General features: G+C 70.5%; 39 protein-coding genes and 1 pseudogene. 27 read left to right on the top strand and 13 right to left on the bottom strand.

The window, feature by feature from the left end; genetic code table 11:
* Positions 1 to 911: pseudogene (locus EKO23_RS19700) on the top strand (hypothetical protein); the annotation flags it as partial.
* Between the two features lie 2 nt (positions 912 to 913).
* Here EKO23_RS19700 and EKO23_RS25440 read toward each other — a convergent pair.
* Positions 914 to 2350: an Ig-like domain-containing protein gene (locus EKO23_RS25440; protein ID WP_167880565.1), complete on the bottom strand. Its 1437-nt coding sequence runs from the start codon at positions 2348 to 2350 to the stop codon at positions 914 to 916.
* 253 nt (positions 2351 to 2603) lie between these two features.
* Positions 2604 to 3515, bottom strand: a complete 912-nt coding sequence (locus EKO23_RS19685) for a hypothetical protein (RefSeq protein ID WP_134719876.1) — start codon at positions 3513 to 3515, stop codon at positions 2604 to 2606.
* Positions 3516 to 3699: 184 nt separating this feature from the next.
* Between EKO23_RS19685 and EKO23_RS19680 the strand changes: the two genes are divergently transcribed.
* Complete coding sequence (locus EKO23_RS19680) at positions 3700 to 4500, top strand: eCIS core domain-containing protein (protein WP_134719874.1); 801 nt, start codon at positions 3700 to 3702, stop codon at positions 4498 to 4500.
* A 498-nt stretch (positions 4501 to 4998) separates the two neighbouring features.
* On the opposite strand, the gene EKO23_RS19675 is transcribed toward EKO23_RS19680, so the two are convergent.
* Positions 4999 to 8967 carry a phage tail protein gene (locus EKO23_RS19675; RefSeq protein WP_175582723.1) on the bottom strand — a complete coding sequence of 1323 codons (3969 nt, stop codon included), beginning with the start codon at positions 8965 to 8967 and terminating at the stop codon, positions 4999 to 5001.
* A 127-nt stretch (positions 8968 to 9094) separates the two neighbouring features.
* Here EKO23_RS19675 and EKO23_RS19670 point away from each other — a divergent pair, with 127 nt between their 5' ends.
* From EKO23_RS19670 to EKO23_RS19615, 13 genes are all read left to right on the top strand, one after another.
* Positions 9095 to 9760, top strand: a complete 666-nt coding sequence (locus EKO23_RS19670) for a hypothetical protein (protein ID WP_134719872.1) — start codon at positions 9095 to 9097, stop codon at positions 9758 to 9760.
* Between the two features lie 141 nt (positions 9761 to 9901).
* Positions 9902 to 11443: a phage tail sheath family protein gene (locus tag EKO23_RS19665; protein ID WP_134719870.1), complete on the top strand. Its 1542-nt coding sequence runs from the start codon at positions 9902 to 9904 to the stop codon at positions 11441 to 11443.
* A 50-nt stretch (positions 11444 to 11493) separates the two neighbouring features.
* A complete protein-coding gene (locus EKO23_RS19660; RefSeq protein WP_134719868.1) occupies positions 11494 to 11937 on the top strand; it encodes a phage tail protein in 444 nt (147 codons plus the stop codon).
* Positions 11937 to 12401, top strand: coding sequence for a hypothetical protein (locus tag EKO23_RS19655; protein ID WP_134719866.1), 465 nt, complete (start codon positions 11937 to 11939; stop codon positions 12399 to 12401). Before EKO23_RS19660 ends, EKO23_RS19655 begins: the two co-directional genes overlap by 1 nt.
* Positions 12398 to 12553 carry a DUF6760 family protein gene (locus tag EKO23_RS25435; protein ID WP_167880564.1) on the top strand — a complete coding sequence of 52 codons (156 nt, stop codon included), beginning with the start codon at positions 12398 to 12400 and terminating at the stop codon, positions 12551 to 12553. Before EKO23_RS19655 ends, EKO23_RS25435 begins: the two co-directional genes overlap by 4 nt.
* 1413 nt (positions 12554 to 13966) lie before the next feature.
* Positions 13967 to 14845: a hypothetical protein gene (locus EKO23_RS19650; protein ID WP_134719865.1), complete on the top strand. Its 879-nt coding sequence runs from the start codon at positions 13967 to 13969 to the stop codon at positions 14843 to 14845.
* Positions 14845 to 15291: a phage tail protein gene (locus EKO23_RS19645; protein WP_134719863.1), complete on the top strand. Its 447-nt coding sequence runs from the start codon at positions 14845 to 14847 to the stop codon at positions 15289 to 15291. The genes EKO23_RS19650 and EKO23_RS19645 overlap by 1 nt, the downstream gene beginning before the upstream one ends.
* A gap of 7 nt (positions 15292 to 15298) precedes the next feature.
* On the top strand, positions 15299 to 16048 hold the full coding sequence (locus EKO23_RS19640) for a CIS tube protein (protein ID WP_134719861.1): 750 nt from the start codon (positions 15299 to 15301) through the stop codon (positions 16046 to 16048).
* 3 nt (positions 16049 to 16051) lie between these two features.
* Complete coding sequence (locus EKO23_RS19635; RefSeq protein WP_134719859.1) at positions 16052 to 17821, top strand: VgrG-related protein; 1770 nt, start codon at positions 16052 to 16054, stop codon at positions 17819 to 17821.
* A 26-nt stretch (positions 17822 to 17847) separates the two neighbouring features.
* Entirely contained in the window at positions 17848 to 18129 is a 282-nt protein-coding gene (locus tag EKO23_RS19630; RefSeq protein WP_134719857.1) for a PAAR domain-containing protein, read from the top strand.
* A 1-nt stretch (position 18130) separates the two neighbouring features.
* Complete coding sequence (locus EKO23_RS19625; RefSeq protein ID WP_134719854.1) at positions 18131 to 18568, top strand: GPW/gp25 family protein; 438 nt, start codon at positions 18131 to 18133, stop codon at positions 18566 to 18568.
* A gap of 1 nt (position 18569) precedes the next feature.
* On the top strand, positions 18570 to 20516 hold the full coding sequence (locus EKO23_RS19620) for a putative baseplate assembly protein (protein WP_134719852.1): 1947 nt from the start codon (positions 18570 to 18572) through the stop codon (positions 20514 to 20516).
* A gap of 59 nt (positions 20517 to 20575) precedes the next feature.
* Positions 20576 to 21055: a phage tail protein gene (locus EKO23_RS19615; protein ID WP_167880563.1), complete on the top strand. Its 480-nt coding sequence runs from the start codon at positions 20576 to 20578 to the stop codon at positions 21053 to 21055.
* Positions 21056 to 21066: 11 nt separating this feature from the next.
* On the opposite strand, the gene EKO23_RS19610 is transcribed toward EKO23_RS19615, so the two are convergent.
* The 4 genes from EKO23_RS19610 to EKO23_RS19595 all read right to left on the bottom strand — a co-directional run bounded on the left by EKO23_RS19610 (position 21067) and on the right by EKO23_RS19595 (position 32640).
* Complete coding sequence (locus EKO23_RS19610; protein ID WP_134719849.1) at positions 21067 to 23826, bottom strand: AfsR/SARP family transcriptional regulator; 2760 nt, start codon at positions 23824 to 23826, stop codon at positions 21067 to 21069.
* A gap of 14 nt (positions 23827 to 23840) precedes the next feature.
* Positions 23841 to 25739: a transglycosylase SLT domain-containing protein gene (locus EKO23_RS19605; protein ID WP_134719847.1), complete on the bottom strand. Its 1899-nt coding sequence runs from the start codon at positions 25737 to 25739 to the stop codon at positions 23841 to 23843.
* Between the two features lie 158 nt (positions 25740 to 25897).
* Positions 25898 to 28345: an Hsp70 family protein gene (locus EKO23_RS19600; protein ID WP_134719845.1), complete on the bottom strand. Its 2448-nt coding sequence runs from the start codon at positions 28343 to 28345 to the stop codon at positions 25898 to 25900.
* Positions 28346 to 28440: 95 nt separating this feature from the next.
* A complete protein-coding gene (locus EKO23_RS19595; protein WP_134719843.1) occupies positions 28441 to 32640 on the bottom strand; it encodes an nSTAND1 domain-containing NTPase in 4200 nt (1399 codons plus the stop codon).
* Positions 32641 to 32795: 155 nt separating this feature from the next.
* On the opposite strand from EKO23_RS19595, the gene EKO23_RS19590 reads away from it, so the two are divergent.
* Positions 32796 to 33047 carry a hypothetical protein gene (locus EKO23_RS19590; RefSeq protein WP_134719841.1) on the top strand — a complete coding sequence of 84 codons (252 nt, stop codon included), beginning with the start codon at positions 32796 to 32798 and terminating at the stop codon, positions 33045 to 33047.
* Positions 33048 to 33126: 79 nt separating this feature from the next.
* Here EKO23_RS19590 and EKO23_RS19585 read toward each other — a convergent pair whose 3' ends face one another.
* Positions 33127 to 33765, bottom strand: coding sequence for a DUF4203 domain-containing protein (locus EKO23_RS19585; RefSeq protein ID WP_134719839.1), 639 nt, complete (start codon positions 33763 to 33765; stop codon positions 33127 to 33129).
* Positions 33766 to 33822: 57 nt separating this feature from the next.
* Positions 33823 to 34767: a phosphotransferase enzyme family protein gene (locus EKO23_RS19580; RefSeq protein WP_167880562.1), complete on the bottom strand. Its 945-nt coding sequence runs from the start codon at positions 34765 to 34767 to the stop codon at positions 33823 to 33825.
* 156 nt (positions 34768 to 34923) lie between these two features.
* Between EKO23_RS19580 and EKO23_RS19575 the strand changes: the two genes are divergently transcribed.
* From EKO23_RS19575 to EKO23_RS19565, 3 genes are read left to right on the top strand one after another with little or no spacing between them, the layout of a single operon-like run.
* Positions 34924 to 35973 carry a thiamine pyrophosphate-dependent dehydrogenase E1 component subunit alpha gene (locus EKO23_RS19575; RefSeq protein WP_217702713.1) on the top strand — a complete coding sequence of 350 codons (1050 nt, stop codon included), beginning with the start codon at positions 34924 to 34926 and terminating at the stop codon, positions 35971 to 35973.
* Positions 35974 to 35983: 10 nt separating this feature from the next.
* Complete coding sequence (locus tag EKO23_RS19570) at positions 35984 to 37012, top strand: alpha-ketoacid dehydrogenase subunit beta (protein ID WP_134719835.1); 1029 nt, start codon at positions 35984 to 35986, stop codon at positions 37010 to 37012.
* Positions 37009 to 37248, top strand: a complete 240-nt coding sequence (locus EKO23_RS19565; protein WP_134719833.1) for a lipoyl domain-containing protein — start codon at positions 37009 to 37011, stop codon at positions 37246 to 37248. Before EKO23_RS19570 ends, EKO23_RS19565 begins: the two co-directional genes overlap by 4 nt.
* 14 nt (positions 37249 to 37262) lie before the next feature.
* Here EKO23_RS19565 and EKO23_RS25430 read toward each other — a convergent pair whose 3' ends face one another.
* Complete coding sequence (locus EKO23_RS25430) at positions 37263 to 37403, bottom strand: hypothetical protein (protein ID WP_167880561.1); 141 nt, start codon at positions 37401 to 37403, stop codon at positions 37263 to 37265.
* A gap of 40 nt (positions 37404 to 37443) precedes the next feature.
* Between EKO23_RS25430 and EKO23_RS19560 the strand changes: the two genes are divergently transcribed.
* Positions 37444 to 38916, top strand: a complete 1473-nt coding sequence (locus EKO23_RS19560) for an aminopeptidase P family protein (protein ID WP_246051199.1) — start codon at positions 37444 to 37446, stop codon at positions 38914 to 38916.
* A 357-nt stretch (positions 38917 to 39273) separates the two neighbouring features.
* On the top strand, positions 39274 to 39885 hold the full coding sequence (locus EKO23_RS19555) for a dihydrofolate reductase family protein (protein WP_134719831.1): 612 nt from the start codon (positions 39274 to 39276) through the stop codon (positions 39883 to 39885).
* 114 nt (positions 39886 to 39999) lie between these two features.
* Here the strand turns inward: EKO23_RS19555 and EKO23_RS19550 are convergent, their stop codons facing one another.
* Positions 40000 to 41178, bottom strand: a complete 1179-nt coding sequence (locus EKO23_RS19550; RefSeq protein ID WP_134719830.1) for a TolB family protein — start codon at positions 41176 to 41178, stop codon at positions 40000 to 40002.
* Positions 41175 to 41687: a SigE family RNA polymerase sigma factor gene (locus EKO23_RS19545; RefSeq protein WP_134719828.1), complete on the bottom strand. Its 513-nt coding sequence runs from the start codon at positions 41685 to 41687 to the stop codon at positions 41175 to 41177. The genes EKO23_RS19550 and EKO23_RS19545 overlap by 4 nt, the downstream gene beginning before the upstream one ends.
* Before the next feature lie 116 nt (positions 41688 to 41803).
* Between EKO23_RS19545 and EKO23_RS19540 the strand changes: the two genes are divergently transcribed.
* From EKO23_RS19540 to EKO23_RS19525, 4 genes are all read left to right on the top strand, one after another.
* Positions 41804 to 43123, top strand: coding sequence for a hypothetical protein (locus EKO23_RS19540; protein ID WP_134719826.1), 1320 nt, complete (start codon positions 41804 to 41806; stop codon positions 43121 to 43123).
* A gap of 313 nt (positions 43124 to 43436) precedes the next feature.
* Positions 43437 to 44861 carry a phospholipase D-like domain-containing protein gene (locus tag EKO23_RS19535; protein WP_167880560.1) on the top strand — a complete coding sequence of 475 codons (1425 nt, stop codon included), beginning with the start codon at positions 43437 to 43439 and terminating at the stop codon, positions 44859 to 44861.
* Between the two features lie 54 nt (positions 44862 to 44915).
* On the top strand, positions 44916 to 45860 hold the full coding sequence (locus tag EKO23_RS19530; protein WP_134719822.1) for a hypothetical protein: 945 nt from the start codon (positions 44916 to 44918) through the stop codon (positions 45858 to 45860).
* 121 nt (positions 45861 to 45981) lie between these two features.
* Positions 45982 to 47580 (top strand): SGNH/GDSL hydrolase family protein, encoded by a 1599-nt coding sequence (locus tag EKO23_RS19525; protein ID WP_134719820.1) that lies wholly within the window; start codon positions 45982 to 45984, stop codon positions 47578 to 47580.
* A gap of 142 nt (positions 47581 to 47722) precedes the next feature.
* On the opposite strand, the gene EKO23_RS19520 is transcribed toward EKO23_RS19525, so the two are convergent.
* Positions 47723 to 48760: an oxidoreductase gene (locus EKO23_RS19520; RefSeq protein ID WP_246051198.1), complete on the bottom strand. Its 1038-nt coding sequence runs from the start codon at positions 48758 to 48760 to the stop codon at positions 47723 to 47725.
* Between the two features lie 57 nt (positions 48761 to 48817).
* On the opposite strand from EKO23_RS19520, the gene EKO23_RS19515 reads away from it, so the two are divergent.
* On the top strand, positions 48818 to 49813 hold the full coding sequence (locus tag EKO23_RS19515) for an AraC family transcriptional regulator (protein WP_134719818.1): 996 nt from the start codon (positions 48818 to 48820) through the stop codon (positions 49811 to 49813).
* 140 nt (positions 49814 to 49953) lie between these two features.
* Positions 49954 to 50562: a class I SAM-dependent methyltransferase gene (locus EKO23_RS19510; RefSeq protein ID WP_217702711.1), complete on the top strand. Its 609-nt coding sequence runs from the start codon at positions 49954 to 49956 to the stop codon at positions 50560 to 50562.
* The last annotated feature ends 278 nt before the right edge of the window (positions 50563 to 50840 follow it).

The raw sequence follows: 50840 nt of genomic DNA, 5'->3' as shown, positions 1-50840 counted from the left end.
TGGTCAGCCACCTGCTGCACAGCGAGCTCGGCATCAAGACCGCCATGGACACCCACCCCAAGCACGACATCGCACTCGGTGCGGCCTGCGCCCCGAGCATCTCTGCCCCGTCGAGCCCGGCACCTCACCCCAGGGTCACCGACTGGCCCACTCGCGGCCGACCGACCACCCCGCCCCCTGCTCAACAGGAACCAGTGGGTGCAACGACTCCCGAGCCGGATGTCGAGCCCGTCCCCCGTGCGCCGGTCACGCCTCGGCGCGTGATGCGGAGAAGCTCGAGCAGCCCCGCCACCAAGTACTTCGTGACGGCGGCGGCCCTTGCGGTTCTCGGTCTCGTCATCACCTTCGTGTTCGCCGAGCGCCCCTCGCAGCCCGAGCTCACCTGGAGCTCCGACGGCAATGCGGGCAGCACATCGACTGTCTCCCGAGGCACGACGGTCAAGACAAACGTCCTGGGGATTCCCTTGCCCGGGGAGCTGGACGTGGGTCGCGGAGGCCGGTTCACGGTGCCGCAGAACCTGGCGGTGTTCGCCGCCGGCCCGGTCGACGCGCTGGCCGGCCCGGACCAGGTCGGGACCCTCGCTCGCTCAGGCGACCCATGGTGGCGCCCCATCGCAACCGTGCCCGGGGCCTTCCTGGTGCTGGCCATGCTGTTCGCCTTCGCGTACGCCGAGTCCCAGATGCGATCACTTCGCCGCGGCAGCGGCGGCCTCCGGTTCGGTGAGCTCCTCGGCCTTACCGGGATCGGCGTCACCTTCGGACTGGCCCTGGGTCTGCTCGCCTGGGTCTCAGGACGCACGCTCGCATGGCCGCAACTGATCCCGACCATGATCTGCTTGGCCGCGGCCTTCGGCCTGCTGGCATTTGCTATCGCAGCTCGACGCGGTCCCGCGCCAGGACGAAAGACGTGATCTCACTGCTCGCCACGACGCGAGATCCACCCACGCGGCAGCAACAACCAGCCCACGAGCAGGAAGAAGAGCAGGACCGCACCAGCGGCGCCGGCCGCGCCCCCGGTGTTGGCAGAGCTCAACGTCGAGCTGACCACCCCGAACTCAACGGTGACGGACCGGTTCCCGCACTCCAGGCTCGCCTCGTGGGTTCCTGGGGGCAGCGTGGGGAGGCTGGCCTTCACACCGACCTCGTCGTCGGAGCTCGCGGCACTCACATCCGGGGCTTCGAGTGTCTTCCCGCCGACGTCGACCGACACACCAGTCGAGGGCGGGCAGCCCCCGCACAGGAAGGCGACGTCACCCAGGCTCGTGACGCTCACCGGCGTGGCTTGTCGACAGGTCAGCGGCCCCTCGTTCGGCGAGACCCATCGGTGATCGATGGCCACCTTGATCGTGGACCCGCCCTGGTCCACGGACGCCAGCACCCGGTCCGCGCCCGGCGTCTGTCGGGCATACGTGAGCTCAGCACGTCCCGCCTCATCGGTTGACACACTCTTCTCGATGTCCGGCGAGCCGCGCTGAACCGCGACGAAGGTCACGAGAACTCCGGCGACCGGGTCGCCCTGGTCATCCACCCATCTCGCGACGGCGGTGAAATCGCCGCCAATCGTCGTCGACGTGCCGTTCGGCGACAGGGCCAACCGACCCACCTCCGGTTCCTCCTCGGTGGGCGGCGTTTCGACGGGAGGGATGGGCGGGCACGTCGAGCCGGCCGACGGTACGCCTGAAGGCGTGGGAGAGAGCGTTGCCGAGGTTGTAGGACAGTCGGATGGCCGCGCCAACCACGTCCGCGTGATAGCCGGCGCGCTGGCCTGACGCTCCAAGTACGTCGCGGTCGCGGTGATCGACTCGGTCCCAGGACTCGAACCGGTGTACGTCCACTCGGCGTGGCCAGGCGCATCAAGAACGCTGAACTGATCGATCTCGCGACCATTCACAAGTCGCTTGAAGACCACGTCTGCGCCGTTCGCAGCAGCGCCGTCGTCGGTGACCTTGGCGGCAACCGTGAACGTCGTGCCGACGTACCCGCTGGTCTGGTCTGGCTTGAGAATCAGCCCGAGCCCCGTTCGCCACAGGTGCCGGGTGACGGCGCTGGACGTAACAGGGACAACTGACAAGGCAGCCACCCGATTCGGGATCGGTGGGTCGGGATCCGGGTCGGGATCCGGGTCAGGCTCCGGGTCAGGCTCCGGTTCTGGGTCGGGTTGCACCTCAGCGGCAGCGACCACCTCGATCCGGTCCAGCCCCTCATTCTTGCCGGTGTAGGTGAAGGCCGACTCGGCGTTGACACCCGACCGTTGGACCGGCGGCCTCATCGTCAAGGGATTGGCGCCGGTGACGCTGAACCTGATCGTTGGCTGTTCGATGATGGTGTTGGAGCAGCGAAGGTTGGCCACCACGCTCAGCTTTGTTCCCACCTCCGACGATGACCCACCCGGACTCTTGGTGAGTGTCAGCGCGCACGAGGGCGGCAGCGCTCCCGCTGGGGCAGCCTGGGCGCGCTCGACGGTGGAGCGTAGGTTGCCCACGAGGGCGGCGGGCATCACCAATGCACCGACAGCGAGCACAAGGCTGGCGACAAGCGAGATTCGTCGACGGCCCGTGACACCGCTCTTGCCTTCAGCGCATTGCCGGGACACGACAGGTCTCCTACCCGTCAGCCGTTGGGAGGCTCGCATTGGCCGTTGATGACTCATCCTCGCGGGGCCGATCGTCCTGAGCTGAGTGGGCGCCGCCGCCGGCGTCGACATGGCCGAGAGGCAGGAAGTAGCCGATGAGGAACGCCACGACCGCGCAGAGCGCAACGGTCGGCAGCCAGGCCGCGATGGACGGCACCATCAGACTCGTCGCGGAAAGAGTGAAGGTCAGAGTCAACCCGACGCCGAGTCCCGGGACCGCGAACTGCATGCCTCGGACCCACCGGTTCTCCGACAGTCCCACGCTTCCCGGCTTGCCCGTCCGCGCGAGAGCGAGGAGAAGGACGGCGATCAGCAGGGCGGTGCTGGCGGCCACGGCCATGCCGAACCAGCCGTAGGTGGACCACAGCGACCCGTGGACCTCGACGGGGAAGGCCTCGTAGACGAGCACGGCCCTCTCCTCGTCCAGCAGTTCCAGCCGCGCAGGAATGAGCCCGACGGCTTGATCGGTGACGTCATCCAGGTACAGTTCGACGGTTCGCTCGGCCGACTCCCCGGCGTCGAGCTCGAGACCCAGCCGGACCGTGTACGTGAAGAAGGCGAGGCCCAACACCCTCCCCTGCATGCGCATGGCGTTCACGACAACGGACTTGCTGCCTTCATTGCTCACATCGAGAACAACCGTGGTGGGCGATTCTCTCCCCAGGGAGATCGGCGATCCGCTGTCGACACGATCGACTTGCCGTCCGTCGATCGTCGCGCTCCAGACGAGGTCGTCGTCCTGTGCCGCACCTGCTCCAGCCCACGGCCAGAGGATCGCCATCACCATGGTCGCGAACGTGAGCGCAAGACTGCCCGCCGCTGACGTCACCGAGATCGTGGTGTCCGAGAGCAGTGACTGGTCGCAATGACGAACAGCCGCCATACAAACACGTTAGTGACGACCCCGAGGCGGCGCAGACAATTAGCACATTGCGGGCGGAACGGGACGTCGATACTGCCCTTTGGGGCACCGCCGGCTGCGCGATGACGAGGGCCTGCGTCCCTGCTGCTTGAGTCCGAGCGGCCGGATGCTGGTGCATGACCGTCTGAGACCGGAGGAGTCCGTCATGCGCGAGCACCAGTTCGACGCCGAGGAAGCCGCCCTTCGCCCCAAGGCAGGGCGGATCGAGGACCCGGTCGTCGACCACCAGGGTCGCGCCGCGGCCGCCGGGCGCTCCGACGTGCTCGGCGAGTCGGGGCTGGTCGGTCTCCAACGGGCCGCCGGCAACAGCGCGGTCAGCTCGATGGTCGAGGACGAGCCGTCGCCGGTGCACGACGTGATCAGCTCGGGTGGCCGGCCCCTGGAGCCCGACGTACGCACGGACATGGAGGGCCGGCTCGGCGCCGACTTCGGCGACGTCCGCGTCCACGACGACTCGGCCGCGCACCGCTCGGCCCAGTCGGTGAATGCCCACGCCTACACCGTCGGATCGAACATCGTCTTCCAGCGCGACAAGTACGACCCTGGGTCGGACAGCGGACGCACCATGCTCGCCCACGAGCTGACCCACGTCGTCCAGCAGCGCAGCGGCCCGGTCGAAGGGACGCCGACCGCCGGCGGCATCCGGGTCAGCGACCCCTCCGACCGCTTCGAGCGCGAGGCCGCCGCCAACGCCGACCGCGTGATGTCGGCCTCCGCCGCTGCCGAGCCCGCTCCTCCCGCCCCGGCCCCGGCGGCTTCCGTCCAGCGTGACGCCAGCGAGGAAGCGCCTCCCGTGCAGCGCCAGGAGGCCGAGGAGGAGAAGGAAGAAGAGACGGCCCAGGGCACATTCGTGCAGCGGGCCGGCGAGGAGGAGGAAGAGGAGACCGCTCAGGGCTCCTTCGTCCAGCGAGTGAAGGCCGAGGGCGAGGAGCAGGACGAGGAGTAGGCCGGGCTCTTTCGGATGACCAGCCCCGCGGCCAACCCCTCGACCCGGCCGGACTGCACTAGCTCCGACACTTGGGGCGGCATTGCCGGGACCGCCCACGTCAGCGACTCCGGAGCTGCGTCCATGGACTCGCTGGTCCCGGGCAGAGCGAGTGCCTTCACCTCAACCACCTATGCCGGTCATCCGACGGAAGCGGGTGCGCGGACGGTCTCGAAGTTCCTTGCGGTGCCTGACGGTCGACACGCGTCGGTGGAACCGCTGTCGCTTGGTTTCGCGCATCGGGGCCGGTCGCCGCGTACGGTCGGCTGACGTTCAGCAACGATGCCACACCCGTTCCACCCCTTCCAGAAGGCCGTCGGTCCGGTGTGCGTCAGCGTGAAGGCATCGGCCTGAGCGTCTCAGACCGACTGGTCCAGACTTTGGGGGGGTGGGCCTTTGACATCAGCCTCGTTCGTGTCCTCACGTGCTGGACGATCTCCCAGAACGCGCCAGCCAGGGCTACCCAAGCCTCTCGCCAAAGATTGAAATGATGTCCCTGACCTGAATCGCCGCGGCAGCGCGCACCGTTGCCGGGTCCGGCGTGGGCTGCGACTCGCCACGCCGCTGTCCGTTACGCCGGTGATCCTCGGCGATTGAGGCATTGAGGTCGACTACGCGTTCAGCCATGCGGTCCGCCAGCAGATGTCTCAGCACCTCGATCCTTTGTGCGGCGGTGAGTCCTTGCCACAGGCTCTCCCGCTCGCTCCGCTCCGGCACCGGCAGCTCTCTGTGACCCAACGCGATCCTGGACCTTCCGCCGAGGTTGGGAGCACCACGAGTCCGAACGGCCGTTGCCCAGGTAATTGCGTCGGAATCAGCAAGACCGTACTTCTGCCCCCCTGACTCGATGCCGTGAGTCTTTGCACTCGCGGCTCCCTTGTAGACAAGGATGGTGTGGAAGAGGTTGTCCTCGGGACCCGGGCGATCGATCCGGCGCGACTCGCCAACGGAGTTGAACAAGTCCGACACCAAAGACACGGGAATGACATGTTCGGACTCAAGCGCGACCCACGGTTGAGCGGGGTTCCGAGGGACGGCGCCACTGTTCTCGCTGTGAGGAGCGATCCGGCCTATGCCTGGCGCACCCCCGATAGGCACAGTTGTGACATCCGCACCGATTTGAGAGAGCAACTCCACGATCACAGGTACCAGCAGATCCAGCTGCTGACGGGCTGCGGCGTCCCTCCCGATCTTCTGTGAGGCGATCGCCTGCCGAGCTAACACGATCTGCTGGGCCACGTTTCTGAGCAGGGCGTCCGAGTCGAGTGGCGCTAGACCTGCTGCGCGGCGGCGGTCGTTGATCACTCGAATCTCGTGAAGGATCGCCTCAAGCACCGGTCGTGGAGTTGAAGCCATGACGATGGCGCCGGTCCGCGTGTCAACGCTCAACATGTGCCGGCGTTCCCCTGCGTTGAAGGGACGCTTGATGATGCCGAGCGCCTCCCCGATCGCTCGCGCCTTCCCCTTGACCCACTGCTTGCCGGCCGCGACCTTGCCCTTCACCCACGCCTTGCCGGCGGCGATCTTGCCCTTGACCTTCCCGGCGATGCCCGCGATGCCGCGGATGACAGGTCCGGCGAGCTTGAGGCCGGTCTTGATCACGAAGTCGAGGGCCTTGTTGACGGGCTTCTGGAGCTTCTGGACGATCTCGCGGATCTTCTGGCCGATGCCGCCGAGGCCGATCACGCTGGCGAGGAAGCCGATGATGATCGGGACCATCTGGGACAGGACGTCCTCGATCTTCGCGACGACGCCGCTGATGTTGCCGCGGACGATGTCCGAGACCGAGTCGAGGATCGTGTTGACGAACTTGGCGATCCGGCTGGCGTTGTTCACGAAGAACATCACGACGTCGTAGATCAGCTTGCAGGCCTTGATGAACGCGGCCGCCGGGTTGAGCAGGCTGATCAGCCAGGTGATGCCGGCGGTGATGATCTTGGTGAGGACGAAGTCCTTGACCTGGTCGAGGATCATCTCCTTGATGTCGCCGAGCTTCTCCAGCAACATCTCCCACAGCGCGCCGACGCCGCCGGCGGCCAGCTTCTGGAAGATGTCGACGCCTGTCTCCACCGCCGACATCGCCTTCTCGCCGATCTGCTTGACGATCCGGTCGCGGATGTTGCGCCAGGTCAGGCCGAACAGCGAGGCGAGCAGCTTGATGACGCCCTTGAGGTCGAACGTCTCGGGCAGCTCGACGCCACCCTCGGCGAGGGCGCCGAAAAGCCACGACAGAAGGCCCTTGCGGAGGTGCGCGAGGAAGTTCTCCTTGAACCGGTTGATTCCGCCCTTGATGCCGTCGATCAGGTTGCCCAGGAAGCGGATCGGGTGCGCAACGATCTGCCCGACCACGCCGGCCACCCGGGCCAGCACGTTCTTGAGCATCGCGACCAGCTCGCGGATGGTGTTGATGATCGCCTTGATCGCGCCGATGGCCTTGTCGATGAGGCCCCTGTTCTCGGCCTGCAGCTCCTCGATCCGCTCGTCGAGGCCCTTGCGCGCCGCGACGTACTTGGTGGCGAGCGTGTCGACCACCGACTCCTGCTTGGAGGTCACGTCGCTCTCGAGCTGCTCGAACCGGTCCCCGATCTCCTTCGACGCCTCGGACCCGATCTTCTTGAGGTTGTTCGGCAGGCTCTTCACGTACGTCGAGATCTCGGTCTTGCCGGCCGCGATCCGCCTCTTCGCCGCCATCAGGTCGCCGCCGACGATGTCGGCGACCCGGGCGATGGTGACGTCCATCTGCTTGAGGTAGAGCTCCCGGCCGGCCACGTAGAACTCGTTGACCTTGTCCGGCATCCCCCTGATCTTGTCCCGCAACCAGCGGAACTTGCCGGTCCAGCCGCCGTACCGGTCCTTCTTGTACGCCGACATCTTCGCCGAGACGTAGCTCTCGAAGGTCGCACGTGCCGACTTCTCGCCGTCCTCGAACTCCTTCTCGACCTTGGGGTCGATCCCGTCGAGGATCTTCCTCACGTCGGCTTCGGTCGCGTCGAAGATCGCCTGGATCCGCGCGGTGACCTCGGCCCGCTTCTGCTCGTCCCTGGACTTGGTCTTCCCCTTGTCGGCGATCACCTTGGCCAGCGCCGCGCCCTTGGCGCCCTGCATGCCGGCCACGCCTTCCTTGGTCTCGGCGTTGGCGTCGGCCTTGCCCTGCTCGATGACCTGCTGCTCCTGCTGGCGGTACTCGCCCGGCGCCTTGTCGGCGTGCTCGGCGGCCGCCTGCCTGTCCGCCAGACCCTGCTGGAACTGGGGCTCGTTCGACTGGGCCAGCTGCTCCTCGGTGACCTCGCCCTCGGCCATCTCCTGGTTGACCTCGTGCTTGCCGGCCTCGAGGTTGAGCTGCTCGGGCGGTGCGGGCTTCGGCACGGCGCCCGCGGCGGGGATCGGCACCGCCGAGCCGGGCGGTTCCGGTCCCATCGGCGTGACCGGCTTGGGCACCGCCTTCGACTGGTCCGGTGCAGCCTCGGTCGCGGCCTCGATGTCCTTGGCCTGGCCCTCCTTGCCCTGGGTGACCATGCCCTTGATCTCGCCCTTGACCTCGCCGGCCTTGCCGGACTCCTTGTAGCTGTCCGCCTCCTTGAGCGTCTTCGGCGACTTGGCCTCGATGGCGGCCTTGACCGCGGCGATGAACGCCTTCTTGTCGAACGTGCCGGCCTGCTGCGCGTCCATGTTGTCGGCCTTGGCCGCCTTGGCCTGGCCGCCGAGGTCGTCGCTCGGAGCGAGCGCGGCGTCCTGCGCCTCCTTCGCCTTCGAGGCGGCGGGCGGGTGCGCGCGCTTGGCCTTGCCGAACGCCGTGACGTTGCGGGTCACCTTCGTGAACGCCGGATCGCTCTCCGGCTTCACACCGGGCGGCTTCACCGGAGGCTGCAGCAACTGCTCGCCGGACAGGGTCGCGGGCTCCGCGACCGGCGCCTCCCCGCCGGAGATCTGCGGGGCGGGCGGAGCGGCGCCCGGACCGCCGCCGACCGGCTTCGCGGGCTTGGCCGCGGCCTTCCCGAGCGGGCTCTTCGCCGGCACCGGCTTCTTCGGGGGTACCGCCTTCTTGGGCGCGACCTGGCCGGGGCCGAAGCCGGTCGTCGTGACCGCCAGGGCCGAGGCCGGCGGGCGGACGCCCTCGAGGTCGACCGGGATGCCGAGGTTCTTGGCGGCCTTCAGCCCCTTCTCGAGCGTGTCGACGTTCGGCTCGTCCTTCCTGAGCTCACGCAGCCCGCCGTCGATGTCGGACCTCGCCTGGTCGCCGGGCCAGCGCAGCCGGGCGGCCATGAGCGCGTTGACCGCGGAGTTCCCGGCGGCCCGCTGCATCGCCATGAGCGCGCGCGGACCCACGGCGGGGCGGGCGTGGCCGCCGCCGACCTTGCGCCTGCCCTTCGCGAGGGCATCGCCGACCGCAGTGCGCGCGGCATCGGCCGTCTGGCGTGCGCCGGGCATGCGACGAGGATCGCCGACACCGGGACGGCGTACGCCCGGCGGTCAGGCACGACCCGGGGCACCGCCCCGTGCCCGAACGGGCAGCCGGACGGTTGCGCAGCGCGAGCGGAGCCGGTGGACTGGTGCTGTGCACGCGCTCCTGTCGAAGGGCCCCGCGAGGCGCAGCGCGGCCAGGGCCGCCGCGAGGCGCCAGCGAGCGCGCGGTGGCGCCGTCGTCGTGGGGGACGCCGGCGCCCGCGCCACGGAGGTGCTCGACCTGCAACGGCTGGCCGGCAACCGCGCCGTCACGCAGCTGGTGCGGACGTTCGACGGCAACGGCCACTCCGGGAGCATCACGCTGCACGGACAGGCCGAGCCGTTCTTCGACGGCGGCACCGCCAAGGTCCTGAACCCGGGCGTCGCGCGCAAGAAGGGCTGTGACTGCCCCCAGGACGAGCCCTGCATGACCGGGACCGGCACCCTCCGGGTGACCTACAAGGTCGAGGTGACGATCACGATGCCCGACGTGCCGGGCGGTCTCAGCGCCTGCCAGGAGCGCCGCGTCCGGGACTTCCTGCGCAACGTGCTCGGTCCGCACGAGCAGGAGCACGCACGTCGACTGCGCACCTACGACGGCACCACCTCCCGTCCGTTCTCCGTGACGGCGTGCGGACGTCCGGCCCTGGACGAGGCCGTGAACGCCAGGATCCACAAGATGCAGAACGACGAGCACGACCAACGCTCCGCCGACGCGGAGAAGAAGTCGGCAGCGATCGACCCGTTCGACCGTCCCGTCGACCTCAGCTGCACCTAGAGACGTGCCCTGGCTCGGCTCCGCGGGTCGATTACCCCAAGAGGCAGCCCACGCTGCCCGCGTCTCCGTCCGCTCGGCCGTTCATCGCGCCCGCGCGTGGGAGCAGGCTGGCCGCCTAGTCCCTGAGCGAGGAGGCCAGGCATGCCGACGTACCTGTCACCCGGTGTGTACGTGGAGGAGATCGAGTCGGGCGCCCGGCCGCTCGAGGGAGTGGGTACGGCGGTCGCCGCGTTCGTCGGCCTCGCCGAGGCCGGGCCGTTCAACGAACCGACGCTGGTGAGCAACTGGACGTCGTTCAGCGACCTGTTCGGGGGGTTCGTGCCCGGGTCCTACCTGGCCCGCTCCGTCTACGGCTACTTCATGAACGGCGGCGGCAACTGCTATGTCGTCCGGATCGGCCAGAACGGCTCCGAGCAGCAGGGCAAGTCCGCCAAGGAGCTGCCGGCCGGGCCGCACGCCCAGCTGGGGCGGCTCAAGTTCACCGCCATCGAGGCCGGTACGCCGGCCGGCGAGATCAGCGTCGAGATCGCCGACCCCGGCGGAGACGACGCCGCGGACGACATGTTCAAGGTCGTGGTGAAACGTGCCGGCCAGCCCGTCGAGGAGTTCGACCGGGTCACCCCGGGCCGCGGCAAGACCAACGTCGCCAACGTGATCAACGCGCAGTCGTCGGTCATCCGGGTCGAAGAGGTCAGCGGCGAGCCCGTGGCCAAGCCGCAGAGCGGCGAGCTCGCGCTCAGCGAGGCCACGATCACGGCGGTCGCGGCTCCCAGCGTCAGCTCCGACGACTACGTCGGCGACGTCGCCGACCGGACCGGGTTCGGCGGCCTCGAGACCGTCGACGAGATCACCATGCTCGCCGTACCGGACCTGATGAGTGCCTACCAGCTCGGCGCGCTCGACCTCGAGAGCGTCCAGGCCGTCCAGCTCGCCATGATCGCGCACTGCGAGCTGATGGGCGACCGGATGGCGATCCTCGACACGCCGCCCGGGCTGAACCCGCAGCAGGTCAAGGAGTGGCGGGTCGACAAGGCCGGCTACGACTCGGCGTTCGCCGTCCTGAACTACCCGTGGATCAAGACCGCGAACCCGGCGACCGGGGAGATCGGCTTCATGCCACCGAGCGGGCACATCGCCGGCATCTGGGGCCGCAACGACGACACCCGTGGCGTGCACAAGGCGCCCGCCAACGAGGTGATCCGCGGCGCCATCAGCCTCGAGGTGCAGGTGACCAAGAACGAGCACGACCTGCTGAACCCGGTCGGCATCAACGTGGTCCGCTCCTTCCCGGCCCGCGGCACGCGCCTGTGGGGCGCCCGCACGCTGTCGTCCGACCCGGCCTGGCGCTACCTCAACGTGCGCCGGCTCTTCAACTACCTCGAGGAGTCGATCCTGGTCGGCACCAACTGGGTGGTCTTCGAGCCGAACGACGAGGCCCTGTGGGCACGGGTACGCCGCACCATCTCGGCCTTCCTCGTCAACGAGTGGCGCAAGGGCGCGCTGTTCGGGAGCACCCCCGACGAGGCCTTCTACGTCAAGTGCGACGCAGAGACCAACCCCAGCGAGGGCATCGACGCCGGGCAGCTCGTCTGCGAGATCGGTGTCGCCCCCGTCAAGCCGGCCGAGTTCGTGATCTTCCGGCTGGCCCAGTTCTCCGGCGGCACGAGCCTGGTGAGCGAGTGACCGCGAGCTGACGACAACCCCCGGGACCCGGCGCACGAAAGGAGAGGCGCATGCCACTGCCGGAGATGGACTCAGGCGTAGGACACTCGTTCGGCCTGGAGTTCGACGGAGTGCAGATCAAGAGCATCACCGAGATCAGCGGGCTCAAGATGGAGCAGGACGTCATCGAGCTCAAGGAGAACGGTGCCGACGGCAAGTACGTCATCAAGAAGCTGCCCGGCCGCTGGAAGGCCCCCGAGGTCACGCTGACCCGCGGCCTGTCGGAGGACAACAGCTTCGACCAGTGGATCAAGGACTCGCAGTTCGGGAAGATGTCCGACGTCCGCAAGGGCGGCGCGATCATCGTCTACGACTACGAGGGCAAGCCGGTCAAGCGCTACAAGCTCACCAACGCCTGGCCGAAGAGCCTGGAGATCGGCGCGCTGAAGGCCGGCGACACCTCCGTGCTGACCGAGAAGCTCGTGGTCACCTGTGAGCGCCTCGAGGTGGAGTGATGCGCCGCTCGGCCCTCGCCGACGCCCTCGCCGAGGAGCAGGCAGCCGCGCCGCCGGCGGAGCGACGTACCGCCCCGGGAGCTGACGGGGAACGGCTCGTCAGCGAGTTCCCGTTCGTGCTGCCCCGCGGGTACGTCGACTCCGCGGGGGCGGTGCACCGCGACGGCGTCATGCGGCTGGCGACGGCACGTGACGAGCTGGTCCCGTTGCGGGACGACCGCGTGCGCGAGAACCCGGCGTACCTGACCGTGGTGCTGCTCGGGCGCGTGGTCACCCGGATCGGCACGGTGACCGACATCCATGCCGGGATCATGGAGAACCTCTTCGCGGCGGACCTGGCGTTCCTCCAGGACCTGTACCGCCGCATCAACCAGGAGGGGCACACCCGCGCCGGCGTCACCTGCCCCGACTGCCACCACACGTTCGCCGTCGACCTCGCTGGTGGGCGCCTGGGGGAATCGTGACGTACCCGGCCGAGTCGCTCTACGAGGAGGTCGCGTACGTCGCCTACCACTTCGGCTGGTCCCGCGACGAGATCCTGGACCTCGAGCACCCCGAGCGCCGGGAGTACGTCGCGCGGATCGCGCGCCTGACCACGCACGGCCGTCAGGGCTGACCCGGGATGCGCTGGCCGTGGAGCTCGCGACGAGCGGAGCCCGATTCCTCGAGGGCCACCGGGGACGGCACGGCGGCCCGGCCGCACGACGCGTGGCGATCCCTGCCCCCGCTGCAGCGGACGACGCACGACCACCTCTCGGCCTGCCACCTCGACACGTTCGGGTCGACGCTGAGCGCGCACCACGACCCGCGGTTCCTCGAGCCGCTCGGCCACGACGTCGAGCCCGAGGCGCCGTCGGGGACGGTGGCCGGTCTCGCCCGACCGGCCTCGACGTCGCTGACCGAGTTTCCGCTTCCCCAGGCGCCGGACCTGGACACCTTCGGCGCGCCGGCAGTCTCGTCACCGAGAACGTCACCGCCCCCCTCTCCGGCCCCGTCACCGGCCGCCGCTCCCCCGGTGCAGCGTGTCGTCCAGCGGTCGCCCGAGGTCCCGGTGCTCCCCACGGCGCCGGCCGGGCGGACCGCGCTGCCTCCCGCTCCCCCGACGCCGTCGGCCCACCCCGCCGCTCCGACAGCTACGGCCCCCGTCGCACCTCCTCCGGTCCAGCGCTCGGTCGACGAGGCGGCGACCCCGGAGGCACCGCCCACGCCCGCGGCGCAGGCAGGAGCCGCTCCGGGCCCGACGCCCGAGCCAGACGCCGCGCCCGAGCCGGACGTCGTGCCCACGCTCGGCATCGACGTGCCGGAACCCGACCCGACGCCGGGACAGCCCACCTCGGTGGCACCGATGCCACGTTCGCTCCAGCCCTCCCCCGCGCCGTCCCCCGCGCCGCCGACCACGGCCGCAGCGGGCCCGCCCGTGCAGCGCGCGACGGCGCCCGACCAGCCGGCAACGGCGCCGACCACGCGGACGCTGCCCGTCGTGGCGCGCACGATCACCGGCCCTCCGCCGGGTCGTTCGTCCGTGTCGTCCCTGCCCTCCCCGGTCCCGCGACCGGTACCCACGCTGCCGCCGCCGGCAGGGCCCGGACCGGAGGCCGGGTCGTTGCCCGGGTTGTTGCCCGGGTCGACGCCGACGTCCGTCCAGCGCACCCCCGGCGTGCCGGTGCCCGGGCTTCCCGTGCTGTCGCCGGAGGTGGAGCACGACCGCGGGGCCCTGGCCCCGGCACCGCGTGCCGCCGAGCCGGACACCGCCGAGCCGAGCGCCGAATCGAGTACCGCCGGGCCCGCCCCGGAACCGCCGACGGTCCAGCTCCTCGGCGAGCGCCCGATCGCGCTCGACATCCCCACACCCGCCGAACCGCCCGCCGCAGCCTCACCGGACGTCACCGGTGACCTGCCTGCCATGGTCGACCTGAGGGGCACGGCCGAGCCGCCGGCTCCCGGGTCGCCGGTCTCCGGGGGTCCGACGGCCAGCCCTGCGTCGCCGGTCCGCCCCCCGTCGCCCGGTCCCCCGGTCCAGCGGTCAGCGATGGCACCGGCAGCGGCCGGTGTCGGTCCGCCTCTCCCGCCCCCCACGCTGATGTGGCCGACCGCGACCTCGTCGACGACCGCCGGCCGGACTCCGGTACGCCGGGTTCCGACGCCGCCCCTCGAGGTGCAGACCGTCCGCGCCGCCACCGCAACGGCACCTCGCGACGCGACGGCCGAAGCCCCGGTCCCGCTGGTCGTCCCCGAGCGGGTGCCCGCCGCCGACGCGCCGGCGGCCCCGGAGCGCGCGGTGGCACCGGGGCCCGCGCCGTGGTCGCCCTCCGGCCCGTCGCCCACGGCCGCTGCGCCCCCGGTGCAGCGCAGCGCGGCACCGGCGTCCCGACCCGCGCTTTCCGTCGGCACGCCCAGAGCGAAGCCTGCGGGGGCGGTCCCGGCATTCCCCGACGTCGCGCCGACACCCGGGCACACCCCCGGTGCGCCGTCGTACGACGTCCCGAGCGGTGTGGTCCGGTCGTTGCCGCTGCAGCGGATCTTCCCGGACACCGGACCCGCCGACCGCCCGTCGACCACGTCCCCGGCCCGCCCGCGACCCACCGATGCCGGCGCGACCGCCGCCGACGGCGCGGTGACCACCCTGACCTGGGAGCCGCCGACGCGTCCGGTCACGACCGTCCTGCAACGCGCCGAGGACGGCACGGAAGCGGCGGCCACGGCCGACGAACCCGCCGCCGGGACCACCGGTCCGACGCCCTCGGCGACCGGGGTAGCCGCCGCCCTGGGGTCGACGTCGCCACCGGCGGGCAAGCAAGGCGGGCCGGACATCGACGAGCTGGCCCGGCGCCTCTACGGGCCGGTGACGGCGATGCTGCGGGCCGAGCTGTGGCTGGATCGTGAACGTTCCGGAAGGAGCCTCACCTGATGACGAGCCCCGCCTACCCCGAGCCGGCGGTCAGCGTCTGCTTCGCCGTCAAGATCGACGAGCTGCAGCTGGGTGCCTTCAACAGCTGCGAAGGCCTCGGCATCGAGGTGGTCCTGGAGCAGCGCGAGGAGGGAGGCAACAACGACTTCGTCTGGCAGCTGCCGACCCGTCTCAAGTTCTCCAACATCAAGCTGACCCGCCCGATCTGCGCCGACACCACCGAGGTCATGAAGTGGCTGGCGAGCATGGCGACCGGGGTCACGCCGAAGACCGCGAACATCTCCGCGATGACGGCGGAGGGCAAGGTCGTGGCGTCGTGGGGCCTGCTCGGCGTCATCCCGGTCAAGTGGTCCGGCCCCAGCCTGAACCTCGACTCGCCGAAGGTCGCGACCGAGACCCTCGAGCTGGCCCACCACGGGTTCACCGACGCGAAGCCACCGTCATGAGCCCGTCATGAGCAGCGTCGTGGCCCTGACCAGTGCCAGCGGCGGCGCCGTCGCCCCGCCGTCGCCGACCGGCGACACCGCGCGCTCGCAGATGCAGAAGGCGACCCTCAAGCTCTACGACGCCACCCCGTCGGGCCTCGGCGGCGAACGGGACACCATCACGTTCCAGTTCAACCCGAAGGAGGTCACGATCCAGAAGGCCGCCAAGTGGGAGCGGAAGACCGCCAAGGGTGCCAAGAAGGCCGGACCGCCTGAGTTCAGCGGTTCCGAGCCCTGCAAGCTCACGCTGGAGATGTTCTTCGACGCCAGCGGCAAGCAGGACGGCAGCGTCGTCCAGGCCGTCGAGCAGCTCTTCGGCTGCACCGTGCCGACCGAGGAGAGCGCCGGCCAGAAGAAGCCCAGCCCTCCGCTGGTCGTCCTCCAGTGGGGCTCGATCACCAGCTTCCCGGCGTTCGTCACCTCGGTCAGCGCCAAGTACACGCTGTTCACGGCCGACGGGCTCCCGATCCGCGCGCTCTGCAGCGTCTCCCTGGAGGAGATGCCTGCCGAGCCGGGGAAGCAGAACCCGACCTCCGGCAGCGACGCCGTACGTCGCGCGCACCTGATGGTCGAGGGCGACTCGCTCGCCTCGGTCGCGTACGCCGAGTTCGGCGACGCCACCGCCTGGCGATCCCTGGCCCGGTTCAACGAGATCGACGACCCGCTGCGGTGCCGTCCCGGGACCCGCCTCCTGCTGCCCACGCCCGAGGAGCTGTGAGCCGTGTCCTTCACCAACACCTTCCTGGTCGAGATCGACGGCACCGCGCTGCCCGCCGACATCGCCCCGCTGCTCACCGCGGCGTTCGTCGACGACAGCCAGCAGTACCCCGACCTCTTCGAGCTCCGCTTCCGCGACCCCTCGCACCTGGTCCTGACCAAGACCGGCGCCAAGGTCGGGTCGGCGGTGAAGATCTCGGTGTCGACGACGTCGAGCCAGGCACCGGTGCCCCTGATGACCGGTGAGGTGACGGCGCTGCAGTCCGAGTTCGACGCCGGTGGCACCTTCGTGGTGCTCCGTGGGTACGACGCGGCGCACCGCCTGTTCCGCGGCCGGCGTACCGAGGCGTACACGCAGATGACGGCCTCCGACATCGTCCTGAAGGTCGCCCGGCGCGCCGGCCTGCAGACCGGTGAGGTCACCAGCACCACCACGGTCTACGAGCACGTCTCCCAGGCCGGCACCAGCGACTGGGACCTCGTGCAGCGGCTTGCCGCCGACGTCGGCTTCGAGGTCACGGTCCGCGAGGGGAAGTTCGGCTTCGGCCCGCCCACCAAGGCGTCCGGCGCGCCGGCCGCGGGTGGACCCGAGAACCCGGACCCGCTCGTGCTCAGGCTCGGCGCCGACCTGCTGCGCTTCCGCGCCGTCGTCACGTCGGCCGAGCAGGTCAAAGAGGTCGAGGTCCGTGGCTGGGACACCGCCACCAAACAGGCCCTGACCGCCACCAAGCAGGCGACGACCACGTCCGTGGTGCTGCCCGACGTCGACCCGCCGAGGCTCGCGCGGACGTTCGGGGACGCCCGCTACGTGTCGAGCGACGTCCCGCACCGCACCCAGGCGGAGGTCGACGTCGCCGCGGAGTCGCTGGCCGAGGCGGTCTCCGGCGTCTTCGCGGAGTTCGAGGGCGTCGCCCGTGGCAACCCCGAGGTGCGGGCCGGGACCGCCGTCACCGTGGACGGCCTGGGATCCCCGTTCGACGGAAAGTACACGGTCACCACGTCGCGACACCGGCTCGACCCCAGCACCGGCTACACGACGGCGTTCTCGGTCACCGGGGTCCGTGACCGCACCATGCTCGGGCTGGCCAGCGGCGGAGGGCCGGCCACGACCGCCCCGTCCGGCGTGGTCGTCGCGGTGGTCGACGACGTCAACGACCCCGAGAAGACCGGCCGGGCCCGGCTGCGCTTCCCGTGGCTCGACGACAGCTACGTCAGCGGTTGGGCGCGGACCGTCCAGGCGGGAGCCGGGAAGGACCGCGGCGCGCTCGTCCTGCCCGAGGTCGGGGACGAGGTCCTCGTCGTCTTCGAGCAGGGAGACTTCCGGCGCCCCTACGTCCTCGGCGGCCTCTACAACGGGGTCGACCAGCCCAGCGCGAAGGGGATCCCCGCCGTCGACGGCGGCAAGGGCGTGGTCAACCGGCGCTCGTTCGTCTCCCGCAACGGGCACCGGATCGACTTCCTCGACGAGGACGGGAAGACCGAGGGCGTCACGGTCGAGGGCGGCGACGGCAAGGTCAGCCTCCGGCTCGACGCCAGCGGCACCAAGGTGACGCTGCACTCGGACGGCACCGTCCTGATCGAGGGCAAGCAAGGGGTCACGATCGACTCCGCGAGCGCCAAGCTCGAGCTCACGGGCGGCCAGATCTCCATCAAGGCCACGCAGGGGGTGACCGTCGACGGCGGCGGCGGGGCGGTCAAGGTGTCCGGCTCGACCCTGGACCTCAAGGGCCAGGCCACGGCGTCGCTGTCCGGCGCCATGGTCAGGATCAACTAGCAGGCAGGGCGAGGAAGGAGCGCGCGATGCCCGCAGCAGCCAGGGTCGGGGACCCGACCGGACACCCCGGCGTGATCGGCCCTCCCGGCGTACCGACCGTCCTGATCGCCGGCCAGCCCGCGGCCACCGTCGGCACGCCGCACATCTGCTCGTTCCCCGGCGTCGTCCCGCACCCGCCCAACGCGATCATCCCGCCGGGGTGCCCGACCGTGCTGATCGGCGGAATGCCCGCCGCCCGGATGGGCGACATGACCGCGTGCGGCGCTCCCATCGTGATGGGCACCCCGACCGTGCTGATCGGAGGATGAGGTGAACCCGGACTTCATCGGCGCCGGCTGGGCCTTCCCGCCCACGACCGACGCGACCGGCGGGGTCGCGCTCGTGACGCGCGAGCGCGAGGTCGAGCAGGCCATCCGGCTGATCCTCGGCACGGCCCGCGGCGAACGCCCGATGCGACCGGAGTTCGGATGTCGGATCCACGACCACGTCTTCGGCCCCGCCAACGGTGCCACCGCCGGCCAGATCGCCTACGACGTGCGGGAGGCGCTCGAGCGGTGGGAGCCCCGGATCGTGGTGCTCGAGGTGGGCGTCGGCTACGACCGGATCGAGGTGGGCCGGGTGTACGTCGACGTCTCCTACGTCATCGTCGGCAGCAACGACCCGCGCAACCTCGTCTTCCCGTTCTACGTGATCCCCGACCAGGAGCTGACCGGCCCGGTCAACGCCCCTTCCGAGCTGGAGGTCTGACATGCTGCCCGCCCCCAACCTCGACGACCGCACCTTCCAGGGCCTCGTGGACGAGGCCAAGCGGCTCGTGCAGACCCGGTGCCCGGAGTGGACCGACCACAACGTCTCCGACCCGGGGGTCACCCTGATCGAGGCGTTCGCGCAGATGGTCGACCAGCTGATCTACCGGCTCAACCGGGTGCCCGACCTCAACTACGTCAAGTTCCTCGAGATGATCGGTGTCGAGCTGCGGCCACCCGCGGCGGCCACCGGGCGGGTCACGCTCTGGCTCTCGGCTCCGCAGCCGCAGCGGGTGCTGGTGCGCAGCGAGACGCAGGTGGCCACGCCGCGCACCGACATCCACGACCCGATCGTGTTCTCCACGCTGCGCGACCTCGAGATCGTGCCCTGCTCCTTCAACCGGGCCGGCACCGCTCTCGTCGGCGCGGAGCCGGTGGACCTCACCGCAGCGCTGTCGGGAGAGCAGGGCTTCGCGGTGTTCTCGCCGAGCCCCACCCCGGGCGACGCCCTGCTGATCGGGCTCAGCAACGCCGTCCCGTCGTGCGCGGTCACCCTGCGCATGGAGTGCACGGTCTCTGGAGTCGGCGTGGACCCCCGGCGGCCGCCGCGCGTGTGGGAGGCCTGGACCGGCACCACCTGGAGCCCCTGCGAGGTCGACCACGACGACACGGGCGGCCTCAACAAGGACGGCGACGTCGTGCTGCACGTGCCCGACGACCACCAGGCATCGATCATCGCGCGCGAGCGAGCCGGCTGGCTGCGCTGCCGGCTGGTCGAGGCGCTCCCGGACCAACCGACGTACACCGCACCGCCGCGGGTCAACGCGATCACGGCCTTCACGATCGGCGGAACGGTGCCGATGGAGAACGCCGAGGTGCAGCACCGCGAGACCCTCGGCACGTCCGACGGCACGCCGGGCCAGCGGTTCCCGTTGCTGCGCCGGCCAGTGCTGGCCTCCCCCGGGACCGCGACGCTGGAGGTGACCACGCCGGAGGGCGAGCAGGTGTGGACCGAGGTCCGCCAGTTCGCCGAGTCGGCGCCCGAGGACCTCCACTTCCGGCTCGACCACGTGGCCGGCGAGGTGCAGTTCGGACCGGCCGTCCGGCTGGCCGACGGCTCGCTCCGGCACTACGGCGCGGTGCCGCCACGCAGCGCCGGCCTGCTGCTGACCGCCTACCGCAGCGGGGGCGGCCGACGGGGCAACGTCACCGCCGGGCAGGTGCGGGTGCTGAAGACCAGCGTCCCGTACGTCGCCCGGGTCGAGAACCGCGCCGCCGTCGTCGGCGGCTCGGACGCCGAGACGCTCGAGGACGCCAAGGTGCGCGGCCCGATGCTGCTGCGGGCCCGCGGTCGCGCCGTGACCGCCGAGGACTTCGTCCAGCTCGCACGCGACGTCGCACCGGAGGCCGCGCGGGTGCACTGCGCGGCCAGCCGGGAGGGCGACGAGGGCGAGGGGGTGCTGGTCCTGGTGGTCCCGAACGTCGCCGGCGACCACGTCGGCCGGGTCCGGCGTGACGACCTGGCACCCGAGGAGGGCATGCTGCAGCGGATCGCCGAGGCACTGGACGCCTGCCGCCTGGTCGGCACCCGCGTGCTGGTCGCGCCTCCGCGTTACAGCGGCCTGACCGTGGTGGCCGACGTCCATGCCAGGGAGCGGTACGACGCGGACGTCGTCCACGACGAGGTGCTCAGGGCGCTGTACGGGTTCCTCGACCCGCTCACCGGCGGACCGGACGGCACCGGCTGGCCGTTCGGACGGTCGGTCCAGTCCCACGAGGTGCACGCGGCGCTCGCCCGGATCCCCGGTGTCGACATGGCACAGGAGGTGTCGGTGACGCTGTTCCCGGCCGACCCCCGGACCGGGCGACGTCAGAGTCCGGTGCAGCGCCTCGACCTCCCCGCCACGGGGCTCGTGTACTCCTACGAGCACCAGGTCCGGGTGCAGTGATGCGCGCCGGTGTCGCGGGCCTGCCGAGCCCCCACCCCTTCACGCCCACGCTCCCCGGGATGTACCAGGAGCACTCGTTCGTGGAGCGGTTCTGCTCGGCCCTCGACGAGGTGATGGCGCCGGTGCTGTGCACGCTGGACAACCTCCCGGCGTACCTCGACGTCGCCACCGCGCCGGAGGACCTCCTCCCCTGGCTGGCCGCCTGGACCGGGGTGGTCCTCGACCCGGGGCAGGCGCGTGAACGCCAGCGCTCGCTGCTGCGCCGGGCCGTCACCCTCCAGGGCATCCAAGGGACGCCGCGCGGCATCGAGCTCGCCGTGGAGGCGGTCTTCGGACTCCGTGCGGAGGTGCAGGAGACGGGCGCGGTGGCGTGGTCGACCGACGCGGACGCCGCGTTGCCCGGGGAACCGGTCCAGGCCTTCGTCGTCGTCGTGTTCGCGCCGGACGACCGGACGGTGGACCCGTCCCGGCTCGACCTCGTGGTCTCGGCGCTCAAGCCGGCCCACGTGGTCCACCGGGTCGACGTCGTCCGGACCTAGGAGGGTCCGCGTCACGGCCCGGTCAACCGGGCCTCGACCAGCTCGTGCTCCTGGCGGGTCGCTGCTGCGGAGCTGACGTCGCCCATGCCTTCCTGGATCTCGGCCAGCAGCGCCCACGCTGAGTCGCGGAGCGGGTCGAGCTGGATCGCCCTCCGCACGAACGGCATCGCGTACGCCGGCGAGCGCAGCCGGAGGCCGGCCTCTCCGGCTGCGTACGCCGCCGTCGCCGCCGCGACCCGGAGCCGGTCCCGGTCTGCGACGACCCACTCGGCCGGCCCGACCTCGCCCAGGAGGTCGCCCCGGTACGCCTCGAGCGCCCGCACGTGGGCGCCCAGAGCACCCTCGTCGTCACCGCGCGCGGCGCACCTCGCGGCCTCGCGGAGCCGGGACTCGAGCTCCGCCACGTCGAGGACCGCCCCCTCGATGCTGAGGCTGTACGCGCTCCCGTGGCGCCGTACGACGTCGTCCCCCAGACCGGCGTCGGCGAGGCATCGCCGCACGCTCGAGGCGGCGGCGTGGAGCCGGTGCGTGGCCGCGTCGAGCGGGACGTCGGGCCACAGTCGGTCGATCAGCACCTCCCGGTGGACGTCGTGGCCGAGGTCGAGGGCCAGCAGGAGCAGCAGGGCGCGCGGCAGGGGTCGCAGGCGAGGGAGGGTGGCCACGGTGCCGTCGACCACGATCTCGAACGGCCCCAGGCAGCGGACGACGACTCCGTGGGGAACCGGCGCCGCAGCCGCCGGCGACCGTTCCAGCCAACCTGCGATGCGTGCCTCCGGGGGATGCAGGCCCGCGGACCGGGCCGACGACCTCGCCCGCTCCACCCGGGCCGTGGCATCGGCGTCGTCGGCGTGAGCGGGGACGTGCGCCCTCAGGGCCTCCGCCCAGGCTCCGAGGACGGGCGCGTCGAGCACGTCGGCCTCGTGCACCGCCTGCGCGAGCCACCGGTCGGCACCACGGTCGTCACAGAGGGCCAACGCAGCTCCGAGAGCCCCCGTCAGGAGCATCTCGCCCCACGAGTCCCCGAATCGCCGACAGTCCCGGATGAGCGACTCGCACGAGTCCACCCGCCAGGACGCGCCCGTCGTCGCCAGCAGCACCGCGCTCTGCACGCCGCGGGCGGCGCGCGCGACCCACGGCTGCTCCTCGACCTCGGCAGTGAGGATGATCTGCTCCAGGGTCGCCACGGAGCGGGTCGCGCGGCCGTCGGCGATCTCGGCCACGACCCGGGCCAGATCTGCGAACAGCTGCTCCGCGGCCGAGGCTGCCGGGACCTCGGCCAGCCGCTGGCAGGCTGCCGTGAACTCCCCGGCGAGCAGCAGCACGACTCCTCCGGCCAGCGGGTGCGTCGGGACGCGGTCGGGCGGGGGCAGCTTCCGGGTCGCAGCACGCACCGTCGCGGAGACGGATCGCGCCGTCCGTGCGCCCGGGACCGTGGGCTGCGGGGCTGCATCCGCCAGCCACACGCCCGCGACCGCGCGCTCCTCGGCGCACCGACGCCGGAACTCGGAGTCGTCCAGGAGACCCTCCGCCGCGCGGAAGGCGTCGACCGCGGCCGCGAAGGCCCCCGACCTGACCAGCCGGCGTGCCCGCACGAGCGCCAGCCACGGGTCGTCGCACACGCGGTCGGCGGTCACCAGGTCGAGGTCGGTCGCCAGACCAGCCGTCGACTGCTGGACCAGCCGTCCCACCGAGGCGAAGTCGTCGGCCATGGCGTACGCACGCAGCGCCTCGCGGACGAGTCCCTCTGCCTCCAGGAGGCACGCGCTGCGTGCGTAGAGGTCGGTCGCCGCCTCGACCCCGAGCTCGTCGACGAGGAGTCCCTCCAGCAACGTCTGGAGCACCTGGTGATACCGGTAGGAGAGACCGTTCTCGGCCACCGTGGTGAAGAACTGGCGTGACGCGAGGTCCTCGAGCACGCCCGCCGATCCCTCGTGGCCCAGCAGCCGGTCGCACAGCGGCCCGCTCAGGGTGCCGAGCGTGCAGGTGGCGAGCAGGAACTCCCGTCTCTCCGGATCGAGCTCGTCGAGCACGGTTCGCGTCAGGTAGGTCCGGATGAGCCGGGAGCGTCCGCCGAGGTCGGCGACGGCCCGTTCCCGGTCGACCGCCGACTTCCCCGTCGTGGAGAGGTGGAACAGCATCAGACCGGCCGCCCACCCTCCGGTCCGCCTGGTCAGGGCGGCTGCGGCTTCCGGGGACAGCGGCTCGCCGTAGACGAGCCGGAACAGCTCCTCCACCTCCCAGGAGCGGAACCTCAGCGCCTCGCTGTCCAGCTCCACGAGCTCTCCCGAGACCATCAGCCGTGCCGTGTTCGCGACCAGGGGACGGCGGGTCCCGAGAGCCACCCGCACGTGCCTGGGCCGCCAACGGAGCAGCTCCGCCACGTCGTTCCCCGCACTCGACCCGTCGAGCTCGTGCACGTCGTCCAGCACGAGGAGGATCCGTTGGTCGTGGAGGTCGGCGAGGGCGGAGACGAGGTCGGTCGCGCAGGCCGGCTCGGGGAGGTCCAGCCCGAGCGCGCTGTTGACGGCGCCGGCCAGGCTCCGGACGAAACCCTGGCCGGTGCGCTGCTCGGGGGTCGCCTCGAGCCAGATCACCGAGCGTGGGCTCAGCACGGCAGCGCGGGAGAGGAGCGTGGTCTTGCCCGAACCTGCCGGGGCGATGACCACGACCACGCCGGGCGCGTCTTCGGACAGCAACGGGTCGAGCAGCCGCGGCCGCACGAGTCCGGTCGGTTCCGGTCGGTACCGGCTGACGTCAACGAACCCGGACACGCCTCCCCCTGCGGCTAGCCGACGTCGAGGTCGCCGTCGACTCCACCCGGGTCCGGCAACCCAGTGTCCGGCAGACCAGTGTCCGGCAGGTCCGGGTCCGGCAGACCCGGGTCCGGCAACGAGCTGCTCAGCGGGTCGGTCCCCAGCTGGACCTCGATCCGGTCGGTGAGACCGTCGAAGTCGGTGTCGATGGAGTGCGCATCGGTGCCCACGGCCATCTCCGTGCCGTCGCTCAGGCCGTCGCTGTCGGTGTCCGCAAGCCGTGGGTCGAGACCGCGTGCCGCTTCGTAGGCGTTGCTCAAACCGTCCGCATCCGTGTCCTCGCCGGGGGCCAGGCCCCCCAACGCGGCTGCCACGGCGCCGGGCGACTGTGGCCGGCCCGACACGAGCGCCTCCAGCGCGTCCGGCTGGCCGTCGCTGTCGCTGTCGGGCGAGTAGGGGTCGAGGCCCTGGCTCTGCTCGAAGGCCAGGCTGAGTCCGTCGTGGTCGAAGTCCCCGACCTGGTCGGGCGCGGCCCCCTGGTCGATCTGGAAGGGCGACGTCGACATCGCCGCGAGCTGGCCCGGCTCCCCCAGCCCCGGGGTGACGCCGCCTGACGTGGCGCTCATCGCTTCCCACGAGAAGCGGTTGTTGACGAACTGGCGAGGCCCGTCGTCGGGTGCGGAGCCCTCCAGGCCGTTGTCGTTGTTCAGGTACGACTGGACCTGGATCGCCGCCTGGTCCGACAGCTGCTCGTCGCCCATCAGGACGGCGTGGATGTGCTCCCCGGAGCCCGCCTGGCCGTGCCCCGGGACGTTCCTGATCCACGCTGCGAAGCCGGTCTTCCGAAGGGCCGAGACCGCGCCGTCCCAGTCCCCGTTGGTCGGAACGACGTCGACGACGCCCCCGCCCGCGTGGGTGGAACCCGAGGCCGCCACGTCGTGCGAGAACGAACCCTGCAGGACGCGCCAGTCGGTCCCGGCATCCTGCGCCGCAGACTGCAGGGCTGCCGCCGTGAAGTTGTCCACGGTCTCGCCGTCGATGCTGACCCTCGCCCACGGGTCCTTGCCCCGGAAGTCCTGGACGTCGGCGGTCCCCGTCTGCGCCGTGTCGAACGTGCCGGCCGGGGCAGGCGGCGTCGCCGCGGCCACGAGTGCCGGGTCGATCTTCCGGTCGGCCTGCAGGGGGTCGGCGCCGTACTGGACCTCGATGCCGTCCGAGGCACCGTCCTGGTCGCTGTCCCAGGTGGTTGCGGACGTCCCGAGCACGGCCTCGGTCGAGTCGGTCAGGGTGTCCGCGTCGGAGTCGGCGAGACCGGGGTCGGTGTGGCTCACTGCGACCTCGTAGGCGTCGGACAGGGAGTCCTGGTCCGTGTCGGCGGTGTCCGGCCGGCTGCCGACACTCTGCTCGAACGCGTCCGTCAGCCCGTCTTGGTCGCTGTCGATGTTGCCGCCGGGCTGCATGCCGGGGTCGATGGCGTCGTACGACGTCGTCATGGTCGCCGTGGGCGACGGTGACGACGGTGGAAGCGGGGGTGGCAGGGGTGACCCGTAGCCCTCGACCCCGCGTGGGTCGCCCGAGTAGCCGGTGATCGCAGAGACGTCGTCGAGGTAGGTGCGGTAGTCGGACGCGGTCCCCTGGTGCGATGCGTGCGTGGTCGTCCAGGGGCGCATGTCGGTCCCGTGGTTCGAGATGTCGTACGCGGCGCGCGCGTTCACCCGTGGATCGCTCAGGTCGCCCCAGATGTTCTTCCGGACGTTCGGCGCGACGTTGATCTGCCACAGCCCGCGGGAGTCCTCGCCGCGCGGGTTGTGCGCGCCGGTCTCCCCACCGGACTCGGCCAGTGCGATCGCCGTCCAGGTCGTTGCCTGGTCCGGCGTGAAACCGGCCGCCAGTGCCGCCTCGTAGATCCCGCGGATGCCTAGTTTCGTCATGGCGCCCTCACCCGAGCTCTCCGCCCGCCCGACTCAGGGACACCCTGCCCGGGCCGCGAAAGACAACAAACAACTCTAGGACGGTCGAAGGAGCCCCGGAATGGTCCGTTTGGGGGACCGGGACCACTGACCCGGGGTCGGGTGCGCCGACCCGGCACCTAGCGGCTGGCCCACACCGGGGGGCCCATCCTCGCCACCGCGCTGCCGATGGACGTGGGGTTCTGCGGGTGCGCTACCTCCAGCTTCATCAGCTGCTGACGCTCGGGCCACACCCGGCGGAACAGGATCCACCTGCCGTCCCAGGACCAGGTGGGGTCGTTGTCGGCGTACGCTCCACTACCGCGGCCTCCGTCGGTGAGTCGGCAGAGCTGTGTACCCGTGCCCTCGTCCTGGACGACCTCCCCGGCGCACTCCGTTGTCCCGCCGTCGGCATCCACCAGGTACAGAGCCCCCGCCCTCCGGAACACCACCCGGTCGTCGTTCGGCGCCCCGATCGAGTCGCTGTCCGGCCGGGAGGTCAGCCGCTTCGGCTCGGCGTTGCCCGGCTTCAAGGAGTAGATCCCCGAGTCCGACGTCCCCTTGTGGCTGGCCACGAGCGCGCCGGTGCCGGTGTAGCTGAGGTTGCTCAGACCCTGGATGTCGAAGGCCGTCACCTCCTCGAGCGAGTCCGTGACGACCTGCCCCTGGTCGTCGACGGTGGCCGTGCGCACCGTGTCGCTCGGGGTGGACTCCTCCGTGGCTCCGGCCGCGGGGTCGTCGACCTGGCAGGTCATGGCGACGTGGCCGTCCGTCGGGCCCCAGGCGAGCCTCCCGCAGAACAGGTTCGGGGTGAGCCGGTCCGTGAACATCGCCCGCGGCTTCCCGTCGCTTCGCATCACGAGCTGGCGGCGTTCGCCCGGGGCGTCTCCGGCGTCGATGTCCTGCGTCACGTACTGCAGGACCTCGCGGTCCGGTGAGATGGATGCCATCAGCTGGTCGCGCGGCGCCACGACCAGCGGGGTGAGCTTTCCTGCCTGGTCTCCGACGAACAGGTCGAAGCCGGTGCCTGCGCCCTCGTGGATCGAGACGACGAAGCTCGTCCTCGGGAGGATCTTGCCGCCCGGGGGCGGGACCGTGGCCGTCGGTTCGGAGTCGGAGTCAGACGGACCAGGCGACGGCGTCGTGCTCGTGGACGGCCGGCCGCCGTCGTCGCCGCGGACCAGGGCGGCGACGCCGAACGCGGCGGCCGCGACCACGACGGGGGCGAGGGCAGCACCGGTGACCAACGCGATGCGGCGCCTGCGGTCGGGGCCATCAGCCCATGACCGCCAGGGCCGCCGTCTCCTGGGCTGGTCCTCGACGGGGGCGGGCGACGCCGCCGGGGCGGCCGCCACCCTCGCAGGGACATCGTCCTGGGCGGCTGCCGGTGTCGACGCGACGGGAGTGACCGTGCTCTCAGGCGCCGCCGCGCCCTTGCGGGTGGGCCAGACGGGTGCCGGCGGGGCCACGGAGGGTGCGTTGGACGCCGTGGTGAGGGCGAGCTGTGCGGCACCGAGCGCGATGTCGTGCTTGGGGTGGGTGTCCATCGCGGTCCTGACCNCGATGTCGTGCTTGGGGTGGGTGTCCATCGCGGTCCTGACCCCGAGCTCGCTGTGCAGCAGGTGGCTGACCAGCGGGATGCGTGAGCTGCCCCCGACCAGGACGACGGCGGCAAGGCCCTCGGGCGTGACCTGGGACGACCGCAGGGCGCGCCGGGTCGCGGCGATGGTCTGGTTCAGCGGGGAGGCGATCATCCCCTCCAGCTCGGCGCGGGTGAGACGCACGGTCGTGGAGAACCCGGGCAGGGTCACGGAGATGTCGGTGTCGACATCGCTGGACAGGGCCTCCTTCGCCTCCACGCAGTCCCGTCGAAGCCGGGTCAGTGCGGCGACGGCCTGGTCGCCGGAGGCGTCGGCGGCAGTCACCTGCTCGGGCAGCATGCCCAGGACGTGCTGGAAGACCGCTTCGTCGAAGTCGATGCCGCCCAGGTGCTCCACCCCGTCGGGGCTGCCGAGGATCGAGAAGCCGCTCTCCTCCCGCTCCAGCACGCAGACGTCGAAAGTTCCCCCACCGAGGTCGAAGACCGCGACCTTGTCGCCGACGACGAGGTCGGCGCGCGTGGCGTAGCGGGTCGCGGCCGCCTCGGGCTCGGTGAGGGTCACCGCGTCGGCAACGTCCGCGAGAGCCAGGGTCTGCTGCAGCAGCTCGAGCTTGTAGCCGCCCCAGTTGGCCGGATGGGTCACCACCACCTGGTCGGGCCCGGACCCCTCCCGCTCGGTGACCACGGAAACCACCCACGCCAGCACCTGCGCGGTCAGCGCCTGGGGCGAGAACGGCTGCCCGCCCAGCAGGATCGGGACCGTGTCCCCGAACCGACGCTTGAACTCACGCGCCGACCGGCTGGGGTCCTGCGCGGCCCGACGCTCCGCCGCCTCCCCGACCAGGAACGTCCCGTCGGTGGTCAGGTAGACGACCGACGGAACCTGAAGGGCCCGGTTCCCCAGTCCGACCATCCGCGCACCGCCGCCGTCGTCCACGGCGGCGGCAGTGAACGTCGTCCCGAGGTCAACACCGAGCCGGAACCCCATGAACGGACCTTACTGGCGTCGGCGTGACCGGTCACAGCGCTTCGGTGGACCGATGGACGAGTCACCACGGTGGGACCCCATCGTCGGGTGACCGCTCACTCGTCGGGGCAGACGGACCGGTAGGGCTGGGCGGGCAGGACCGCCTCCCACTCCTTCTTCGTCAGGTCGCGGCCGGCCATCCGGCAGGCGAAGTCGACGGCCCGGTCGAGGTCGGTCTCCCAGCGGTAGACCCCGCCGTCGTACGACGCGATCGCCACGTCGTGGGTGTCGCCGACGAACTGCGCGCCGGACGGGACCGGGTCTCCCTGGTGGGGCGGGTGCATGGTGCCCAGCAGGTCGAGCGTCGTGGCGTCCCACAGGCTGACCCCACCGTCGTCCGCGCCCGAGACCAGCAGCTCCCCGTCCGCGGAGTAGTCGAGCGAGAGCACCTGGGCGCCGAGGCCGGGGAAGCGCCGCTGTTCCTTCCCACTCGAGACATCGATCGTGACGATCTCGCCGGTCTTCCCCGCCACCGCCATCATCGAGCCGTCCGGCGAGGCAACCGAGGTGAACGCAAACAGGTCCAGGTCGCCCTCGGACCGAACGTCACCGGTGCCGAGGTCGATAATGCGCCAGTGCCCCGCGGTGCCGTCGCCGTACAGATCCTGGACCATCGCGGTGCTCCCGTCCCCGATAGGGGTGGGGATTCCCGCGGCAAGATCGAAGGCATTGCCCTTGGGAAGCAGGGTCTCGGCGTCCAGGAGGTGGGCCCGCCCCTTGATGCCTCCCACCAGAAGACGTTGGCCTCCGTCGACGTACGCCACGGAGTCGATGTCGTACACCAGCTTCCTGTGGCCGACGACTTCGCCCGTCCTGGTGTCGAGGACCGTCACACCGCCGTTGTTCCCCCAGCCGAGGTACCTACCGCCGTCGGGACGCCAGGTGCCGAAGGACCCCGGAAGCGGCTGCGCCGGCAGCTCCGTCTGAGCCGTCGGCTCTCCGGTAGCGGTGTCGACGAACCTGACCCACGCCGTGCCCATGTCGTCGGTCCAGCGATAGGCCACCTGCCGCCCGTCCGGTGAGAGGCCCGCGTGCGCGAAGACCGCGGCGTCACCGACCAAGGTCGTCCGCTGCAGGTACGTGTCCTCCATCGACCGGTCCCAGGTGCTCAGCATCGACGGGCCGCCGCCCTCGTGAACCAGGTCCCCATCCCGGCTGAAGCCGACGCCCCACTGAGATGAGGTGTCCCATCGTTCCAGCGGCCGGCCGGTGGCGGTGTCCCAGACGACGAGCTCACCGTCGTCGGAGTGCGACCCGACCACCGAGCCGTCGGGCGAGAATGCGATGTCGCGGACCTGGGCTCTGTGCCCGCGCAGGGTGTGGAGCGTCGCCCCGTCGGAGGCGCGCACCAGCACTGCTGTACTGCGCCTTCTACTCCCGAAGTCCCCGAGGGCCAGCAGGGTCCCCTCTTTGTTCAGGTCGAGGGGGCCCCAGATCGTGATGTCCTCGCGTCGCCAGATCCGGTCGCCGGACGCCACGTCGTACGCCGTCAGCGGCCAACCCGTGTAGAGGACCCGACCGTCCGGGCTGAGCGCCATGAACTGGGCTTCGGTTCCGGTGGGCACCCGAACGGGGGGCGAGGACGGAGTGCGGAGGTCCCAGACCAGCGCGTAGCCCGGGGAGTCCTCGGCTCCCTCTCCCCAGAAGACCGTTTGCACGGTGGCAGCCAGGTAGCGACCATCGGCGCTGAACCCGACATCCACGCCGTACACCGGCTTGTTCCCGGGGAAGGTGAGTTTCCTCGTCGGCTTCATGGTGTCCGTGTCCAGCAGGCGCACGGGCGCCGTGGAGCGCTGGGCCTCCAGGACGACGGCGACCTGCCTGCTGTCCGGGCTGAACGCCGGCAGGATCCACCCCTCACCACCGCCGGCGGGATGGCTGCGCAGCAGCTGGTTGGTGGCGGCGTCGTAGAGGTGCATCCGGTTCTGACCGTCCGAGGAGGCGATGAAGCGGCCGTCGCGACTGACGGCCAGGCTCTCCAAGTAGTCTCCTGCGGGCTTCGCCGACAGGACCAGGTGCGGCTGCGTGGCCAGCGCGGTCACCAGGTTCGCCCGGGTCTCCGGAGAGTCGTCCAGCCGCACCCCTGCAGCGGCTAGCAGCAGCGACAGGCTGATGTCGTCCGTAAGCTGGGAACGCGCGCCGACCCTCCGCGCGTCGGCGGAGACGGCCGCCTGCTCCGCCTCGGCGGCCTTCTCGTTCGCCCGGCCGGACTGCACGGCGGCCAGGACCCCCGCGACCAGCGCGAGGACGAGGAGTACGGCGGCGCCCGCCAGCGCGCCCCGGAGCCGGCGGATCAACCGGGCCTGCGCCCGTGCTCGCTCGGCGATGCTCTGCTGCTCGGCTTGGGCGAGGCGGGAGGACGCCTCGAGGAACTGCCGCTCCGCCTCGGTGAGGGCGGTGCCCTTGTCGGCCCCCCAGTCGAGCGCCCGGGCCAGCCGGACGCCCCGGTAGAGCTCGCTGTCGGGACGGCCCAGTGCCTCCCAGGCGTCGGCGGCGGCCGAGAGGTGGTGACGGATGCGCTGGCCCTCGACGTCGTCGTCGAGCCAGCCGCGGAGCCGGGGCCAGGCCCGGGTGAGGGCCTCGTGGGTGATCTCGAGGGCGCCGTCGTCGCTGGTGACCAGCCTGGCGGTGACCAGCATCTCGATGAGCTGCTCGTGCTCGGGGTCGGTGCCGACCAGGCGTCGCGGCACCCGGGTACGGACCGGTTCGCCCTCGGGACCCGGCGAGACCAGGCGGAGGACGAGGTCGCGCAGCAGGTCTCTCTGGTCCACCGCGACCTGTGAGTAGAGGCCTTCCGCCGACTGGGCCACGGCTCCGTTGATGCCGCCGCTCGCGCGGTACCCGGCCACGGTGAGCGTGCTGCCCTCGCGTCGCTTCCAGGTCTCCTGCAGCGCGTGCGACATCAGGGGCAGCGCCCCGGGGTCGTTCCGGACCTCGCGGACGAGGAGGTCGACCAGGCCCGGCTCGATCAGCAGCCCCGCTTGACGGGCAGGTGTCTCCACCGCGGTGCGCAGGCCCTCCTCGTCCAGACCACCGACCAGGTACATCCCCCGCTCGACGAGCCGGCTGAAGCCCGCGTGGCCGGCGACGTCGGCCAGGTGGTCGGCGCGCAGGGCGACGACCACGAACCGGTTCGCGGCCTCGGCGGTCAGGGCACGGAGGAACTCCTGCTGCTCCTCGGGGTCCTCGCACAGTGAGAACAGCTCCTCGCACTGGTCGATCAACAGGGCCGCCCCGCGCGGCACCTGCGCGAGTGCGGTCAGCGACTCCATGGGGTGGGAGCCGGGCGTGATGGTCACGCTGGGTTGCCCGCGACGTCGCAGGGCGGCCGCCACCCCGGCCCGCAGCAGCGACGACTTGCCCGAGCCCGAGGGCCCAACCAGGGCGAGCACCGAGGTCCGTGCCAGGACCTCCAGGCAGGCGGCCACGTCGTCGTCCCGCCCGAAGAACCAGTCGGCGTCCTCCACGCCGTACGCCCTGAGGCCCAGCCACGGACAGGTGACCGACGGGGCGGGAGCATCGGCCACCAGCAACGAGGTGTCTTGCCGGAGGATCGACGTCTCCAACGCGACCACGTCGGGGCCCGGATCGATGCCCAGGTTCTCGGCCAGGACCCCCTTGAGCTGGTGGATGGTGCGCAGCGCCTCCCCCTGCTGCCCGGACTGGTACTGCGCGCGGGCCAGCAGCACCCAGCGGTGCTCACGCAGCGGCGCGGCGCGGACCAGGACCTGTGCCTCGGAGAGGACCTCGCGGTACCGCCCGGCCCGAAGCAGGGCGTCGACCCGGAGCTCCTCGGCCTCCAGGCGCAGCTCGGAGAGCCGCGCGGCGGCCGCCAGGGCCGGCTCCCAGCTCCTCTCCAGGTCGGCGAAGGCCTCCCCGTGCCACAGGGCCAGCGCGTCGGTCAGCAGGTACGCCGCCCGGTTGGTCTCGCCGAGCGTGAGCAGCTCGCGAGCCCGGCCGACCTGGTCCTCGAACCGCAGCGAGTCCACGTCCTCGGTGGGCAGGTGCAGCGCATAGCCGTGCGCTGACGTCTGGACCGCCTCCCGCCCCAGCACCTTCCGGATCCGGACCACGCACCCCTGCAGGATCTTGCCCGCCGACGCCGGAGGGCGCTCGCCCCAGAGCGCGTCGGTGAGCTGGTCGGCGCTCACCGGATGTCCGGGGTTGGTCGCCAGCGATGCGAGAACCACCCGGTCCCGCCGTCCCAGTTCCCCCGAGCCGTCCACCGTCAGCGGGCCGAGCACCCTGATGCCCACCTCCTCAGAGTCCTGCGGGGCGCCGGAGCCGTCAACGCGGGTGATACCGCGGCGATACCGGACCCGCACCACAGCGATACCGGCGGATGCCACAACGGAGACGCAAGCCGGGGCCACCAGCCCCACAGATCCGGACAGCCCCGAGAGGAACCGTCATGAACACCACCAACACCCGGCACACCACGGCCATCCTCGCCACGGCCACTGCCGTCGCAGCTGCGCTGACCGTCACCGCCCCCACCGCCGCCAGCGCGAAGCGACCCGACTCCGTCGCCGGACCGGCCACGCAGCGCGTCGTCAGCGCCAGGGTCCTCGACATCGACGAGCACGTCGCGTACCGCAGGGCGCTGATGGCGCAGTACTACGTCGACCACGCCCGGGAGCTCCAGCAGTGGGCCGTTCGCTGAGCCGGCGCGGGCGCCGCGGCCGCTGACGTTCCCGGTGCCCTCGCCGGGGCGTCGACCACCGACCCGCGGTCGCCCGGGGTCAGCTGCTCTCGGCGTACCAGACTTCCTGGACCGAACGGCGCATCAGGACTCTCTGCCGGGCCTGGATGAAGATACCCGCGAAGGCCAGCACCACCACCAGCAGCGACCAGACCCAGCCGTTCTCGACGGTGTCGGTGAAGTCGCCCCGGGTGAAGTCGGCAGAGTTCAGCGAGCCCACCAGCAGCATCAACCCGCCGACCACGCCGACGGCTCCGGCGATGGAGCTGAAGACGACGAGCACGATCATCGGCATGTTGGCGAAGATCGACACGAGGCCCAGGAGCACACCGATGACCAGGCCCACCAGCACCGCCACCCAGTTCCAGTCGATCCCGAGCGCGACGACCAGACCCGAGCCGATCGCGAAGCCGAACGCCCCCATCGCGAGAGTGACGGCGACGTAGTAGTAGAGATAGGCGAGGACCGCGAAGATCAGGGCGAAGACCAGGCCCAGCGCCCAGCCGAGCAGAGTCCCGAGGAACCGCTCGTCCGCGAGCTCGGCGACGAGACCGGCACCGAAGGCGAACCCGGCGAAGAAGCCCCAGACGGGGATCACGAGCCGCAGCACGAACTGGCCCGCGACGAGCATGGCAGCCCCGGCGACGATCGCCAGGAGCCCCAGGAGGATGTCAGCCATGCCCATCAATGTAGGGCTCGGAGCCGCCGCCGACCGGACGACACGACCGGGCCGTGTTCAGCCGTTGACCGCGCGGAGGATCCGGTCGACAGCCTCGACGGTGACCGGTTCGTCGAGGAACTCCGTCACCCAGTCGGCGTTCCCTGCCCGTTCCTGGTCGGTGGACGACGTCAGCCAGCGTTCGCAGCCGACCCGGGCGATGTGGCCGAGCTGGGCCACGAGCATGGTCAGATCTCCTCGTCCGGACAGGCGGCCGGGGCCGCCGGCGTCGACGTAGGCGGCGTACAGGGTCCGCATCCGGTCGTGCTCACCCAGCCCGTACTCGAAGAGCGCGCAGCCGAGCTCGCCGTTCACGTCGCCCGGGCCACTGTTCTCCCAGTCCAGCGTGACCAGACCACCTCCCGGCGTACGCCGCACGTTGTCCGCCCACAGGTCGCGGTGACAGAGCTGGACCCGGCGCGGCGGGGTGAGGATGCTCTCTGCCTCCAGGACGTCGGGGAGCACGGCCACGAGACGTTCGACGAAGGGGGCCTCGGCCCGTCTCAGGCGCTCCAGGAGCCCCAGCCACGTCTCGGCGCCGACCGGGTCGACGTACCATCCGTCGACGGGATCGTCGGTGGGCACCGCGGCCGCGTGGATCGACGCCAGCACTCGTCCGAGCTCGCCGGGATCCAGCCGCCGGTCTGCGGGCAGCACGTCGACCCACTCGTAGACCCGCACGTGAGCGTCGCCGACGCCCGCGAGCACGGTGCCGTCGACGGCACGTACGACGGCGGGCATGGGTACCCCGGCCGAACGCACCACGTCCTGGTACGCCGCGTCGACCTCGGCGTCCTCGACCGAGACCGCGACGTGCGCGTGCTTCACCGCGAAGCGGCCGCGCCCAGAGTCCAGCTGCCAGATCTCACCGAGCCGCCCGAAGGCGACGGGACCGTGCAGACGAGCGTCCTCTCCCAGCCCGAATCGTTCGGCGACCAGACCGGCGTACGTGGGGTCGAGCACGAGCCCACCGTACGTGGAAGCACCCGGCGAGGGGCGAGACCGGGTGCCGCGACGCCGCCGCAGAAAGCACCCGCGGGGAGGGGACCAATGGTCCTGTTCACGACGGCCGGGGCGTGCCTATGTTGGCGGATAGTCCACGCTGCATCGGAGGTCGGCATGACGACACCCGCCTACGCCAGGGAACAGGCACAGACCCCCGCCCCGCCGGCTCGGCAAGCCGGCGAGACCCCCGACCTGGACGTGAGCGTCCGCGTCGGGCTGTACGAGACGATGGTGCTCTCCCGTGCCTACGAGGAGGCGATCCTGCGGGAGTATCACGCCGACAAGGGCCCGGGCTTCGACATCGGCAAGGGGCTCGTCCCCGGTGAGATGCACCTGTCGGCCGGCCAGGAGCCGGTGGCCGCTGGCGTGTGCGCACACCTGACGTCCGACGACGCGGTCACGGCTACGCATCGCCCCCATCACTTCGCGGTGGCGCACGGGGTGGACCTCGGCAAGATGACCGCGGAGATCTTCGGCCGGGAGACCGGACTGGGTCGCGGCCGGGGCGGCCACATGCATCTCTTCGACCCGGCCACCCACTTCTCGTGCTCCGGGATCATTGCCGAGGGCTACCCGCCGGCACTCGGCCAGGCGTTCGCCTTCCAGCGCCGGGGCACGGACCGGATCGCGGTTGCCGTGACCGGCGAGGGGGCCGCCAACCAGGGCGCCTTCCACGAATCACTCAACCTGGCCGCCCGCTGGTCGCTGCCGGTGGTCTTCGTCGTCGAGGACAACGACTGGGCCATCTCGGTGCCACGGTCCGCGTCCACGGCGATCACCTCGAACGCCGCCCGGGCCTCGGCCTACGGGATTCCCGGCGAGCGAGTGGAGAACGACGTCGAGGCGGTGTACGACGCGGCGAACCGCGCCGTTGCGCGAGCGCGCGCAGGCCAGGGCCCGTCACTCCTCGAGGTGCACACCGTCCGGCTCTGGGGCCACTTCGAGGGTGATGCGCAGGGCTACCGCACCGATCTCGCCGAGGCCGCGGCGCGCGACCCGATCCCGGCGTACGAGCAGAGCCTGCGTGCCGACGGCGCACTCGACGACGCCGGGGTTGCCCGCATCAAGGAGGCGGCCGGCAGCCGCGTCGAGCAGGCGATCGAGCTCGCCAAGCAGAGTCCAACGCCCGACCCCGCGTCGGCGACGTCCTACGTGTTCGCGTGAGGAGGATGACGTGACCATCACCGAGAGCCGCACCGAGCGGCGGTTGACCACGTCCAGGGCCATGGTCGAGGCGATCGAGCAGGAGATGGAGCACGACCCGTCGGTCTTCTACATGGGTGAGGACGTCGGGGCGTACGGCGGCATCTTCGGGTCGACGACCGGACTGCTGGAGCGCTTCGGGCCGCAGCGCATCATCGACACCCCCATCTCGGAGACCGCCTTCATCGGTCTGGGCATCGGGGCTGCCGTCGAGGGCATGCGCCCGATCGTGGAGCTGATGTTCGCCGACTTCATGGGCGTCTGCCTGGACCAGATCTACAACCACATGGCGAAGATCCACTTCGAGTCCGGCGGCAGCGTCCAGGTGCCGATGGTGCTCACCATGGCGGCCGGAGGCGGGTACTCCGACGGGGCACAGCACTCGCAGTGCCTCTGGGGCACGTTCGCCCACCTGCCCGGCATGAAGGTCGTGGTACCCAGCACCCCGGCGGACGCCAAGGGCCTCATGACCGCGGCGATCCGCGACGACAACCCGGTCGTCTACGTCTTCCACAAGGGCGTGATGGGGCTCGCCTGGATGGCGAAGAACGCCCACGCCCTCGGGGAGGTGCCCGAGGGAGAGTACGTCGTGCCGATCGGCAAGGCGCGCGTCGCCCGCGAGGGATCGGACGTGACCCTGGCGACCCTGTCACTGTCCGTGCACCACGCTCTCGACGTCGCCGAGAAGGTCTCCGAACAAGGCATCGAGGTCGAGGTCATCGACCTTCGTAGCCTGGTGCCCCTGGACCGCGACACTCTCCTGGAGTCGGTCGGCAAGACCGGTCGGCTCGTCGTGGTCGACGAGGACTACCTGTCCTACGGCGTCTCGGGAGAGATCGTCGCCACTGTCGCCGAGACCGACCCCGGGATGCTCCGGGTCCCGGCGCAGCGCGTGGCCGTGCCCGACGTACCGATTCCGTACGCGCACGCCCTGGAGTACGCCGTACTGCCACGCCAGCAACGGATCGAGCAGGCGATCCACACCGCGGTCCGCGCATGACCGACGTCCTCTTCCCGCCGCTGTCGCAGGAGAGACTCGACGCAGAGGGGGTCCTGGCAACCTGGTTCGTCGACGACGGGGCAACGGTGGCGCCCGATCACCTGCTGGCCGAGGTGCAGGTCGACAAGGTGTCGGCAGAGGTGGTGGCGCCGGTCGGCGGTGTCGTGCATCTCCTGGTCGCCGAGGAGGAGACGGTCATCCAGGGCACCCCGATCGCACGCATCGACACGGTGTAGCCCCGCCGGGCCGGTCATCGCCCGACGGGAAGCCACCCAGTCAGCACAGCACGGCTGGGACGGCCCTGACGATGCGGCGCGCCGTCGATGTCGACGGTCTGGTCGAAGACCGCCCCCGGCCCGATCTTGCCGGCGAGGATGTCGGGCAGGAGCATGGCGCTCTACCGTGAGCCCGCTGACCGAGGGGAGAACGCCGTGACCGAGATCGCCGACCGTCAACGCGTCGCGCCCGCTTCGTCGATGCCGCGCGGTGCGGACGAGGACCCGCGCATGCCGCGCCTGGGAGGCGCGGAGGGCTTCGCCGCGTTCGTCGCCGGCCAGTGGGGCGAGCAGGAACGTCGCGCCCCGGACGTGCCGGGGTCGGCGGCTGCCTGCGGGGCACACCGCGCTCGTCTCAGCGAGGCGCTCCCCGGCCAGGTCATCATCGTGGCCGGCGGCCGCGCGCCGGCACGGGTCAACGACTGCTACTACGACTTTCGCCCCCACAGTGACTTCGTCTGGCTGACCGGCTGCAACGCCGAGGACGCCGTCCTCGTGATGACGCCGACCGGCGCCGGGCACGACGCCGTGCTCTTCCTGCCGGTTCCGTTCCTCCCGGGGGAGGAGGGCTTCTACGCCGACGTCGTCCGTGGTGAGCTGTGGGTGGGGCCGTCCCCGGGCCTGCCGGACTGGGAGCAGGCGCTCGACCTGCCCGTACGCGACCTTGCGGAGCTCGACAGCACGCTGAGGGGTGTTCCACAGGCCCTCGTCACCGGTCATCGTGACCGCCCGCCCGCGCTCGACCGTCGCGAGGACTCCGCCGTCCTCGAGCGAGTGCTCTCGGAGCTGCGCATGATCAAGGACGGCTGGGAGATCGCGCAGCTGCGCCAGGCGGTCGACGCCACCGTGCTCGGCTTTCGACAGACGGTGCTGGAGATTCCCACGGCCATCCGTTCGGGCGGCGAGCGGTGGCTGCAGGGCACCTTCGACCGGGCCGCGCGCTCCTACGGCAACGGTCCGGGCTACGCCACCATCGTGGGCTCCGGGCACCATGCCTCGACGTTGCACTGGGTACGCGCCGACGGGCCGGTGCTCCCCGACGAGCTCCTGCTGCTCGACATGGGCGTGGAGGCCGACTCCCACTACACCGCCGATGTCACCCGCACCTTCCCGACGTCCGGCCGGTTCACCGACGTGCAGCGTCGGGTCCACGACCTGGTCGAGCGCTCCCACCGCGCCGGACTCGCCGCCGTCCGCCCGGGCCGCCGGTACGGCGACTTCTTCGAAGCCTGCATGGAGGTCATCGCGCAGGGTCTCTTCGACTGGGGCCTGCTGACCGTGTCGGTCGACGAAGCGCTCTCGCCCCGAGGCCAGCAGCATCGCCGTTGGCTGGTCTGCGGAATCGGGCACCACCTCGGACTCGACGTCCACGACTGCTCACGCGCCAGCTACGACGCGTACCAGGGCGCCGAGCTGCAGCCCGGGGTCGTCATGACCGTGGAGCCCGGGCTCTACTTCCACGCAAGCGACCTCGCGGTCCCGCCTGAGCTGCGCGGCCTCGGAGTGCGCCTGGAGGACGACGTGCTGGTGACGGCCACGGGAGCCGATGTGCTCTCTGAAGCGCTGCCGATCGATGCGTCCGGGATCGAGGCCTGGATGCGCGCGCCTCTGCCGGATCCATCGGCCTGAACACACGCTCGTGCCGCGATTCGCACGCCAGGACCACCGACGTCCGCTCAATCGGCAGCGATGGGACACGACATCCCCTCGCTCAGACTGCCAACGACCGTAGCGTGTTTCCGACGCCTCGGCACGTGTGCGTTCCACACGGATGCGCGGTACTTGGGTCCATGACGATCCCGACCTGCTCCGGTTCACCACCGAGGGATCAGGCGTCACAGCGACGCTGGACAAGGGGTCGAGCTCCGACACCGGACCTGCAGGACGACGTCACGAACGCTGGACACCAAGGCGCCGGGATCGGCAGATTTGGCGACGGGACCGTGGGCAGGACTACGCCGTGGTGCGGCGAGAGAGTGGTGCGTGATGAGGCTGGTTGTCCAGGAGTTCCTCACGTTCGACGGGGTGTCCCAGGGACCGGGGGCTCCCGACGAGGACACGAGCGACGGGTTCACGCGCGGCGGCTGGTTCGCGCCGTACGTCGACGACGCGTTCCTCGGAATCGTCGGAAGCTGGCTCGCCGAGGCAGACGGACTGCTGCTGGGTCGCCGCACCTATCAGAGCTTCGCGCGCGACTGGCCACGGATGACCGACCATCCCTTCGGCGGCATCATGAACTCCCTGCCGAAGTACGTCGCGTCCCACAGCCCGACCCGGGCCAGCTGGGACCCCTCGACGGTCCTCTCCGGCGACGTACCCATGCAGGTCGCCGACCTGAAGCGGCAGCCTGGTCGGGAGCTGCAGATCCATGGCAGCGCCCGGCTGGCTCAGTCCCTCCTGGCGGCCGGGCTCGTCGACACGCTGCGCCTCGTGGTCGCGCCGGTGGTCGTGGGCCAGGGTCGGCGCCTGTTCCCGGACCAAGGAGCTCCGGCCGGCCTGAAGCTCGTGAGCCACCAGACGACACCGGGCGGACTCTCCGTGCACACCCTCGACTACGTGGGCGCGCCGGAGTTCACGAGCTACGGGCCCGAGGCGTAGCCGCACTGCTCACGGTCCGCGCCAAGCGACCGGCGTCGCCCGACGACCACGCACGGAAGTCGAACGCCGGAGCAGGGACACATCGACGCTCCGCGAGCCGGCGGGGCACCGGCGTCAGGAGCAGCCGTCGACCGTCGGTTCCTCGGCCGGCGCCGGGGCGCCGGGGGTGCATCCGACCAGGAGCCGGTCGTTGCCCACCCAGGCTGCGCTGTTGCCGTAGACACGTGAGGTGCCGCCGGTGGCGGCGTCGACCACGTAGATGCCGGTCCGCGCAGTCAGGTAGAGGAACCTGGAGCGGTCCGGGGACATCTTGATTGCCCACAGGTCCGTGGGCGTGCTGGTCAGCTTCCGCCGGAATCCGTCGGCGACGACCGAGATCGATCCTCCGTTCACGTGGTTCGTCCCTACCTCGACGAACGCGATCTCCTGTCCGTCCGCGAGATACCTCGGCAGACCTGCATTCCGGAGGACCATCGTCGGCTCGCCGCCGCCGCTCGGAACCGTCCAGAGGTCGAAGTCGGTGCGCTCGGCGCAGGGAAACTCCTGGTTCAGGTCGATGCACGGGGCGGGCATCCGTGGCCGCGAGTACAGGACCGTGCTGCCGTCGGGGCTGAAGTCGAAGCCGCCCAGGCCGGTGTCCGCCCAATCGCGCGGCCCGAAGTCGACGAGAACGGTGGCCTCGTCACGGGCGACGTCGTGGAGGATCAGGTCCGGAAGGTTGGGGTACGGGGTCCGCCCGACGGTGTAGAGGAGCTTGGTTCCGTCCGGGGACCAGGTGAGGCCGGCAGGCTCCGCGACGAAGGTGTTCTGCGTGCGGTCCTCGGCCGATGGCACGTGGAGCCGGACCGGGTCGCTGCCGTCGACGTCGGCCACGACGAGCGGTCCTGTCTTCCCGAAGCATTGCCCGGTGCACGCGACCCGCGACCGGTCGGGGGAGAAGGCGTAGTCCGCGTTGGTCGAGAAGCCCTTGGCCGGCGTGAGGGCTCCGGTGATGAGGTCGAGGAAGTAGAGCGGCGGGCTCACGTAGGGTGCCGAACCCGGCTCCGTGCGGTCCGGGTCGTTGGTGACCCCCTCGGACCCGCCGACGGTCTGTGCGTGCCACGCTGCCACGCCCCCCGCGACGACCGCGACGACAGTGACAACCGCGGCAACCGCGGCGACCAGGGTGGTGCGGCGGTCTCGCCGGCGAATCACCCTCCCACCGACGCGCAGGGCGCGCAGATCCGGGGCTGGCGCGTCGGCCAGCTCGGCCCGCTCGGTCAGCATGGTCTGCAGCTCACGGTCCAGGCTCATCGCTCCACCACCTCACCCACCCGTGCCCCGCTCAGGCCGCGCCGAAGTGAACCCACCGCGTCGTGCAGCTGCGACTTCACCGTGCCCACCGCGCAGCCGAGAACCTCCGCGGTCTCGCGCTCCGTGAGGTCCTCGTAGTAGCGCAGGACCACCACCGCGCGCTGCCGCTCCGGCAGCGCGCAGACCAGCGGCCACAGCAGGGCGTGGTCGATCACACCGGTCTCCTCCGACGGGGTGGGACGCTCCGGCAGAACGTCGCGCAGCCACTCCAGCCGACTGCCGCGACGCCGCCACCCGGAGATCATCGCGTTCACCATCAGCTTGCGGACGTAGGCCTCGGGTGCCTCCATCCGGCTGACCCGTGGCCAGCGCGCGAACGTCTTCTCCATCGCGCCCTGCAACAGGTCCTCGGCAGCAGCAGGGTCCTCGGCGCAGAGCAGGTACGCCGTCCGGTACAGCCGCGACCAGCGCGCCGACACGAACTCGTCGAACCCGTCGTCCGCGTCCATCTCTCCTCCACCTGCTGCCCCCTCATCCCTAGTAAACGCTCGTGACGAGCAGAGGGTTGGGTGGTCCAGCGTTGTCTGCAGATGTCATGGACCGAGCTGGTCCGGCCTACCCGTCGGTGACCGCAGACGCCGACCCGCACCCTGCCGAAACCTCCGCACATGCCCGTTGGCCAGTCGACGATCCGTGTCGTACCGCCGCGAGCAGGCTGCTGCCTGTCCGGCCTGCACGGGGTCAGCCGACGCGCAGTCCGCTCGCGCGATCCGATGCCGTCTGGTCCACTGTGAATGTGACGAGGTACGTCCTGTTGTGCCGCCATGGAAGCCACCGCTCCGGCGTCCTGACACCAGTCAACAAGGAGTCGCCGGACGACTACCCGATCGATGGGGTTGCGAGCCGCCTGAGAGAGGAGCTCGCTCGGGAGAACCCTCCGGGCCGTACCCCCATCAGGATCCATCGGGCCGCGTACGCCGACACCCCGGAGTCTCGGCACACCCTGGAGAAGCTCGCGAAGGGGATCGGCCACGAGGTCGGCCTCCACGACGGCGACGAGGGAGCCATCATCCGAACCGAGGATGGACAGACGATCAAGGTCGCGCCGTCACCCGACCTGATGCCATCCCAGGACCAGAGCTCGGAGGACGTGACGAGGGCGGCCGAGAACTGGACGAAGGCGGCGTCGGAAGCGAACGGCAACGCCGTACTGCTGGTGGGTCATCAACCGGCCTTGGGCCGCATCTGCGACGCGCTGCTCTCCCGCGAACCCGGGTGGGAAGAGCGACTCCGGCTGCGGCCACGGCCGAGCACACCGATCGACCGGTCAGGCATCGTGTGCGTGGCGGTCGACGACGGTGGGCCACGCAAGCGTGCACGCGCTTGGGTCGCCTGGGCCATCAGCTACGACGACAGTGCCGCCGCCGACGCGGTGCGCGCGAAGGTCGGGCGCAAGATGGACGTCGCGAAGACGCTGGCAGGCGTGGTCACGCTCGGCCTGCCCCTGGTGCTGGGGGTGCTGTTCGACAGTAGCCAGTTCGATGGACTGGGCGATCGGCGATGGGCCGTGCAGGCAGGGGCCCTGTGCTACCTGGTGGCCGGGGCGCTCTTCCTGGCCACCATGTTCTACTACGACTCCCTGCTCATGCCCGAGAGGTTCTGGGGAGAGACCGCAGCCGGTGCCAGGAAGAAGCAGCCCCAACGCCGTTGGCTGGTCGAGCGACCGCCGAGCTCGGCAGCCTGGGTGCTGTACCAGAACATGATGCGGATCTGGCGACGGCTGTTCACAGTCGGTGCGGTGGTTGCCTTTCTCGGCAGTGCTTTCATGGCGTACGGCGCCATTCGGGTGAGCCTCGGGACCACCATGTTGGTCGGTGTCCCGGGTGCATTGTTGACCGCGTGGCTGGTGAACAGCAGCAGCCCGCTGCTGGGTTCGGAGGACTAGGTCAACGATCCTCGGCCGACTGGTTCCCAAGCAGGTCTACCGTGGAGAGGTGCGCACCCGGAGTGCAAGCAACGGTGTCACGCTCAACGTGGTCGCGGGCACACGCGTCGTGTTGCTCGCGTTCGACCTGAGCGAGACGCGCCGCGCGAGCTGCATGGGGTTCGCGATCCAACGCCTCGACCGGGCGACCGATGAGAAGCTCTGGTTGAGGGGGATGAAGACGTTTGCGTTGACCGATCCGGGTCTGGGTCCTGGCGGCTTGGTGTCGACTCTCGACCATCCGATCCAGAGCTTCCAGTGGGCCGATTACGGAGTGCTGCCTGGCCGGAAGTACACCTACCTCGTCCACGCGCTCTCCGGCACCGGGCCGCTCGACCTGGTCAAGGGGCCACCCATCCAGGCCACCATCACCACCGAGTCGGAGACGGGCAAGGTTCACTCGATCTACTTCAATCGCGGGTCGGTCGCGTCGCAGGCCTACGCCCGCGACTTCCTGAACACCCCGCCGAGCGCGTTCACGAACCCGGCCCAGCGCGCGGCGGCGTACAAGTTCCTCTCCCGCGGTCTCGAGGAAGCACTGCTGGCGTTCATCGCGCGGGCCAACGGGCCGGAGTACGAGCTGCACGCCGCGATGTACGAGTTCAGATGGCCGTCGGTGCTCGAAGCCTTCGGGAATGCTGCGAAGGCGACGGCCAAGGTCACAGTCCTCTATGACGCGATCCCGGGGGCCACCAAGCCCGGGGTCAGGAACCGCGAGGCGATCGATGACGCCGGGATCGGCGACCTGGCCAAGGCCCGGACCCGCGGCACGATCATGCACAACAAGTTCATCGTGCTGTCCAGGAACGGAGCTCCCGAAGCCGTGTGGACCGGATCGACCAACATCACCGAGCAAGGCATCTTCGGGCATCTCAACCTCGGTCACGCCGTCGACGACCCGGCCATCGCACAGCAGTACCGTGACTACTGGGACGTGGTCGAGCAGAACCTCACCCACACGCCTGACACGCAGGCCGTCGCCGCCCTGGCCCTGCGACCGCCGCAGCCACCACTCCCCCTCACCCAACCGATCACGCTGACCTTCTCCCCACAACCGACCGCAGCGGCGCTCGACTGGTACGCCGAGCTCACCGGGGCCGCGCAGGAGGCGCTGTTCATGACGTTCGCCTTCGGCATGAACGACCGGTTCGCGACGCTCTACGAGCGGAAGGACGACGTACTCCGGCTGGCGCTGATGGAGACCGAGGGCAACGGCACGAAGGCGGTCGTCGACGCTGCGCGGAAGCGGATCAACTCCATGCGCCGGCGTCCGAACGTCGTCATCGCGATCGGTGGCAGGCAACCGATCTCCGGGGTGGAGCGCTGGCTCGACGAGCTGCGGCAGATCACCGACCCGGTCCACGTCTACTGGATCCACACGAAGTTCGCCCTGATCGACCCACTCGGTGACCATCCGGTGGTGATCACGGGCTCCGCCAACTTCAGCGATGCCTCTACGACCAAGAACCACGAGAACATGCTGGTCATCGCAGGAGACAAACGCGTGGCCGACATCTACTTCACCGAGTACCTGCGACTGTTCGCCCACTACGCATTCCGCGAGACGCTGATCAAGCGGGAGATCTGGGACCTCTCCGACTGGCGACCCGAGAACCTCGTGCCGAACCCCTCCTGGACCGACGACTACTACAAGCCGGGCCAGCGATCCACTCGACGCCGCTACTACGCACGAACCTAGGTCGGCGGTCAGGAGCAAGGTGACCTGTGCACGTTGACGCGCGATGCTGTCAGGGTGAGCCGTGACCGCGAAACCGGTGGGCGCGCAGTGGGACGCCTGCCCCAAGTCCACGCGCGTGGCGGGCGACCCCAGGCCAACCGTACTGTGGCACGGCACCGCGACACCCGATGGTCCCTTGCGGTCGTTGCCGGGTTCGCCATGGCCGCGGGTGCCCTGTGGCTGTGGGCCTTCGCCGATCAGCATCGGTCGCTCGACGACACTCCCTTCGTGGTCTGGGGCATTCTTGCGGTCAGCCTCGGTGCCGCCTCCGGCCTCGTGTTCATCCTCGGACGGCGCAGCTGGGACGCGATCAGCACCATCCAGCCAATCTCGTGGCAGCCGCTTCGCCGGAGAACCGCGCTGGCCGCAGTCGTCGCCTCGACTGCCACGGCCCTGGTCTTTGCGATCGATCCCTCGATCGGCACGTTGCGAGGCGTCGGCCTGACGATTCTCGCCATCATCGGGAGCGCTCCGGCGCTCACCGGGATGCTCGGCATCAGAGCGGCGCTGATCAGCAGCCAGTCGGACGCGCTGCCGGAGCAGGTGCGCGCGTACCTCGAGCTTCGGGCGCTCTCCTCCCAGTTGCTCAGCGCACTGGGATCGCTGGTAGCACTCACGACGTTCGCCCTCGGGGCCTCGATGCTCGCTCACGGCGGTTGGCAAGGCCTCCAGTCCGTGCAGGTGCTCCTGGTGTACGGCGGGTTCGGCAGCACGTTGGTTGCGATGGGGTATCAGATACCGCGAACGTCCTTGCGCCAGCAGGGTCGCGCCCTGGTGAACGCACTGGCGCCGCTCACGGCGCCAGAGGCCAACGTCCTTCGACAGGAGCTCGAGCAGCGCGACCAGGTCGAGCGTCAGCTCGGGCTCCAGTCAGACCTCCTCAGCGAGCTGCAGACGGGCATCATCATTCTCAGTCCACTGCTGGCGGCGGCAACCGCAACCCTGTTACGAGGTGGATGACCCTCCCCCGGCTGCTGCCGCCTCGTCGCGCTCCGGTCACGATGGCTCGGCGATGCTGCCAGGAGCGAGCGGCGACGCGGCCGTGCGTCGTGGCAGGTGCGCTCAGAGAGGCGACGGACCCATGGCGAACCCGCGAGACATTCCCGACGAGGTCACGATCAACACGACCCCGCGCAAACCAGTCACCGACCCCACCCTCGGGATCGACGTGCCAGCCGGCGAGGCCGGCGCCGCGAAGCACCGGCTGGTCACCATCGGAGACTCCCTGACCCACGGCTTCATGAGCGCCGCCGTCAGCCGCACCGACCTGTCGTGGCCCGCCATCGTCGCCTACGAGCTGGGCCTGAGCGCAGACCAGTTCACCTTCCCGACCTACGAGAAGCCCGACGGGCCGGGTGGCCTGCCACTCAACCTGGAACGGCTGGCGAGGTCGTTCGAGAAGCGGTTCGGCGCCAAGCTGGACTTCTGGGAGATCGTCACCGCAGGCCTCTGGCTGCAGTCCTACATGGACAAGATCGAGGACTACTGGGAACGCGGGACCGGCGCCCGCACTCCGCGCGGCGGTCCCCCCTTCCACAACATGGCCGTCTACGGCTGGGACCTCCTCGACCCACAGCTGCTCACCTCCGACATGGTCGCCACCAGGCTGGCCGGCCCGACCAGGGACGACCCGTTCTCCCAGCTGGTCGAGCACCACCAGGACCGGGCCGCCTGGCCGGTCCTCCAGCGGGCCCGCAAGGGCACCACCGGGCGAACCGTCCTGGACGCCGTGGCCGAGATGAGCGGACCCCGACAAGGCATCGAGACGCTCGTCGTCGTCCTCGGGTCCAACAACGCGCTGGGCTCGGTGGTCACCCTGAAGCCAGCCTGGACCCCAGAGGGGTACGACGCCCTCTCCCCCACCAAGCGCCTGGCGGCCCGCGCCGGCCGCAACCTGTGGCGACCAAGCGCGTTCGCCGCCGACTGGTCCGACCTCGAGGCAAAGCTGCGCAAGGTCACCGCGCAGCACATCATCATCGCGACCGTCCCCTCGGTCACCATCGCCCCGGTCGCGCGCGGCACCTACACCAAGGTCAAGCCGACGTCTCGGTACTTCCCGTACTACACCCGGCCCTGGATCGCGGACGAGGACTTCAACCCCAAACGCGACCCGCACATCACCGAGGACGAGGCCCGCGCCATCGACTCGGCCATCGATGCCTACAACCAGACGATGATCGACTCGGTCACGGCCGCCCGCACCGACGGCCTCGACTGGTATCTGTTCGACATGGGCTCGACCCTGGACCGGCTGGCAACCCGCCGCTACATCGAGAGCCCGTGGGCCAGGCCCGACTGGTGGACCCCCTACGAGCTCCCACCCGCCCTGCGGGCTCTGGACCCCGAACCGAGCACCCGGTTCTTCCGCTCCGGGCCCGACGGGCGCACCGCCGGTGGCCTGTTCTCCCTCGACGGAGTCCACCCGACGACGATCGGCTACGGCATCCTCGCCCAGGAGGTCATCAAGGTGATGGAGGTGGCCGGCGTCACCTTCAACGACCGCAACGGCCAGGCCCGCAACACACCGGTGCGCATCGACTTCGACCGGCTCATCCGCGGCGACACCCTGATCAGCTCGCCACCCGCCTCCATCAGCAACAACCTGAGCCTGCTCGGCTGGCTCGACGACAAGCTCGACCTGCTCAACAAGTTCCTGCCCTTCGTGCACTCACCCCTCTAGCGGCAGCATCACAAAGCCCGGGCCCGATCCCCATGATCACCTGCCCCCTGTGCTGTGTGCGGTTGTGGCGAACCGGTTGCGGTCGAGGAACCTGGTCACGTCGCCGACATCGTCCAGGATCCCTGTGCAGCGGCGGAGTGGGTCAGGTCGACGGCACGCCGGTCACCCGGCGCATCATGGCGTCGAAGGTGCGGTCGGGGAGCACGTCGTGAAGGAAGATCATCGGCTTGGCTCCGAACCCGACGGCGTAGCGGGTCCTGGGCTTGCCGGCGTGGACGGCTCTGGTGATGGTGCGTGCGATCAGCTGCGGCGGCGAGGAGCGCCTCTGCGTCGACTCGGAGGACAACGAGTCGGCGACGGCATTGCCCTGGGGCGCGTATGGGCCCTCGGAGGAAACGGCGCGGACCTTGTCGGCAGCGATACCTGCCCACTCGCTCTTGATGCCGCCGGGCTCGATCACGATGACGTCGATACCGAACGGCTTGACCTCCATTCGGAGACAGTCGCTGATCGCTTCCAGGGCGAACTTGGTGGCGTGGTACCAAGCGCCGAGCGGGGTGTAGATCTTGCCGCCCATCGAGGTGATGTTGACGATCTTCCCGGCACGCTGGGTTCGCATGTGCGGGAGCACGAGCTGGGTCAGGCGCGCGGCGCCGAAGACGTTGACCTCGAACTGGTGACGGGCCTCGTCCATCGGGACGTCCTCCAGGGCGCCGTAGGAGCCGTAGCCGGCGTTGTTGACCAGGACGTCGACGCGCCCCGTCTCTCCGATGATCCGGTCGACACCGGCCCGCATGGAAGCGTCGTCGGTGACGTCCATGGCGATCGGACGGATGCCCGACGAGGTCAGGTGGGCCATGCGTTCGACGCGGCGGGCGGCGGCGTACACGGTGTAGCCGACGTTCGCGAGTTCCAGGGCGGTGGCTTCGCCGATCCCGGAGGAGGCGCCGGTGACCAGGGCGACGTTCTGGTTCTTGGCGCTGCTCGTGGAGCGGGTTGCGGCGGTTGTCGGGTCGGTGGTGCGCTCGGACATGGTGGTTCCTCTCGTTCGGCGTTCGCCACGTGGTCTTCGGGGATCAAGGTCCTCCTCCACGCTAGGCACTTGGCGCCTGCCGCGGACTGACGCATGACGCCAATGCACCTGCCCTTCGCGCCACGCATCCTGCGGCGCGATCGGCATCCTGTTTGGCGGATCTCGCAAGCCGCCACGCGCCCGGTCATGGCTACCCTGTTCTCCATGGCAGGGGACCGCTTCGACCTGGAGCCGAGCATCCAGGCACTGCTGCGCGACCTCCGGATCTCGCCGGCACGGGTGCTGCGCCGCGCCGGGCTACCGGCTGACCTGTTCGCCCGCGGGCCGGTCACGCTGTCCACCGCCGAGTACTACCGCTTCTGGGAAGCCCTCGACGCCGAGGGGGGCGAGCGTCCGTTGGCAGTCGAGATCGGCAAGGCGATCTCGGTCGAGATGTTCTCGCCACCACTCTTCGCCGCCCTGTGCAGCCCGGACCTGGCCACCGCGGCGCAACGCCTGGCTGCCCACAAGCCGCTCATCGGGCCGCTTCGTCTGGACCTCGACACCACCGACGGTCTCACCATCAGCTTCGCCTGGCCGGCGGGCGCGACCCCGCCGGTGTTGCTGGCGACCACCGAGCTCGTCTTCTGGACCGCCCTGGCCCGCATCGCCACCCGCGAAGCGGTCCGGCCCTCCCGGGTCCAGATCGGCCGTCCGGGACCTCACCGGGATGCCATTCAGGCCTACCTCGGCACGCGCCTGCGCACGGCCGACGGCTACTCGGTCACATTCACGGATGCCGATGCGCACCGGCCGTTCCTGACCGAGAACGACCAGATGTGGCGCGTCTTCGCCCCCGACCTCCGCCGACGCCTGTCCGACCTCGAGGCGTCCGCCACGGTGGCCGACCGAGTACGGGCCGCCCTCCTCGAGACGCTGCCGGGCGGCGACCCCTCCATCGGCGGTGTCACCACCCACCTCGCCACCAGCGCACGAACCCTCCAACGCCAGCTCAGCCAGGAAGGAACCTCGTTCCAGACCCTCCTCGCCAGCACCCGTGAGGACCTGGCCCGGCACTACCTGACCCGCGGGGACCTCCGTACGTCCGAGATCGCCTATCTCCTTGCGTACGACGACACCAACTCGTTCTACCGAGCCTTCAGGAGCTGGACAGGGACAACCCCCCACACGATTCGATCGACCGCCACCACCTCTGCGTAGCGGATGGGCACGACGGACCCTGGAGGTTCCTCGGCCGGGTGTTCGTTGATCGAGGAAGCCGCAGGTCAGATCGAGTAGACGGACGCCCCAGTTCCACGGCGCCCTGCTCTCTGTTTCGATGAGGGTGAGGAGGTCAGCCGATGGGGATCTACGGGGGGATGTACCGCCTCGGGTTCACGCCGTGGGAGCGCTACGGACGATCGGCTGCAGCAAGCATCGCAGCGCTGTTCGATCGCGAGAGCGCGGAACGAGAGCGTCCGCTCGGCCGCGCGCTCGACCTCGGCTGCGGGCGGGGCCAGTACACGCCCGAACTGGCCAGGCGAGGCTGGGAATCGGTGGGGATCGACTACGTTCCACGAGCCATCGAGGCCGCACGGAGCCACGGCACCGACAACCTCACCTACGTGGTCGGGGACGTGACCAGCCTTCCGGCCGCCGGACTCGGAACGTTCGACTTCTTCCTGGACATCGGATGCTTTCAAGGCCTCGATGCCGAGCAGCGGCTGGCCGAAGGAGAAGGCGTGACCGCTCTGGGCAACCAAGGCGCCACGCTGCTCATGCTCGCCTTCGGACCCTCCCGTCTCCGATCCCTGGTCGGCGGGGTCTCACCAGCAGAGGTCGAAGACGCGTTCCCGCAATGGGAGCTCATGACGGTTGAGCCAGCAGACACCAGGGGCCTGGGCTGGCCCATGAACAAGACCTCTCCGATGTGGTACCGACTGCGCCGGCAGAGCCAGCCACGAACCTGATCCAACCACCGTCGTGGAGCGGCTACGAATCGAGGCTGGCGGCGGCCGGGTACCGCTCGACGGCGAATCAGTTCGCCGCGTGCGGACCGCGGTTTCGCTGCGAGCCTGCGGGGCCCTCCTCCCTTGCAGTGCAGGAACGCCGGGGCGAGCATGAGGAATGATCAGGCCCCATGGCAGGAGGCTCAGGCGTGGCCTCGTCGTGGTGCTGCTGCTCGCTGGGACGGTGATTGCGATGCTGTGGGCGCTACAGCGTCAGCTGATCTACTTCCCCGACCCCG

The organism is Nocardioides guangzhouensis (assembly GCF_004519545.1).
Taxonomy (GTDB): Bacteria; Actinomycetota; Actinomycetes; order Propionibacteriales; family Nocardioidaceae; genus Nocardioides; species Nocardioides guangzhouensis.
Note: the sequence above shows the minus strand (reverse complement) of the source record. Positions and strands in the feature narration are given on the sequence as shown.

Bases quoted from the DNA above. Each gene is read 5' to 3' on its own strand.
- EKO23_RS19660 (WP_134719868.1), top strand. From the start codon at position 11,494: ATGCCACTGCCGGAGATGGACTCAGGCGTAGGACACTCGTTCGGCCTG.
- EKO23_RS19585 (WP_134719839.1), bottom strand. From the start codon at position 33,765: ATGGCTGACATCCTCCTGGGGCTCCTGGCGATCGTCGCCGGGGCTGCC.
- EKO23_RS19515 (WP_134719818.1), top strand. From the start codon at position 48,818: ATGGCAGGGGACCGCTTCGACCTGGAGCCGAGCATCCAGGCACTGCTG.
- EKO23_RS19575 (WP_217702713.1), top strand. From the start codon at position 34,924: ATGACGACACCCGCCTACGCCAGGGAACAGGCACAGACCCCCGCCCCG.
- EKO23_RS19675 (WP_175582723.1), bottom strand. From the start codon at position 8,967: ATGCCCGGCGCACGCCAGACGGCCGATGCCGCGCGCACTGCGGTCGGC.
- EKO23_RS19545 (WP_134719828.1), bottom strand. From the start codon at position 41,687: ATGGACGCGGACGACGGGTTCGACGAGTTCGTGTCGGCGCGCTGGTCG.
- EKO23_RS19565 (WP_134719833.1), top strand. From the start codon at position 37,009: ATGACCGACGTCCTCTTCCCGCCGCTGTCGCAGGAGAGACTCGACGCA.
- EKO23_RS19605 (WP_134719847.1), bottom strand. From the start codon at position 25,739: ATGACGAAACTAGGCATCCGCGGGATCTACGAGGCGGCACTGGCGGCC.
- EKO23_RS19615 (WP_167880563.1), top strand. From the start codon at position 20,576: ATGTACCAGGAGCACTCGTTCGTGGAGCGGTTCTGCTCGGCCCTCGAC.
- EKO23_RS19620 (WP_134719852.1), top strand. From the start codon at position 18,570: ATGCTGCCCGCCCCCAACCTCGACGACCGCACCTTCCAGGGCCTCGTG.
- EKO23_RS19640 (WP_134719861.1), top strand. From the start codon at position 15,299: ATGAGCAGCGTCGTGGCCCTGACCAGTGCCAGCGGCGGCGCCGTCGCC.
- EKO23_RS19650 (WP_134719865.1), top strand. From the start codon at position 13,967: ATGGCACCGGCAGCGGCCGGTGTCGGTCCGCCTCTCCCGCCCCCCACG.
- EKO23_RS19630 (WP_134719857.1), top strand. From the start codon at position 17,848: ATGCCCGCAGCAGCCAGGGTCGGGGACCCGACCGGACACCCCGGCGTG.
- EKO23_RS19550 (WP_134719830.1), bottom strand. From the start codon at position 41,178: ATGAGCCTGGACCGTGAGCTGCAGACCATGCTGACCGAGCGGGCCGAG.
- EKO23_RS19655 (WP_134719866.1), top strand. From the start codon at position 11,937: ATGCGCCGCTCGGCCCTCGCCGACGCCCTCGCCGAGGAGCAGGCAGCC.
- EKO23_RS19685 (WP_134719876.1), bottom strand. From the start codon at position 3,515: ATGGCGGCTGTTCGTCATTGCGACCAGTCACTGCTCTCGGACACCACG.
- EKO23_RS19665 (WP_134719870.1), top strand. From the start codon at position 9,902: ATGCCGACGTACCTGTCACCCGGTGTGTACGTGGAGGAGATCGAGTCG.
- EKO23_RS19525 (WP_134719820.1), top strand. From the start codon at position 45,982: ATGGCGAACCCGCGAGACATTCCCGACGAGGTCACGATCAACACGACC.
- EKO23_RS25430 (WP_167880561.1), bottom strand. From the start codon at position 37,403: ATGCTCCTGCCCGACATCCTCGCCGGCAAGATCGGGCCGGGGGCGGTC.
- EKO23_RS19680 (WP_134719874.1), top strand. From the start codon at position 3,700: ATGCGCGAGCACCAGTTCGACGCCGAGGAAGCCGCCCTTCGCCCCAAG.
- EKO23_RS19590 (WP_134719841.1), top strand. From the start codon at position 32,796: ATGAACACCACCAACACCCGGCACACCACGGCCATCCTCGCCACGGCC.
- EKO23_RS19510 (WP_217702711.1), top strand. From the start codon at position 49,954: ATGGGGATCTACGGGGGGATGTACCGCCTCGGGTTCACGCCGTGGGAG.
- EKO23_RS19645 (WP_134719863.1), top strand. From the start codon at position 14,845: ATGACGAGCCCCGCCTACCCCGAGCCGGCGGTCAGCGTCTGCTTCGCC.
- EKO23_RS19555 (WP_134719831.1), top strand. From the start codon at position 39,274: ATGAGGCTGGTTGTCCAGGAGTTCCTCACGTTCGACGGGGTGTCCCAG.
- EKO23_RS19520 (WP_246051198.1), bottom strand. From the start codon at position 48,760: ATGCCGATCGCGCCGCAGGATGCGTGGCGCGAAGGGCAGGTGCATTGG.